General features: G+C 28.4%; 51 protein-coding genes and 3 tRNA genes (1 of these 54 running past the window's edge). 33 read left to right on the top strand and 21 right to left on the bottom strand.

Going from position 1 to position 57,671, the window contains the following annotated elements; all coding sequences use genetic code 4:
* The 12 genes from ACXYRO_RS01020 to pgmB all read left to right on the top strand — a co-directional run.
* Positions 1–2,384: the 3' portion of a hypothetical protein gene (locus ACXYRO_RS01020; RefSeq protein WP_458614054.1), read on the top strand. 106 nt of this gene lie to the left of the window's left edge; the window shows 2,384 of its 2,490 coding nt (coding positions 107–2,490); its start codon lies off the left edge, out of view; its stop codon occupies positions 2,382–2,384.
* A 12-nt stretch (positions 2,385–2,396) separates the two neighbouring features.
* Positions 2,397–2,915: a hypothetical protein gene (locus ACXYRO_RS01015; RefSeq protein ID WP_458614053.1), complete on the top strand. Its 519-nt coding sequence runs from the start codon at positions 2,397–2,399 to the stop codon at positions 2,913–2,915.
* A 3-nt stretch (positions 2,916–2,918) separates the two neighbouring features.
* Positions 2,919–6,101: an ABC transporter permease subunit gene (locus ACXYRO_RS01010; RefSeq protein ID WP_458614052.1), complete on the top strand. Its 3,183-nt coding sequence runs from the start codon at positions 2,919–2,921 to the stop codon at positions 6,099–6,101.
* The gene (locus ACXYRO_RS01005) at positions 6,101–7,060 is read left to right on the top strand and encodes a sugar ABC transporter permease (protein ID WP_435128863.1); all 960 of its coding nucleotides are present in this window, start codon (positions 6,101–6,103) and stop codon (positions 7,058–7,060) included. The genes ACXYRO_RS01010 and ACXYRO_RS01005 overlap by 1 nt, the downstream gene beginning before the upstream one ends.
* Positions 7,041–8,282 (top strand): ABC transporter ATP-binding protein, encoded by a 1,242-nt coding sequence (locus tag ACXYRO_RS01000; RefSeq protein ID WP_458614051.1) that lies wholly within the window; start codon positions 7,041–7,043, stop codon positions 8,280–8,282. The genes ACXYRO_RS01005 and ACXYRO_RS01000 overlap by 20 nt, the downstream gene beginning before the upstream one ends.
* Positions 8,282–8,950, top strand: a complete 669-nt coding sequence (locus ACXYRO_RS00995) for a hypothetical protein (RefSeq protein ID WP_458614050.1) — start codon at positions 8,282–8,284, stop codon at positions 8,948–8,950. The genes ACXYRO_RS01000 and ACXYRO_RS00995 overlap by 1 nt, the downstream gene beginning before the upstream one ends.
* An 84-nt stretch (positions 8,951–9,034) precedes the next feature.
* Positions 9,035–10,795 (top strand): alpha-amylase family glycosyl hydrolase, encoded by a 1,761-nt coding sequence (locus ACXYRO_RS00990; RefSeq protein ID WP_458614049.1) that lies wholly within the window; start codon positions 9,035–9,037, stop codon positions 10,793–10,795.
* 23 nt (positions 10,796–10,818) lie between these two features.
* Positions 10,819–11,526, top strand: a complete 708-nt coding sequence (locus tag ACXYRO_RS00985) for a GntR family transcriptional regulator (RefSeq protein WP_435128852.1) — start codon at positions 10,819–10,821, stop codon at positions 11,524–11,526.
* A 205-nt stretch (positions 11,527–11,731) separates the two neighbouring features.
* Positions 11,732–13,753: an alpha-amylase family glycosyl hydrolase gene (locus tag ACXYRO_RS00980; protein ID WP_458614048.1), complete on the top strand. Its 2,022-nt coding sequence runs from the start codon at positions 11,732–11,734 to the stop codon at positions 13,751–13,753.
* Positions 13,734–15,368, top strand: coding sequence for an alpha-amylase family glycosyl hydrolase (locus tag ACXYRO_RS00975; RefSeq protein ID WP_458614047.1), 1,635 nt, complete (start codon positions 13,734–13,736; stop codon positions 15,366–15,368). The genes ACXYRO_RS00980 and ACXYRO_RS00975 overlap by 20 nt, the downstream gene beginning before the upstream one ends.
* Positions 15,369–15,375: 7 nt before the next feature.
* Positions 15,376–17,754, top strand: coding sequence for a glycosyl hydrolase family 65 protein (locus tag ACXYRO_RS00970; RefSeq protein ID WP_458614046.1), 2,379 nt, complete (start codon positions 15,376–15,378; stop codon positions 17,752–17,754).
* The gene (gene pgmB / locus ACXYRO_RS00965; protein ID WP_458597614.1) at positions 17,747–18,409 is read left to right on the top strand and encodes a beta-phosphoglucomutase; all 663 of its coding nucleotides are present in this window, start codon (positions 17,747–17,749) and stop codon (positions 18,407–18,409) included. Before ACXYRO_RS00970 ends, pgmB begins: the two co-directional genes overlap by 8 nt.
* A 40-nt stretch (positions 18,410–18,449) precedes the next feature.
* Here the strand turns inward: pgmB and ACXYRO_RS00960 are convergent, their stop codons facing one another.
* Positions 18,450–19,028 (bottom strand): thymidine kinase, encoded by a 579-nt coding sequence (locus tag ACXYRO_RS00960; RefSeq protein WP_458597615.1) that lies wholly within the window; start codon positions 19,026–19,028, stop codon positions 18,450–18,452.
* Positions 19,029–19,125: 97 nt separating this feature from the next.
* Between ACXYRO_RS00960 and ACXYRO_RS00955 the strand changes: the two genes are divergently transcribed.
* From ACXYRO_RS00955 to ACXYRO_RS00940, 4 genes are all read left to right on the top strand, one after another.
* Positions 19,126–19,548 (top strand): hypothetical protein, encoded by a 423-nt coding sequence (locus ACXYRO_RS00955; RefSeq protein ID WP_458607464.1) that lies wholly within the window; start codon positions 19,126–19,128, stop codon positions 19,546–19,548.
* Positions 19,549–19,764: 216 nt separating this feature from the next.
* Entirely contained in the window at positions 19,765–20,439 is a 675-nt protein-coding gene (locus ACXYRO_RS00950) for a deoxynucleoside kinase (RefSeq protein WP_458607465.1), read from the top strand.
* Positions 20,430–21,080 carry a deoxynucleoside kinase gene (locus ACXYRO_RS00945; RefSeq protein ID WP_458607466.1) on the top strand — a complete coding sequence of 217 codons (651 nt, stop codon included), beginning with the start codon at positions 20,430–20,432 and terminating at the stop codon, positions 21,078–21,080. The genes ACXYRO_RS00950 and ACXYRO_RS00945 overlap by 10 nt, the downstream gene beginning before the upstream one ends.
* 75 nt (positions 21,081–21,155) lie before the next feature.
* Entirely contained in the window at positions 21,156–22,298 is a 1,143-nt protein-coding gene (locus ACXYRO_RS00940) for a restriction endonuclease subunit S (RefSeq protein WP_458614045.1), read from the top strand.
* 78 nt (positions 22,299–22,376) lie between these two features.
* On the opposite strand, the gene ACXYRO_RS00935 is transcribed toward ACXYRO_RS00940, so the two are convergent.
* From ACXYRO_RS00935 to ligA, 6 genes are all read right to left on the bottom strand, one after another.
* Positions 22,377–22,685, bottom strand: coding sequence for a tyrosine-type recombinase/integrase (locus tag ACXYRO_RS00935; RefSeq protein WP_458614044.1), 309 nt, complete (start codon positions 22,683–22,685; stop codon positions 22,377–22,379).
* Positions 22,686–22,691: 6 nt separating this feature from the next.
* Positions 22,692–22,937: a site-specific integrase gene (locus tag ACXYRO_RS00930; protein ID WP_458614043.1), complete on the bottom strand. Its 246-nt coding sequence runs from the start codon at positions 22,935–22,937 to the stop codon at positions 22,692–22,694.
* A gap of 29 nt (positions 22,938–22,966) precedes the next feature.
* Complete coding sequence (locus ACXYRO_RS00925) at positions 22,967–23,242, bottom strand: hypothetical protein (protein ID WP_458614042.1); 276 nt, start codon at positions 23,240–23,242, stop codon at positions 22,967–22,969.
* 1 nt (position 23,243) lies between these two features.
* On the bottom strand, positions 23,244–23,624 hold the full coding sequence (locus ACXYRO_RS00920) for a DNA cytosine methyltransferase (protein ID WP_458614041.1): 381 nt from the start codon (positions 23,622–23,624) through the stop codon (positions 23,244–23,246).
* A gap of 137 nt (positions 23,625–23,761) precedes the next feature.
* A complete protein-coding gene (locus tag ACXYRO_RS00915; RefSeq protein ID WP_458614040.1) occupies positions 23,762–24,301 on the bottom strand; it encodes a DNA cytosine methyltransferase in 540 nt (179 codons plus the stop codon).
* A 9-nt stretch (positions 24,302–24,310) separates the two neighbouring features.
* A complete protein-coding gene (ligA, locus tag ACXYRO_RS00910) occupies positions 24,311–26,323 on the bottom strand; it encodes an NAD-dependent DNA ligase LigA (RefSeq protein WP_458614039.1) in 2,013 nt (670 codons plus the stop codon).
* Positions 26,324–26,392: 69 nt separating this feature from the next.
* On the opposite strand from ligA, the gene ACXYRO_RS00905 reads away from it, so the two are divergent.
* From ACXYRO_RS00905 to rbfA, 3 genes are all read left to right on the top strand, one after another.
* Positions 26,393–27,520, top strand: coding sequence for a trigger factor-related chaperone (locus ACXYRO_RS00905; RefSeq protein ID WP_458614038.1), 1,128 nt, complete (start codon positions 26,393–26,395; stop codon positions 27,518–27,520).
* 10 nt (positions 27,521–27,530) lie between these two features.
* Complete coding sequence (locus ACXYRO_RS00900) at positions 27,531–28,103, top strand: PTS sugar transporter subunit IIA (protein WP_458614037.1); 573 nt, start codon at positions 27,531–27,533, stop codon at positions 28,101–28,103.
* Between the two features lie 69 nt (positions 28,104–28,172).
* Positions 28,173–28,514, top strand: coding sequence for a 30S ribosome-binding factor RbfA (gene rbfA, locus ACXYRO_RS00895; protein ID WP_458614036.1), 342 nt, complete (start codon positions 28,173–28,175; stop codon positions 28,512–28,514).
* A 71-nt stretch (positions 28,515–28,585) separates the two neighbouring features.
* On the opposite strand, the gene ACXYRO_RS00890 is transcribed toward rbfA, so the two are convergent.
* On the bottom strand, positions 28,586–30,406 hold the full coding sequence (locus ACXYRO_RS00890) for a R.Pab1 family restriction endonuclease (protein WP_458614035.1): 1,821 nt from the start codon (positions 30,404–30,406) through the stop codon (positions 28,586–28,588).
* Between the two features lie 76 nt (positions 30,407–30,482).
* Complete coding sequence (locus ACXYRO_RS00885; protein ID WP_435129838.1) at positions 30,483–31,325, bottom strand: Cof-type HAD-IIB family hydrolase; 843 nt, start codon at positions 31,323–31,325, stop codon at positions 30,483–30,485.
* A 59-nt stretch (positions 31,326–31,384) separates the two neighbouring features.
* On the opposite strand from ACXYRO_RS00885, the gene ACXYRO_RS00880 reads away from it, so the two are divergent.
* From ACXYRO_RS00880 to ACXYRO_RS00865, 4 genes are read left to right on the top strand one after another with little or no spacing between them, the layout of a single operon-like run.
* Positions 31,385–31,852, top strand: a complete 468-nt coding sequence (locus ACXYRO_RS00880; RefSeq protein ID WP_435129835.1) for a hypothetical protein — start codon at positions 31,385–31,387, stop codon at positions 31,850–31,852.
* Positions 31,852–32,385 carry a hypothetical protein gene (locus tag ACXYRO_RS00875; protein ID WP_435129832.1) on the top strand — a complete coding sequence of 178 codons (534 nt, stop codon included), beginning with the start codon at positions 31,852–31,854 and terminating at the stop codon, positions 32,383–32,385. Before ACXYRO_RS00880 ends, ACXYRO_RS00875 begins: the two co-directional genes overlap by 1 nt.
* The gene (locus tag ACXYRO_RS00870) at positions 32,360–32,758 is read left to right on the top strand and encodes a hypothetical protein (protein WP_435129829.1); all 399 of its coding nucleotides are present in this window, start codon (positions 32,360–32,362) and stop codon (positions 32,756–32,758) included. The genes ACXYRO_RS00875 and ACXYRO_RS00870 overlap by 26 nt, the downstream gene beginning before the upstream one ends.
* Positions 32,758–33,786: an HAD family hydrolase gene (locus ACXYRO_RS00865; protein ID WP_458614034.1), complete on the top strand. Its 1,029-nt coding sequence runs from the start codon at positions 32,758–32,760 to the stop codon at positions 33,784–33,786. The genes ACXYRO_RS00870 and ACXYRO_RS00865 overlap by 1 nt, the downstream gene beginning before the upstream one ends.
* Before the next feature lie 135 nt (positions 33,787–33,921).
* On the opposite strand, the gene ACXYRO_RS00860 is transcribed toward ACXYRO_RS00865, so the two are convergent.
* The 6 genes from ACXYRO_RS00860 to ACXYRO_RS00835 form a co-directional block, all read right to left on the bottom strand.
* Positions 33,922–34,012: transfer RNA gene (locus tag ACXYRO_RS00860), tRNA-Ser, on the bottom strand.
* Positions 34,013–34,087: 75 nt separating this feature from the next.
* Positions 34,088–34,696: a UpaP162 family type II restriction enzyme gene (locus ACXYRO_RS00855; protein WP_458597979.1), complete on the bottom strand. Its 609-nt coding sequence runs from the start codon at positions 34,694–34,696 to the stop codon at positions 34,088–34,090.
* 76 nt (positions 34,697–34,772) lie between these two features.
* Positions 34,773–35,744 (bottom strand): DNA cytosine methyltransferase, encoded by a 972-nt coding sequence (locus ACXYRO_RS00850; RefSeq protein ID WP_458614033.1) that lies wholly within the window; start codon positions 35,742–35,744, stop codon positions 34,773–34,775.
* Between the two features lie 84 nt (positions 35,745–35,828).
* Complete coding sequence (locus tag ACXYRO_RS00845; protein WP_458614032.1) at positions 35,829–36,353, bottom strand: hypothetical protein; 525 nt, start codon at positions 36,351–36,353, stop codon at positions 35,829–35,831.
* Between the two features lie 14 nt (positions 36,354–36,367).
* Positions 36,368–42,811 carry an SGNH/GDSL hydrolase family protein gene (locus tag ACXYRO_RS00840; protein ID WP_458614090.1) on the bottom strand — a complete coding sequence of 2,148 codons (6,444 nt, stop codon included), beginning with the start codon at positions 42,809–42,811 and terminating at the stop codon, positions 36,368–36,370.
* A gap of 61 nt (positions 42,812–42,872) precedes the next feature.
* The gene (locus ACXYRO_RS00835) at positions 42,873–43,004 is read right to left on the bottom strand and encodes a hypothetical protein (protein ID WP_458614031.1); all 132 of its coding nucleotides are present in this window, start codon (positions 43,002–43,004) and stop codon (positions 42,873–42,875) included.
* Between the two features lie 295 nt (positions 43,005–43,299).
* On the opposite strand from ACXYRO_RS00835, the gene deoD reads away from it, so the two are divergent.
* The 3 genes from deoD to deoC are packed head-to-tail and all read left to right on the top strand — an operon-like array spanning position 43,300 to position 45,966.
* Complete coding sequence (gene deoD, locus ACXYRO_RS00830) at positions 43,300–44,004, top strand: purine-nucleoside phosphorylase (RefSeq protein ID WP_458597947.1); 705 nt, start codon at positions 43,300–43,302, stop codon at positions 44,002–44,004.
* A 1-nt stretch (position 44,005) separates the two neighbouring features.
* Positions 44,006–45,301, top strand: a complete 1,296-nt coding sequence (locus tag ACXYRO_RS00825) for a thymidine phosphorylase (RefSeq protein WP_458614030.1) — start codon at positions 44,006–44,008, stop codon at positions 45,299–45,301.
* A 2-nt stretch (positions 45,302–45,303) separates the two neighbouring features.
* On the top strand, positions 45,304–45,966 hold the full coding sequence (gene deoC / locus ACXYRO_RS00820; RefSeq protein ID WP_458597944.1) for a deoxyribose-phosphate aldolase: 663 nt from the start codon (positions 45,304–45,306) through the stop codon (positions 45,964–45,966).
* Between the two features lie 56 nt (positions 45,967–46,022).
* Here the strand turns inward: deoC and ACXYRO_RS00815 are convergent, their stop codons facing one another.
* Both ACXYRO_RS00815 and ACXYRO_RS00810 read right to left on the bottom strand, forming a co-directional pair.
* Positions 46,023–46,781, bottom strand: coding sequence for a hypothetical protein (locus ACXYRO_RS00815; RefSeq protein WP_458614029.1), 759 nt, complete (start codon positions 46,779–46,781; stop codon positions 46,023–46,025).
* 1 nt (position 46,782) lies between these two features.
* Positions 46,783–48,780 (bottom strand): S8 family serine peptidase, encoded by a 1,998-nt coding sequence (locus tag ACXYRO_RS00810; RefSeq protein ID WP_458607623.1) that lies wholly within the window; start codon positions 48,778–48,780, stop codon positions 46,783–46,785.
* A gap of 646 nt (positions 48,781–49,426) precedes the next feature.
* On the opposite strand from ACXYRO_RS00810, the gene ACXYRO_RS00805 reads away from it, so the two are divergent.
* The 5 genes from ACXYRO_RS00805 to ACXYRO_RS00785 all read left to right on the top strand — a co-directional run bounded on the left by ACXYRO_RS00805 (position 49,427) and on the right by ACXYRO_RS00785 (position 53,880).
* Positions 49,427–50,326, top strand: a complete 900-nt coding sequence (locus tag ACXYRO_RS00805) for a Cof-type HAD-IIB family hydrolase (protein WP_435128813.1) — start codon at positions 49,427–49,429, stop codon at positions 50,324–50,326.
* A complete protein-coding gene (locus ACXYRO_RS00800; RefSeq protein WP_458614028.1) occupies positions 50,326–51,021 on the top strand; it encodes a ribonuclease HIII in 696 nt (231 codons plus the stop codon). The genes ACXYRO_RS00805 and ACXYRO_RS00800 overlap by 1 nt, the downstream gene beginning before the upstream one ends.
* Before the next feature lie 69 nt (positions 51,022–51,090).
* On the top strand, positions 51,091–52,560 hold the full coding sequence (lysS, locus tag ACXYRO_RS00795; RefSeq protein ID WP_458614027.1) for a lysine--tRNA ligase: 1,470 nt from the start codon (positions 51,091–51,093) through the stop codon (positions 52,558–52,560).
* 130 nt (positions 52,561–52,690) lie between these two features.
* Positions 52,691–52,766, top strand: a tRNA-His gene (locus tag ACXYRO_RS00790).
* 190 nt (positions 52,767–52,956) lie between these two features.
* Positions 52,957–53,880 (top strand): site-specific integrase, encoded by a 924-nt coding sequence (locus tag ACXYRO_RS00785; protein ID WP_458614026.1) that lies wholly within the window; start codon positions 52,957–52,959, stop codon positions 53,878–53,880.
* A gap of 78 nt (positions 53,881–53,958) precedes the next feature.
* Here ACXYRO_RS00785 and ACXYRO_RS00780 read toward each other — a convergent pair whose 3' ends face one another.
* On the bottom strand, positions 53,959–55,194 hold the full coding sequence (locus ACXYRO_RS00780; protein WP_458614025.1) for a restriction endonuclease subunit S: 1,236 nt from the start codon (positions 55,192–55,194) through the stop codon (positions 53,959–53,961).
* 76 nt (positions 55,195–55,270) lie between these two features.
* Positions 55,271–55,690, bottom strand: a complete 420-nt coding sequence (locus tag ACXYRO_RS00775) for a deoxynucleoside kinase (protein ID WP_458614089.1) — start codon at positions 55,688–55,690, stop codon at positions 55,271–55,273.
* 283 nt (positions 55,691–55,973) lie between these two features.
* Between ACXYRO_RS00775 and ACXYRO_RS00770 the strand changes: the two genes are divergently transcribed.
* Positions 55,974–56,049, top strand: a tRNA-Thr gene (locus ACXYRO_RS00770).
* Between the two features lie 12 nt (positions 56,050–56,061).
* Here the strand turns inward: ACXYRO_RS00770 and ACXYRO_RS00765 are convergent.
* Positions 56,062–56,373: a thioredoxin family protein gene (locus ACXYRO_RS00765; protein WP_458607379.1), complete on the bottom strand. Its 312-nt coding sequence runs from the start codon at positions 56,371–56,373 to the stop codon at positions 56,062–56,064.
* Positions 56,374–56,958: 585 nt separating this feature from the next.
* Here ACXYRO_RS00765 and ACXYRO_RS00760 point away from each other — a divergent pair.
* Positions 56,959–57,096: a hypothetical protein gene (locus ACXYRO_RS00760; RefSeq protein WP_458614024.1), complete on the top strand. Its 138-nt coding sequence runs from the start codon at positions 56,959–56,961 to the stop codon at positions 57,094–57,096.
* Between the two features lie 42 nt (positions 57,097–57,138).
* On the opposite strand, the gene ACXYRO_RS00755 is transcribed toward ACXYRO_RS00760, so the two are convergent.
* Positions 57,139–57,671: transposase (locus tag ACXYRO_RS00755; RefSeq protein WP_458614023.1), on the bottom strand; the 533-nt coding region annotated here is incomplete at its 5' end.

Below are 57,671 nucleotides of genomic sequence, written 5' to 3'. Positions count from 1 at the left end.
GAAAAGGTTCTAAGAAAATTTACATCGCTGTGGATGGAGCACAAAAGGACTTTTACAATGAAGTTAAGAAACTTTTTGATGCTTCTGATTCACACACAAAAGATGGATTTACACTTGAATTTATTCAAAAAGGTGTTTTCGATGCATTAAACCTTGGTACACAAGGATTAAACGACCCAACTGTTCCTGATATTTTCTATTTACCTCAAGACCGTGTTACAGAATTTGCACAAAATAATTATTTAGCTGACTTAGATACATTCTTTGGAGATAAAGTAAATGATACACCAAAAGTACTAGATGATTTAAACAAAGTTGTATCGCTACCTGATGACCAAAAAGCTGATATTGTTAAATTCGGAACTATTAACGGGACACAAGATCAGAAACCTACACATAAATTTTTAGCAGTTCGTCATAACAAGGAAGGTCTTATTTTAGCATCAAACAAAGATGAAGCAGACACAAGAGCTGAACTTACAAATGAACATACAGATACATTGAAAGAACTAGTTGAAAAAGGTAAATTAGTCTTAAGATTACAAGACTTTTGATATGGTAATGGTATATTATATGGTGGGATCAAAAAAGCATGAGATTCATACACACAAGTGCAACAAGATGAATTAGGTGGAGATTCATTATCTCAATCATTCTTCCAAAAGAACTTATACAAAAATAATGAAGGACAAGTTTCTTCATGATTTGTAAAAGGTGATAAATGACATGGATTACTTAAAGATGGATTAAAAGAAGTTGCTAATGTTTTATATCCAATTATTCATGCAGCTTATGGATTGACACCAGAGGCATACAAAGAAACCGTTTGAGCTAAAAACGGATTAAGTCAAGGTGATTTACAAGCAATGTACGGAAGCGATATGGGTGTTGTTAACCAAACTATTTTTAGTGCAATGAAAGATAAAAAACTTGACTATGCATTAATTGGGACATGAGATGTTCAAAACTCAAGAGATGCAGCAAATGCACTATCATTCTTCAATGTAGTTCCTGTTGATGATGGAGCTCCATACATTCAGGCGGCCGGTGGTTGAGGTTATGGTATTTCTTCAAGAAACAACGGATCATCACCTGAAAGAAAGAAAGCACTTGAAGAAGTTTTAAAAGCAGCATTTAATTTCGATTCATACTATCAATACTTTAAACAAGATTCTAAAATACCTTATTCAGAAGCTCTATTTTCTAGAATGTCAGATAGAATCAAATCAGATAATACATCAGAAGAAACTAAGATACAAAATTTTGCAAAAAATTTAGGTTATGCTGATTTCAATGAACTTAATAGTAAACTAGCAACCGTTTTAAGTGAACTTAATGAATTAAAAGGAAGCTACGGAAAATGAGGTTTATGAGAATCAAAGGCTGATGAAAACAATCCTATCGCAGATGCTAACCAAGTTTCAAAAGATAAGATGAAAATTACATTCAATGGTTCAACTGAAACAAAAGCAAAAGTTGATGAACTAAATAATTCTTTGGTAAATGCATTGCCACTCAGAAATACACTTGCTGGATTAATGGGATTCACAACTAAATGAAGCGATGAATTAGTTGGTAGCACACCTGCACAACCATGACAGCTTGGTGCAGACAAGATGAAAGCAGGAGCATTTGCTACCTTAACAAACAAGGATAAGTTTGGAAATCTAGGTTTTGTTGATATGGTTCAAGATAAACCAGATGAAAATGGTAACAACGGAACATTCCACTTAAGAAAAATTGAACAATTTATTTTTGGTGTCAATGGAGATGACAATGGTCAAAAAGCCGCTTTAATTGCAAAGATTCAACAAGCGATGAAAGACAATAAACTCCATGAATTTGAAGATCAAGTATTTGCTCGTGCAAAATTCTTCTCTAATACTGCTGCTCCTACAACTGTTTCTGATGAACAAATCCGTAAAATTGTAAAACTTTATTTAGCTGGATTTGAAAACTTTGCTAAGATTTCAACTTTTGCTGATGATTTTATGTCATCTATGATGCAAAAGAAAGATGGAACATTATCTGATGTTACCATTGCTACCACTAAAAATAACATTGATGAATACAATAAATCAATTTCTGTAAACTTTGTGTTTAATGTTCTAACATCAAGCAAAAAACTTCAAGAACAAGGATTAGGTATTCTACAAGTCCAACCAACCAGATTTGATAACTCTAATCCAAACCTAAAAACTGTTTGATCAAATTGAAACGATAAGACTTTTGGTTCAGCAGAATGATACAGATCATTAGGTGATAAACTTCAAACACAAGATAAGTTTTTAAGTGCAATGGAAGATAAATTATCAGCTGATTATACTGAAACACTTAATGCAATAAATTCTGGTAACTTACCAGTTAGAGTAGTATTCATATAATAAGTAAGCTAAATGTACAGTTATACTAAATATAAAATAAATATCGAAAAAAAACAGTTTTATATTTTACTAATACTATTAGCACTGCTTACAGCAGTGCTTCTTATATGGGTATTAATTCCATTCGGATATGGAATTAATACTGAATCGGTGCCTATTGAAATAAGAAGTGATGCAGATAAATTAAGTGAATTTGCAAAAAATCATGCCATCGCAACATTAGTTGCTTATATTGCAAATACCTTAGTTTTAGTTTTCTTTTTGATTTATTTACTACTTTTACGAAGTAAATTGAAAGCAGGATATATCTTTTTTACATGTTGGATTATTGTTTTTATTTTACTTACAGGTCTACCTTTTTTTAGGGGAACATCTTATATGAGTAACTTTCAAATAATAACAGGTACATTTATATCTATTTTCTCTTTTTCAACTGTTATTGCTTTATTTACATTCAGTATACAATATCATATTCAAAGAAAGCTTCATTATTATGAATGGGTTAAAATACACAAAGGAAAGGCAAGGTAATTTATGGAAAAATTAAAGCTGTACAACTGATACGGTGAATCATTCGATTCAATATTACCTCAGAGTGCCGGTAATCTTAAATCCTATAAAAAACAGATTAAAAATGTCTTCTTAAGAACACAAGATCGTATTAATAACCAACAAAAAATAGACAAAGATTTATTCTTACGAGCAAGAACAAAACTACAAGACAACTTAAAACGCGAATTAAATTCGCACAAAGTTGCTTACAAAAACAAGATAATAGTTCTTAAAGATTCTATTAAGAAATTATCATTTTGTACCTCTTCTATTTCTTTGTTAAATTTTGAACTTAAAAAAATTAATGCACAACTAAAAGACATTAAATCATATGCAAAAGATTTTGTTTATTCATTAACAAAATCTGCTGATGATTTAGAAATTAAAGTCGAAAGTATTAAAAAACTACAGACTTCAACTCGTCTTTCAGAAATGCAAACATTTAAAAAATATACTATCTTTTCTATACTTAAACTTTATCTAAAACATGTTAAAGATACAGAATTTGATATCGAAAAAATACATAATTTATTGCTACCTAACGAACTTGCATATATCCAAAAATTAGGAGATTCAGCAAAAATATTCTTTAAAAACTTCTACGAAAGTCTAGAAAAACAAAGATTAAGTTTATTTGCTCGTCGTCAAGAATTAAAACATCAATATGAATCTACATATACTTTACAAAAAGAGTTATATACAAAAGAAAAAGAAAATATTATTCTTGAAAACAGACAAAAAATCCTACAAATCGAATATGAATACACAAGTAAACTGCAAGAACGAAAAAGTCAAGCTAAACAACAAAAGTTGCTTTCGTTAGAAAAAATAAAGCAACAACAAGAACAAATTTTATCAACTGAGGTTGCTAATAAAGCGATTGTTAAAGAAATTGTTGATAAATCAAATTTAGAAGTTATAAAAATTAAGCAATGATATAGATCAATTAAACCATTTTTTAAAGAACGAGCAAGATTGCAAAATTATAAAGACTTATATTCATTACTTTCAAAAAACTTCAATAACTTACCAAAAATTGATTTTAGCATAAAAAACCTAGATTTAAAAGGTTTAAAAGTTAAAAATAACAAAATTCTTAATATTCTTAATGCTTATCAAGTAACCAATGATTATCCTTTTGTTAATATCGCTTTAAAAGAATATTTAAATTTTATTAATGTTTTAAGAGTTCAAAATGAATTTTCAATATTGTTAAAATCCCAATATAAAAATCTGCTTGCAGATGCAAAAGTTAAATATACATATGAAGGTGAATTTCACAAGGTAGAATCAAAAGCATTAAGAGAAAAGTTTATTGATTATCGACTTACTCGCATTAAATATTGCGAAGAACGGATTAAATCAAAGGTTTCTTTATATAATCTTAAACACTTATCAAATCAAAACCAAAACTCTTCTGATTTTGAGAATCTAATGACTGTAATTGATAATCTTATCCAAAAACTAAATGATAATGATGTCAATCCAAATATTAATAAACAAGAAAAACCTATAACTGAATATCAAGCAGAAAAACAAGTTTTTGCTTCATCTAAAAAACTTTATAAAAAAACTTATAAAGAAAATATAGCAGCTTTAAAAGCAAAAATTAAGACAAAAGAAATTACTAAGGTAGCTTTCAAAAACAAGAAAATCGAATACAAAATCGACTATAAAGAGGCTGTTACAGAAGCAAAATTAAAATCAAAAGTTTTATCTAACAAAGAAATTTTGAAAACTTCATTTTGACGTGAATTCGCTGAAATGCGAGTTAATTCAAAAATATATGATAGCAAAATTAATGAAGCACAAAAATCAATACCAATTGAAACAATGAAAAATTTCAGATGACTTGCTTTAGTGCTTGGATTTATTTTCCCTGGTCTTTCTGAATTATTGTTCTTTAAACAATACATAAAAGGAATTTTACTTAGTTTAGGAAGCATCTTTTTATGAGCACTAATTGTTCCATTTTCATTTGGTGCTTACTGAGATAAAATGGGTGGAATTCCTGGTTTTAGCGACTTAGGAGCAGGCAAATTTAACCATGCAGAAGGTATTTTAACAGATGCTCGGATATACTTATTTGGTGGTGTTATAAGTGTTATTTTGATGGTAATAGTCATAATATACTTTGCTACATCATCGCTTAGTAGTTATCGGGTAGCAAAAAACTTAGAATATGGTTCTCGTCCAAGTAAATGATCACATACCAAAAGATGAATTTCGACAGGTGGATATCCCTGAGTGATCTCTATTTTAGGTTGAGTATTAATGCTTTTTGTGGTAGCTACACCTATTATTACATCAGTACTTGTTTCATTTACTAACTATGGTTTTGAGCACTATGCTCCGGCACAAACTGTCAACTGAGTAGGGCTTAAAAACTGAGGATATTGATGAGTATTTCGTAACACTGGTATCTTTAGTGGTTTAGGACGTGTATTTTATTGAACAGCAATATGAACAGTATTTTCAACCTTTATCCCTATTTCACTTGGTATTATAATCGCAATTTTAACAAATAACCAACGCATTAAGTTTAAAAAAATATTTAGACTTATTTATATTTTACCATGAGCTATTCCAGCATTCGTTACTTTATCATTTCTTAGATCATCATTTCAAGGTGGTGAAGTTGGATACATTAACAAAATAATGTTATCAATCGGACTACTAAAGGAGCCACGTAACTGATTAGGTGAAATCGGGACTGCTCGTGTATTGGTAATTGTGGTGCAAACATGAATTGCTTATGCATTTATCTTTATGCTTGTAACTGGTAATTTACAATCTATACCAAAAGATATTTATGAAGCAGGTGCTGTTGATGGAGCAAAAGGAAGACAACTATTCTGACATCTTACCTTACCATCGCTTCTTATTTCAATTGCACCGATGCTAATTGGTCAATTTGTTGGAGCATTTAATAATTTCACTACAATTTCTATTTTCACTGGTGGTGGGCCAAACTTTGCTAAAGCATCTGCATTCAATGAAGCATCAACTGATATTATTATTTCATTTGTCTTCAAAATCGCACAAGGAGCAACCAACATCCCAGGTGACCAAGCATTTGCTGCTGCCTTAACAACCTTTGCTGCTCTTATTTCAATTGCTATTGGTGCAAGAGGGTTTATTAAAACTATGTCAAGGAGAGATTAATGTTCGAAAAATGAAAACGCAAAAGATTTTATCAACATACCTTTGATAAAGTAAAAGTTCCGTATAAAAAATTAACTCCTAGACGAATTAATTTTAACGAAACTGACACCAAACCCTTAACAGCACTTGAAATATTCTGATTATTCTTTAACTACTTATTCTTAATCTTTTGAGCAATAATTATTCTCTTTCCAATAGTTTCATTAATTATTTCAGCATTCAATGTAAATAATGAACGTGTTGTTGCGGTTGTTCCATTTAAATTTGGTTGAGACAACTTCTCTTACTTATTCACCAGTCCTCGTAGCGACTTTTTGATTTGGTATAAAAATACCATCATAATTGCTGTTTTAACTATGGTGATATCAACTGTCGCTGTGGCATTAAATGGTTATGCATATTCCAGATTTAAATTCGCTGGATCAAAAAATTCATTAATGATAATTATGATGTTACAACTGATTCCAGCAACAACTGCTATTATTTCACTTTTCTTACTGGTTCGTTTAGGTAATAGCATTGGGATACCTTCGATATTTATGTTAGTTATTATTTATTCAGGTGGAGCCATTTCAGCGAATACCTTTATGCTTAAGTCCTATTTAGATACCGTATCAAGCGAACTTGATGATTCAGGTAAAATCGATGGATGTAGCAACTGAGGATTATTCTTTAAAATTTTAGTCCCTGTTATTCGTCCTGCGCTTATTATGGTGGCTTTATGATCATTTTTAACACCATTTACTGATGTTATCTTACCTAAATTCGTACTTGCTGATTCAAAAGAAAAAACCTTAGCTGTTGGACTAGACCAATTCTTATCAGCTGAACCAAAACATGTTAATGCAGGAGCATATGCAGCTGGTTCGATTCTTGCTTCTATCCCTGCATTTGCATTATTTATGTACTTACAAAAATACATTGTCGGTGGTCTTTCAGATGGAGCCGTGAAAGGATAATATGTTTTTTAAAAAGAAAAAAGACACAAATAATTCTGTTGTAACAGAAGATAAATTAGATGATACAAGCGGTTTTGAAACCATCGATATTGACGCACTTGTTTCTGAAGTAGGTGAAATTTATGAATCAAGCAATGGTGCTGATATCAAATTAGTTAATATTTCAAAAAAATATGAAGGAAACGAAAAATATACACTTGAAAATATTAACTTAGATATTAAAGCTGGAACATTCTGCATCTTTTTAGGACCTTCAGGATGTGGAAAAACAACTTTATTAAGGATGATTGCTGGATTAAATTCAATTACTAAAGGTGATTTATTATTTAATAACAAAAGATATAACAACCTTTTACCTAATGAACGTAATATCGCAATGGTGTTTCAATCTTATGCTTTATACCCACATATGAATGTTTACAACAACATTTCATTCGGATTAAAAATCGCCCGCGAACGTAAAGATGTTATCGATCGTCGTGTTAAAGATGTTGCAAAAATTTTACGTATTGATGACTACCTTTACCGTAAGCCCCGTGATTTATCAGGAGGACAACGCCAACGTGTAGCTATTGGTCGTGCAATTGCTCGTAAACCACTTGTATTCTTGATGGATGAACCTCTTTCTAACTTGGATGCTAAATTACGCGAAAGTATGCGTCGCGAAATAGTTAACATTCATCGTATGTTAAATACCACAAGTATTTATGTTACTCATGACCAACTCGAAGCGATGACAATGGGTGATCAAATTGTTGTTTTTAACGATGGAAAAATCCAACAAAATGGAAAAGGTAAAGATTTATACTTTAAACCTGCTAATATTTTTGTTGCTAAATTTATCGGTTCACCTACAATGAATACTTTTGATGCTATATATAAAGATAATTTATTGGTATCTAATGATCAAAAAATTCAAATTAAACTTGATACAGAAACAGCTGCATTATTAAAAGAAAACCAAAAAGTAGTTGCCGGTTTTCGTAGTGAAGACCTAAAAATAAGTTATTCCAATACTGAAAACAGAGTGTTAGGTAAAATTGCAAATATTGAATTAATCGGTAAAGATCAATTAGTCACAGTGCGGATTAATGAAGATATTGAATTTATTGTTAATGCTTCTAACTCTGAAGAATTTGAATTATATTCACATGTATATGTTGAATTTATCGTATCTCGCATCCACTTATTTGATAGTCAAAGCGAAGAAAGAATTAACTAATGCATAAGTATTTTGATACTAAAAACAACTATTTAGAACGTAAAATTTATTTAGCAATTATCTCTGTGTTTTTAGCAATTGTAATAATTTTGCAAGCAACCTTATACACTCGCTTTTATGCACAAATTCAACTTGAATATAACTACATTTTAAACAGCGATACAGCAGCCGGATTTACCCCTGCACAAGTTTATGCTAACTCACCTTCATATCAGTTAAAAGAAGTCTTTTGAAGTTTAAATTCAATCAGTATTTTTCTTTCATTGGTTGCTTTATTAACCTTGATTTATATGCAAGTTATGTTATATAAAAATAAATCAAATTCCGATAAAACATTTATTTACTTATTTGCTTTGATACCTGCTATCTTTATAGTTTTATTCTTTATAAATGCTTTACAACCAGATCAAACATTTAAAAATAATTACACACTTATTATAACTGATAATGCAAAATCATATACACCAATTCAAACAGGAGATTTACCTAGAATCAATTATACAACATCATGAATTGCGATGATTTTAGCATTTATATGTATTGTTTTAATAATAGTTGCTAAGAAAAGATACGGATTTGTTAAAAAAGATAAAATTTTAGCAACCAAAGCTCATGATACACAAAAGTTAAAAGTTGAAATTAATGCTTTATTAAACAATTCAAAATAATATTTACCAAGGGTTTCCTTGGTTTTTCTTAACCTGTCAAGTTTATACAAAAATTATTAATCCATTATGATATCATTTATTCCTATGAAATCTTTTAGTAAAACTTTTTACAAGTTATATTATTCATATTTGCTTAAAAAACAACCTTTTAAAACTGCTGCATCATGAGATAACAATCGCGTCGATTATGAATATCATACAGACTATAAAAATCTGTTTTTAACTGCTCCAAAGGCAAAGAAGTTAGAAAATTACAAAAATACCAACATAATTTATCAAGTTTTAATATATAACTTTGCTGATGGAAATAATGATGGAATCGGGGATTTTATCGGTTTAAAAGATAAAATTGAATATATTAGCAACCTCGGAGTCGATCAAATCTGATTAAGCCCAATCCATCCTGCGTCAAGTTATCACGGCTATTCTGTTATTGATTATTGCAATGTTGATTCACGATTGGGTGGCATGAATGCTTTTATTGATTTTTTAAACACAGCACATGAACACGGAATCAAAGTTTATTTAGATATGGTATTTAATCATACTTCTTATGAACATCCTTGATTTCAAGCAGCACTTGCTAATGATGGATACAGTGACTTTTATCGTCTTGATATAAATTTATATGATTCAGATGTTAAAGTTGATAACCTGAAAATAAAAAGCAAATATCCCTTTACCACAGATATAAATGCAACTAATCGAACCTACTTAGCACGTTTTTCTTACGGGATGCCTGATTTAAATTTAGATAATTATAAAGTTATTGAACAACTGATTCATATTCAAAAATTTTGAACAGCTGTTGGTGTAGATGGATTTCGTTACGATGCTTTTGCAGAATATTATTCAAGTGAAATTGAAACTAAAAACAATTTTAATGAAGCAAAAATTTTTCACCTTCTAAGGGATGCATCAAAACAAATTACTGATGCAGAAAACATAGAAGAAGTGTTTATGATGGGTGAGTGAGTTAATTCAGATGCTGTCAAAGGGTTAATGTATTTAAAGGATGCAGATGGTAACATCGGGTTAGATACAATCTATGATGGTGGAAAATTTTTCAGACACAATCCAGATGTTAGAATTGAATATAATCAACTAAAAAATATGTTAATTGAATATCAAAATACATCGCAAAAAGCTAAATGAATCCCGTTTTTAGATAACCATGATGTGCGTAGATGACTTGAAGTATATCGCAGTCAAATCAGTAAGAAAAAATGATATAAATTTAACGATAATCTTACAACATCAGAAAAAGAAGCACTAAATATTGCATTATTTGTGCTTTTAGCGCTACCTGCCACACCTATTATTTATGCAGCAGATGAACTTTATTATTATTCAACTAGATATTATGGTGATCCTACCTTAAGAGAACCAATGAAATGGGAAAATAATACTTATAACTGCTTTATTTATGATCCGAAAGTAAAAGAAAGTTTTGGAGATCATATAATGTTTACATCAGCACTTAATTTAGAAAGCGCTGATGTGCAAAGCAAACAAGGACAAGCATACAAACTAATTCAGTTTATGGCAAAACTAAGAAAAGATTATCCATTTTTATCACTAACAGATGCTGATACGATAGCAAATCCTTATGAGTTTGTTGATACAATTGATTATAACAGTGTTATAATCCGAAAAGACTTAGGACAACAAAAAGAATACTTATTATTTGCTTTTTGTAACTATCAACATAAAAAACTTGATTTATTAAAAATTTCTCGTAATTATCACTTTGAACAAATTTTGCTATATAAAGCAAAAAACGAATCATGAAGAATCTGAATCGAACAAGGTGGATATGTTATTTTCAAGTTAATTAGAAAATAATTTTATTTTGTTAAAATATATTTATGAAAAAGAATAGTCCAGTTAAGTATCAAAAAGACACAAATGAAAAAACAAACCTTAATCAAACCAAGACTAATAATTTGATTAAGTATTTAATTGATTTAATTTCGACTAAAAAAATTCCTATAAATATGATTATGCCTTCTGAACATCAACTTATGAATCGATTTAATTGTTCGCGTTCTGTTGTGGTATCTGCTTATCAGAAACTTTTTTCTATTGGTGCAATTTACTCTATTTCAAAACGTGGCCACTTTGTAGCAGAAAATTTTCATAACCTAATTAAACCTATAAGTTATTTGATCGGGGTTGATAGAATTCTTGGCAGTGAAACTAAGGAAACCTTGCCGAATTGATTTAAAGATAAAAATATTATTTTTACCGAAGGACATCGTTCTTTTAAAATGAACTATCAAAAGGCAGGTGAGATTATTGCTGAAGGTGATATATATGTTTCTACTAAAAACATTGATGAATTCGAACCTATTGATACTAGAACACCAATTATCAACATTCTAATTGATCGACATAGTCTAAAAAATATTGTTTATGAATTAAAATATGAAAAAGTAAATAAATTTGGTGTTGATAACATGGTTGTTATTGCTTTTTGAGGTTATGACAGCGATAGCATTTGTATAGCAGGGAAATATTATATAAAACCCGAACATTTTAAATTCTATCATCAAGAATTTTCATTATATGTATAATTTTTAAAATAAAATTTATTTTTTATCTTGCTCTTAGTAATAAAAGAAATTTGATTTATTGAAAAAAAGTTAAAAACTAGCACATTTTTTATGCTGTTTTTAATTTTTTTATTATATTTTAGGTGCATAAAATTATCTCTTTGATATGTCAAGAAAATTATTAATTTATACCTAAAAAAGACAAAATAAATTTATAATATTGCATATGAATATTAAGAATAAAAACAAAAGGTTTTATGCAGATTTTGATGAAAAATATGCATATAAAAAACCTGATTTAGGAATTAAATTTTTAGACTTTCATATTCAACTAAAGCTCTGACAGCCACTTGCTCAAAGAGTCGAAGTGATGCTCTATGATAGTAATTTAAAATTTGTTCAAAAATTTGATTCATTAAAAATAGATACAGTTTGAAAAACACAAATACCATTACATTTTGAAGGATATTTTTATCAATATAAAATTTGACATTCAGATGGTAGCATTACAAATGCTTTAGACCCATATGCTATTTCATTGGCTGCATTTGATTGAGAAGGTAAAGAAGATAAAGTAGGTTATGGAGCATTGGTTAATATAAATTCAAAAAAAGCAGGTTCTGTTCCTAAAAAATTCGCTACCGAACTTAATAATAGCACCGATGCATTAATTTATGAGTTACATGTTCGTGACTTTACTAGTTTAAAAAGTCAAAAAGAGTTTAAAAGTAAACTAGGGACATTTAATGCTCTATTAGAAGCAGATTTATTCTCATATGTCAAAAAACTCGGTATCACACACGTGCAGTTTCTACCTATTCATAGCACATATGCATTAAATGAAAATAACCAAAACATCCTTAAAAAAGGACAAGGAAGTGGATGAACTACTAATTACAACTGAGGATATGATCCTCATAATTATTTTGCAATAAATGCTCAATACAGCAGTAATCCTAAAGATCCATACGCAAAAATCGCTGAATTCCGTAATTTAGTTTCAAATGCACATAAAAAAGGAGTTGGAGTTATTTTAGATGTTGTCTATAATCATATGATGACCAACAACATCTATGATAATGTTTTACCTGGTTATTATTATCGAGATAATGCTAAGGTTAAACCTGTTACATATCCACCCCTTGCTGATGAAAGATATATGGTAAAACGAATTATTTTAGATTCGCTAAAATATTTTGTCGAAGAATTCGGAGTTGATGGTTTTCGTTTCGACCTTTCTTGCTTTATGCATGCTGAAACATTTAATGAAATTGCTAAGGAACTGCGTAAAATAAATCCAAAACTTATCTTACACGGTGAAGCCTGAAGATGTGGTGATTTAAAACATGACATCAGCTACATCAAAGGAGTAACCGGAAATGACATTGCTTTTGGATACTTTAACGATTCGGTTCGTAATGCTATCAAAGGTGATGAACACTCAGAATATGCACCTGGCTTAATTTCAAAATTTGATATCGAACTATTTCGTCAATATGTAACAAGCATTGTAGGTGGCATTAAGGATTACAATTTTGGAAATATATATTATTCAAAAGATCCGTATGCTCTTTTTGCCAATGATATTTCAGTAAATTTAGCTTATGCAGCATGTCACGATGGTATGACTTTATGAGATAAAATTAACACTACAACTAATGATTTATCGTTAATTCAACGTATTGAAATGTATCGACAAGCTTTAATGATGACAATATTTACTCAAGGAAAACAACTTGTTTTAGCCGGAACAGAACTTCTTCAAAGTAAACCCTGTGATATATCAGGAAGCGAAAGTGATCGCTGTGTGGTATCAACCTATGATGATTTTAAGTATTATCCAGATAAGTCTGCATACCAGTCAAATTCATATAAAACAACTGACTACACCAATGGAATTAAATGAAAAAATTTAAAGAATCCAAAAGTTGAAAAATATGTTTTTGAGTTCTTTAAAAAATTAAATAAATACCGTAATAAAACTTCATTTTTTAGACTCCATAGCAATAGATTAATCAACCAATGTCTTAAATTTATTGATGTTGATACCTTAAAAAAAATCATAATTTTTAAAATAACTTATCAAAAACAAGTTATTCAGGTAATTCATAACTTCTCTGATGAAGAATATACCTATGACAAAGACTTAAAAGTTTTATTCAACTCAAAAATTGAGTATAAAAATGGTATTTTATCACCGCACTCAACAGTATTATTAGAGGTAAGAAATGATAAAACTGCAAGATAAAATTATTTACCAAATTTTCCCTAGATCGTTTTATGATGCGAATAACGATGGAGATGGGGATTTACAAGGGATTATCACAAAACTTCCATATCTACATAAATTAGGAATAAATGCTATTTGATTATGTCCAACATATGACACTAACTTCGTCGATGCTGGTTACGATGTGCTTGATTATAAATCAGTATGAAAACAATTTGGTACCTTAGAAGACTTTAGATTAATGTCATCAAAAGCTGCAGAATATGGAATTGATATTATTATGGATATTGTGCTAAATCATGTCTCAAATGAACACCAGTGATTTAAAAAAGCCTGTGAATCGGTTGAAAACAGTGAACATAACTACTTTATTTGAAGAGAAAAACTTACCGATGAAGAAGCAAAAGCACAAAGTATTTTTGGTGGTTCTGCATGAGAATATGTTCCAAGTGTTCAAAAATACTACTTTCACTTATTTTCAAAAGAACAAGTTGATTTAAACTGAGCACATCCAAATACCATTGATGCAATGTCTGATGTTATAGATTTTTGATACAATTTAGGTGTTCGTGGTTTTCGACTTGATGCTATTAAACATGTAGCAAAAACCTTTGATAATGTTGCTGCTAACCCTTATTTTGCTTGATGTGATGGAGCAGTTGAATATCTTAAAAAATTCAATGAACAAGCATTTAAAAACAAACCAGATGCATACACATTAGGGGAAGCTTCAGGAATAACAGCAGATGAATTATTAGAATATGCAAAAGGTGATAATCAAGTTTCACAAAACTACTTCAATTTTGCTTGATGATGAATTGGATGGGGTAGAAAAACAGGTAGAAATGGATATGATGCTAATTGAGACTATAAAGAGTTTGTTTATCAGCAACAACCTTTTCAACACAATCACAACATTACCACGCAAATGTTTACCAACTTTCTATCTAACCACGATACATCACGTAGCATTTCTAGATGGGGAGATGAAGGTATTTTTCATAGCGAAGCAGCCAAATCTTATGCTCTAATGCTTTTTGCTTTAAAAGGTATTCCTTGCATTTATTATGGTGAAGAAATTGGTTTATTAAATACCCATTTTGATAACAGATCTCAATTCCGTGATTGCGATATTGAAAATGGATTCGCTGATTTAGTAGATAAAAATAAAATTTATAGCGAATCAGAGTTTATCAAATATCTAAATATCAATTCACGCGATGCAGGAAGATCGCTAATGCAATGAAACAAGCAAACTAATGCCGGATTTAATGCAGGTTCAAAACCTTGAATCAATTTTGGTAGAAACAGTGAACATATCAATGTTGAAACTGCATTAGCAGATGCAAATAGTATTTTTTACTTTTATCAAAACCTTATTTCAATGCGTAAAACAACATATAGAGATGTTTTTGTATTAGGTTCTTCACATCTTGAAATTACTTACAGCGGACTTATTAAAATCGTTCGCGAATATCAAGACACAAAATTAATTGCATATTTAAATGTTACAAACAAAGAAATTTTTGAACAAATCAATACAGGACAACAAATTTTATCAACATATGCTGATAATAAACCAATAACAAACACATTTCGTCCTTACGAATCTGTATTAATCAAAGTTAATTAAGGAAAACATGGATTTTTTAAAATACGATTTAGAGAAAAAACGGATTAGTCAAATTAAATTCAACCGTTCAGTAACTGCAAAAACTGAAAGCATCTTTGCATTAGGTAACGGATATATGGGAATACGGAGCGCAGACGAAGAAAGAGCATCATATAACAAAGAAGACTTTTTTGTTAACGGGATGTTTAATAAAGATACCAAAGACGATTCGCCTGAGTTAGTAAATTTAGCAGATTTAATGACTACTCCTATTATCATTAACGGTATAACTTTTGATGTTAAAAACCGTGACGAGTATAATAAAACACTTTACATTCGAGAAGGTTTTTTAAAACGTAAGATCTTATTAGAACGTGATCACGGAAAATACTGTTTTATTTTTGAACGTTTTGTTTCTAGAAATGATCCGAATGTTTATGCACAAAAAATTAAGATTAAAGTTTTAGAAACAACTGATAATAAAGATATAGAAATTATTATCAAACCTGCTATTAATGCACAAGTCACCAACTCTGGAACTCAACATTTTGGGGAAGGTGCAAAAACCCGAATCACTACTGAATCACTGCAAATGGAGCAGTGTACTACACTTTCTAAGCGTTGAGCAGTTCATAACCTTATCACCAAACTTTATTTAAATGGTGAGTTTATTAGGGGTGGAAATGACGACTATGTTATCGAAATGAAGCGTCGCTATGTAGGTTTTAAAATCAAATTAAATGCTAAAGCAGGCGATGTAATTGAACTAGAAAAATTAATGTCGGTTCATACATCAGTTGATAGCAAAAATTCATTATTACCGAAAAAAGTTGTTCGTGAAAATGCAAATACAAAACATCAGCAACTACTTAATAAATCATATGAAGAACTTAAAAATGAATCAATTGAAAAAATGCATTCTCAAGTTTGAAAAGAGTTCTTTGTCAAAATCGAAGGCGATGAAGAAAGCAAATACGATTCACTCGCTCTTGATTTTGCAATCTTTCATCTAAACGGGTTTGTACCTAGACATTCAACAAACTTAAATGTGGGTGCTAAAGGACTTTCAGGTGAAGGTTATCAAGGACATACATATTGAGATACCGAGTTCTTTATTAATCCAATTTATTTATTCAATCGAGCTAAAGTTGCTCGAAACTTACTAACATATAGATATAAAGGCATTGAAGGGGCTCGTGCAAAAGCAAGAGAAATCAAAGAAAGACCTCAAGAAAGTAATTTAAAAGGGGCACAGTTCCCTTGAGAAATGGCATGACCAACTGATGGCGAGGTATGTCCATATTGAGGTCAAGCTGATGTGATGACCGGTAAACAAATTCCCATCGCTTCACGTCGTCAAGAAATTCATGTTTCAGCTGATGTTGCTTTTGCAGTAAATCAATATTATAAAATTACTGGTGATGAAAAATTCATGGAACAAATGGGATATGAAATGATTATCGATACAGCTATTTTCTATGCATCACGTGCTGAAAAACAAAGTGATGGAAGTTATCATATTCTAGATGTAATGGGTCCAAATGAATATAAAGGAAATATTGATAATAGTGCTTATATCAATATGTTAGCCAAGTTCAATATTGATTTAGCTTTAAAATATATAAATTTATTAAAAAAGAAAAAACCTTATTGATGAGCTATTATTAAATCAAAAATTCCTTACCCAATTAATGTAACAAAACTTAAAGAAGTTTCAGAAAAACTCAAGCAACAAAAACCAAATGAGAATTTAGTTATCGCTGAAAATGACCAGTTTTTACAACTACATCGTGGTAATGTTCTACCATTTCAGATGTTAGGTGATGCAGGCAAAAAACTATTTAACACCCAAGAAGGAAATGCGTTACTTTCTTGTCAACTTGTTAAACAAGCCGATGTTATTTTGCTGTTAAACATCCTACCACATTTATATTCTAAAGAAATAAGAAAAGCGAATTTTGATTTTTATGAACCTGTTACAACACACGATTCATCGCTGTCTCCTGTTACATATACCATCGAAGCAGTAAGATTGAAAATGATTGAAAAAGCCTACCAGTTATTTAAATATGGAATCAATGTGGACTTAGGTCCTGCAATGCATACATCCGATGCAGGAATTCATGCTGGTTCATTAGCTGCAATTTATCATATGATTGTTTTTGGTTTTGGAGGTTTAAATTGACATAATGATGCATTACATCTAGAACCACTGCTTCCAAAAAATTGAAGTAAACTTACATATCGATTTAAATACCAAAATGCTGCATTTGAAGTTGTTTTAAATCAACAAAACTTTAGCATTAGAACTATTTTAGATACTAAATTTAACGGTTATATCTGAATCAATGGACAAAAAAGAAATATAAATAAAAATCCACAAACTTTTGAGGTTATCCATGATTAAAGGAATAATTTTTGATCTAGATGGGGTGATTACTGATACAGCAATTTTACACTATCAATCTTGAGCAAAAGTTGTTAAACAATTTGATATCGATTATACTTTTGCAGATAATGAACTTTTGCGTGGCTTACCACGCATCGAAACCTTAAAAGCTATTTTAAAACTTAAAAAACCAAGTTTGCAGCTAAATAATTCAAAATTACTAGAAGTAAGTGAACAAAAAAATTTGTTCTATAAAGAACTTTTGCAAACACAAATTAATGAAAAATCCATTTTACCAGGGATAACAAAATTTTTATCCGATGCAAAAAATAAAAATTTAAAACTTGCTATTGCATCAAGTAGTTATAATGCCCCTACTATCTTGGAAAAATTAGGTATTATCAACCTTTTTGATTACATTGTTTATCCGGGAGATATCAAGAACGGTAAACCTGCGCCAGATATCTTTATTAAGGCTGCAGCAGGTTTATCCTTAGATGTAAGTGAGTGCTTCGGAATCGAAGATGCAGTTGCTGGAATTCAAGGGATTAAAGATGCAAAGATGAAAGCTGTTGCAATCACAGCAAATGCAGAAGAATTTAAAAATGCAGATATTGTTTTAACATCTACATCGCAATTAAATTTAGATACTATTTTAGCAAAATTCAACTAACAGACATATGTCTGTTTTTATTTGCTTATAGGCAAATAAATTATTTTCTTTTCTTATACTTTTGTTTTTCACCTAAAATATGACATCTGCGACAGCGTGCTTCATATTCGCTATCACCTAATACATTTAACTCGTTGTTCACATCCTTACGAAATGAAAAGGCTGCATCAGATTTACATTGTAAACATACCGCTTTTAACTTACATATATCATCTGCGATCGCAAGTAAACCAGGCATAACTCCGAACGGACGCCTTAAAAAATCCATATCCAATCCACTTACAATTACTCTAACTCCACTTAATACTAATTTATCGATAACTTCAAAAATTCCATCATCTAAAAAATTAGTTTCATCGATTGCAACAGCTCGATATTCAGGATTTCAGTGATCAATAATATCTTTTGATTGCTTAATAACAATTGCTTTAGTTTTTGCTCCTGTGCGACTTACAATTTTATTTTTATCAAATCTAGTATCAAAATGTGGTTTAAATACCATTGTTTTTACTTCTGCTATTTCTAGAATTTTAAGTCTTTTAAGTAATTCTTCAGTTTTACCTGAAAACATTGGTCCAGTAATTACTTCTAAGGTTCCTTCTGGTCTTTTTAAGTTCATTCTTCCTTTCAAGTGTGTTATATCATTATAAAACTTTTATAAAATTCCTAAATATCTTTTATCAAATTTTGATAAAATTTTCAAGAAAGGAAAAAAGATGAAACATAAAAAGAAAATTTGAGCATTTTCTGCCGCTACTTTATCGTTAGTTCCAGTTGCCGCTGCTGTTTCTTGTGGTTCAGGTGAAAAAGCAAAAGCAACCGAATCTAGCAAAAAAAATAATTTGATAAATGCAATTTTAACAGAAACTAAAAAAACTTATAACTTTATAGAAAGCAAAGAAACTGAAGCAAAAACTGAGATGCAAAATAAGTTAAAAGATGTAGCAGATGATGTTGTTGCAGATACATTAGCATTTTACCAAGAAACTATGCATTTAGACAAAAATACTCCAGACTATACAGCAAAATATGCTGCAGCAGATGCAAAATATCCAAAAAGTAATGCTACTTTATTAGAGCAATTACAAAACATTGCTAAGGGAAAAGGAACTGCAAAAAGTTCAGAACCACAAAATTAATAGAAGTAGCGATGAAAATATTAATTCAGTAGATTATCTAAATTAAGATGATTTAGATAATTTTTAATTATGAAACTTTTTCAAAAACTTTTTTATCTATCAGTAAGATAAAAAAGTAAAATGAATAATTTTTATAATTAATTTTAATCAACTTTTTAATTAATTGCTAGTTTTGCATTTGTTTTTTTGCTATACTTAAAAACCACAGGAGGAAAAATGGTAATAGGAATTAGTGGGATGATAAGTAGTGGAAAAAGCACATTATCCAAAAAATTAAATGAACATTATAAAACATCTGTTATCTTAGATGAATTTGATAAAGACGATGTAGTTTTCAATACTTTTTTAAAATGATTGTATGAAAAGAAACCTAACCTAACAATGGCTTTACAGACTTATGTTGTGGAAAATCATACAACTAAACTACAAGAGTTATTTACAGAATTTGCTGCAAAACATAACGATTTAAAAAATAATCACTTAATCTTAGATCGCTTTAGCATTGAACATTATATTTTTGCACATGTAAATTTGAAAGTTAAAGGAAGAAATTATTTAAAAGGTTATGATGCTTTATTTGAACATATGATTACAGATGAAGAAATTCCTGATTTAGCAATTTATTTAGATATGAGTTATGAAACCTTTGAAAAGCGATTATTTGAACGAGGTCGTGAAGTTGAAATAAATAATTACGAGCTGAACAAAGACTACTTTAAAAACCTTTATAGGGTTTATAAGGACTTATTTATCAAGCAAGCTGATAAATATCATCTAAATTATGTTATTGTTGATACCAACAACCTTACAGAAGCAGAAGTTTTAGCAAAAGCAATTGAAATCATTGATAATTTTGATTTATCAAAAGCAAAAGAGCGAGTATGAAAATAGCAATTAGTGGAATGATTGGATGTGGTAAATCAACACTCAGCAAACAACTTGCTAATCATTATCAAAATTCAATGTTATTAGAAGAACTAGATTCCAATGATGATGTTTTTAATACTTTTTTAGAATGAATTTATCAAAAATATCCTAATATCGACATTGCATTTCAATCATACATCATTGAATCTATTTCAGAAAGATTTAAGAATGCTGAATCAGAGTTTTTAAAAAATCATAATCATAAACAGCACCACATCTTCTTAGATCGCTTTAATGTTGAACATCATATTTTTGCAACTGTTACACTTGAGCAAAAACCATCAAAGTATCTAAATGCATTCAATGCTTTGTTCGATTATATTATAGATTTAAAAGATAACCCTGATCTAGCAATTTTTTTAGATGCTGATTTTGATGTAATTAAAAATCGCATCCTAAAAAGAGGTAGAGATGTTGAAATTGAAAACTTTGATTTGAATATAGATTATTTTAAAAGATTACATCAGTTATATCGTCCTTTGTTTGAGAAATTGGTGCAAAAATATAATATTCCTTATAAAATAATTAATACAAATGATTTAGATGACCATCAGGTGTTTGAAGAAGCAACAAAGATTATAGATCTATTTATTTACGAAAAATAGATATTATTTGATATCTATTTTTGTCTATTTAAAAATTGATATTTTTAAATATAATTATAAAAAGAAAGGATAGAAATGGACAAAAAAGTACCTAGTTTGAGGTTTAATGGATTTGAAGATGAGTGAGAACAAGATGCTTTTGGACAAATTTTATTTCGTGTAGACGAGAGAGGTTTTGCTTATCTACCACTTTTAACCGCATCAATTAATTACGGGATGATACTAAAAGAATCCAAAAAGAAAGTTAAATCACTTGAGAGTTTTAAAAGGGTTCTACCAAACGACTTTGTTTTGCATCTTTCGTCTTTTAATAGTGGTTTAGCCTTTTCTAAATTTGAAGGACTTACATCACCTGTTTACAATGTTCTAAGATTTAGAGATATAGATAAACATCATCCAAATTTTTGAATGTATGTCTTTAAAAGTAGTAAGTTCATAAATTCTCTTGTTCCTTTAACTTATGGATTAAGACAAGGAAAAAATATTAATTTAAATGAGCTTGAAAAGAATTTGTTGAAGACTACATCAAAGCATGAACAACAAAAAATCTCTCATCTTTTCATTTCCTTAGACTCCTTCCTTTCACTTCATAAGCGAAAATATGACTTTTTAATGAACATCAAGTCTACATTGCTATCTAAAATGTTTCCTGATCAAAACTCAAAATTTCCTAATATTCGTTTCTCTGAATTTACTCACGCTTGAGAACAGGATGCTATTGCAAATTTATGCTATCGATTAGACAATCTTAGAATACCTATAAAAGAAAATAAAAGAACAAAAGGCTACACTCCTTACTATGGAGCCAATGGAATACAAGATTTCGTCCAAGGTTTTACACATGACGGAGAAAATATCTTAATAGCAGAAGATGGAGCTAATGATTTAAACAATTATCCTATTCATTTCATAAAAGGAAAAATATGGGTAAATAATCATGCACACGTAATAAAATCTCAAAATGCTAATAACAATAATTATTTTCTTTCTCTTTCTTTAAAAAAAGTTAATTTTATAATTTTTTTGGCTGGAACTAGCAGATATAAATTGACATCTAACGAATTAATGAACATAATAATCAAAATTAGTAATATAAATGAACAAACCAAAATTGCTAATCTTTTCACTTCTTTAGACTCCATCCTTTCACTTCATCAGCGTAAGTCAAATATTCTTAAAAATATTAAGAAAAAAATGTTAGAAAAAATGTTTGTTTAGGTTATAACACACAAAATATTGCAAAATGTAGGATATCAAAACATTCTTTGATATCCTAATTTTCGTGGGTTTTTAAATTTATATAAGACTCGATATCGATCGCATTACTAGATCAATATCTTTGTTTTCTAACTCGTTAATGATATGTAAATAAATTCTTTCGGCAGTATTCATACTAGCATGTCCGAGGCGCTTCGCAACGGAAGCTATTGATACCCCGGCATATAACAACAATGATGCATGTGTATGTCTAAGGGCATGAATTGTTATCGGTGGAACATTTGCTTTGTTACACCTGCGAATCAAAGTATCATTAATGGTTGAATTGTAAATTCGTTCCTTAAAAATAAAAATAGGTTTTTCCGGATCTATGTCCTTTATTATCATTGCAAACTATGATGTAGTCATTCAATCAAGTTGTACCTTGCGAATTGAAGATTTATTTTTTGTAGGAAGAAATCCACCATTTTCTTTATAATTTCAAGTCTTTGATACATTCAAGTTTTGTCTAACAAAATCAAAATCTTTTGGTGTAATAGCCAATGCTTCTGAAAACCTTAATCCTGTTTTAGCTATCAGCAAAATTAATCAATCTATGTTTAAGCACCTGTATTCATTTGTCAATAAAATCTCTGCCATAAGAAGTCATAATAACTATTTTTTCATTATTACTTTTTGATGATTTTTAGGAATCCATAAAAAACAAGGTGAGTAATCAGATGTATTGCAACTGTTTTATTTTCAGGTTTATTCATTTGTTTAAAAATTAAGACTTTTAATAAATTAATATATTTGAGTTTAAATCCTGATGCATCTACATTGTTTTTAAAATAAGATAAGGTTGAAAAAGTATACAGAGTAGAAGTAGAAAACTTTTTAGGATTTAGATTTAATATGCTGTCAAAAATTTGTTTATTACCTGGTGATTGTCAAAAATCTTGCATCTTATTTATCTAATTTATCCTTATTTTCTTTTAAAATACCATAAAAAATCTTCGGTGGTACACATTCGCCGATAATATGTCTAATATTTGAATCACTTACATCATCAGGTAAAACAAAATCATCAGGTAAACCTGTTAAAAGTAAAATTTCTTTGATAGTTAAAACTCTTGCATCGCTATAAAAACCATCTTTATATCTACCTGGATGTACATTGTTTTGTGAAGAAATTGAACCATTTGCCATTGTTATAGTCGGAGCAGGTTTATCTCATGAAATTCTTTTATATGTTGTAGAATAACCTTTGATTCGTTCTCCATTTTTCTTGACAGGAAAATACTTTTCGTTAAAATGGGCGCTTTTTCCACTTGGTGTATGTTTCATTCATTCAATGTGTCTGTCATTGTGAACGGAAGCATTGTGATATTTTATATCACTTCTTTGACCTGATTCTAGGCTTGGTAGGTGTCTGATTACTTCTTCTACAGTCTTTATCTTTGTGGGGTGTGGTATTTGTATATCTATAGGTTGCTAATGATAATTACAGCACGTTTACGGTCTTGTGCAGTGTCAAAATCTTTGGAATTTAATTTATAAAAATCGATGTGTTGATATAAACTACTTAATTCGTTTTTTAAATATTCTTTGATATTTATAAACTTGTTATTTATCATTATCTTTGTTGTATACATCTGAATTACATTTTCAATAATAATAAGTTTAGGTTTTGTTTGTTTGATAAAATCTACAACATATGTAATCAATAGATTTCTAGGATCATCTATCTTTCGTCTTCCGGCTAGTGACATCCCTTGACAAGGAGGTGTAGCAATTAAAATTTGATTATTAAGTTGTTTGTGTCTTAAAACCAATGAATCAAAGACATTTTTATCACTTATATCACCGATTATCATTTTTGAATTTGGATATAAAAAATCGTGTATATATGCTCTTTTAGCTATCAATTCATTAGATAAGGTAACATCAAAACCAATGTTTTTTAATAAATATGTTCCAATCCCAGCGGAAGCGAATAAAGATGTAATTCCTATTTTCTTCATATATACTTTCTAGATTTTCATCATTTGATTAAAATAATCTTCATTTATAACTTTTATCCCTAAATCATAGGCTTTTTGTAGTTTTGAACCAGCATTTTCTCCAGCGAGTAAAAAGTTAGTATTCTTTGAAATGCTTGATACCACTTTGCCACCATTTTTGATAATTTCGTCTTTAAAAAAATCTCTGGATTTGCTTAAGGTTCCTGTAATTACAAAATTTTTCCCTTTTAATAAATCAGATGTTTTAATATCATCGTTGATATATTCAAAAATACTATCAAGTCGATGCATTTCTTCAAGCATATTAGGGTTTTTTATAAAACTCTTGATGCTATCGATTATTACTTGACCGATTGTGTTTATTTGTAACAAAGAATCAAGATTTATTGTTGCTAAATCAGTTAATTTAGTTATTTTTGCAGCAATTAATGCGGCAGCAGTTTTACCAACATTTGGGATACCGAGTGCAAAGAGAGCATTTGCTAGTTTAATAGACTTTGATTTATCAATTGAACTTAAAATATTATCAATTTTTTTATATTCTTTGTTTTTACTCTTAGAATTACCAAAAGAAGGAAGTTTAATGATATCATTTTTATACTTATTTAGCATATATATAGAAGAAAAAGTATTAATATATCCTTTTTGATAAAATAGCTTAATAATTTCATTTCCTAAGGTTTCAATATTAGCACACTGCTTCGAACAAAAATGAATTAAAGCACGTATTTTTTGTTCTGGACAGTGTTGATTAATACAAAATTGATCAACTAATGAATCATTTTGATGTAGTAGCTGATTACAAGAAGGACATTTTGTGACTTTTTTAAAAATACCATCAGAATTTTTATGAACTAATGCAATAACCTTTGGAATAATTTCACCTGATTTTATTACTAAAACATCATCGTTGATGTTAATATTCATATCTTTTATATATTCATAATTATGCAAGGTAGCATTTGATACTCAGGTTTGGTTTAATTCAACCTTGTCTTTGAAATTTGCAACATAGGTAATTTTCCCGGTTCTTCCTACGGTTGCAATAATTTCTTTGATTTTAGCAACTTTTTCTTCTGTTTCGTATTTATAAGCGATAGCATATTTTGGAAATTTAGAAGTTCTACCAAGCGAATCTCAATATTTTAAGTTATTTAACTTTATAACAAATCCGTCACAATCATATTCAAAGGAATTTTTGATCTCTTTGAATTCTTTGATGAAATTTCATATTTCATCAAAGTCTGCAGATGTCTTATTATGCTTGCTGGTGGGTAAATTCAGTTGATTTAGAAAATTTACCACATCGCTTTGTAAATTAATATTATGTAGTATTGGGTCTGTTATATCATATAAAATAATTGATAATCCACGTTCTTTAACAATATTTTTATCTAGCAGTTTTAAAGTTCCGGCAGCAGCATTGCGTGGATTAGCTAGAAGTTTTTTATTATCAGTTTCCAGTTTTTTATTTAGTTGGTTAAAACGAGTTTTAGATAAATATACTTCACCTCTTATTTCAATTGGTTTTAGATAATTAATTTGTTTAGGTAAGTTTTCAATTTGAAAAACATTTTCTGTTACATCATCGCCTTCAATCCCGTTTCCACGAGTTAAAGCCTGAATCAGTCTACCATCTACATATTTCAAAGAAATAGATAATCCATCAATTTTAGGTTCGCAATTAAATGAAATATCAGAACTTATTTGTTGCTTAATATCATTTAAAAATTTAAAAACATCTTCTTTTGAGTATGCCTTATTCAAAGAAAGCATCGGTTTTTGGTGGATTACTTTAGCGAATTTCTCGTTGTTTCAAGCACCTAATTTTAAAGTTGGTGAATTAGGTAGGATCAGATCTGAAAAAGTCTCTTCTAATGCTTGTAAGCGCTTATATTCGCTATCATATTCAGAATCCGAAACACTTGGAGCATCAAGCATATAATATTCTCAGTCTCATTGATTAATTTTTTCAACTAATTGCTGAATTTGGTGTTTAACTTCTAAATTTTTATCTTTCATTAAATAATTATACAAAACATTTTTATACACTTATTTTATTTATAGTAAAATTTAAATAAAGGAGTTTAAATGAAATATACAATGACAAGCATCTTGGTTGATAAAAACCAATGAATTAATTACCAAAATGAAGCACTAAACTATCTAAATACTACCAAAAAAGGTAAAGTTTCACAACAAGATATTTTATCATATGCTTCACGTGGTGTTATTTTGCTTGAGAAACAAAAAATATTTACAGATGTACTTAAAGATCGTGAATCTAATAAAGTTGCATTTATGCCTATTGCTGAAAACATTCACATGAATGTGGATTCAATTTCATTTGATTTGAAAACTTATTATTTAGAAAATTATCTAGATGATTTGACCTTAGATTTTAAGCCAACTAATGATTTTGTTTTATCTGACACAGATGAAAAAATAAATAATTTTGTCGATGATTATGTTAAAAACCAATCACCACGTAAGTTCCGTACCACAGATGATATTGAACCTAATGATCATGTTATTTTAGATGCTTTTGATCCTATTTCAAAACGCAGACAACGTTTTGAATTATTAGCAAAAGCAGAAAAAGACAGCACATTAGAAAGTAAGTTAGTAGGAATGAAACCTAAATCAACATTTGATTTTGATTTAGAAACAACTAAATTACAAATTACCATTATTGATGTTTTTTATTACCTTGATGAAAAATTAAATGATGATAATGTAAAAGAAATGCAGATACCGGGTGTTTTCGATCTTAAATCATTAAAAGATTTTATTTTTTATACTACAAAAGAAGAAGTGGTTACTAATTCATTATTTACTTATGGAATGAACATTTATAAGGAAATAAAGAAATTTAATAAACCGATTGATTTTCCACAAGATTTAATTCAAAGTGATATTGAAGGATTTAACTTTGATGAAAAATTCGAAGGTGATAAGGTTGCAATAGTTAAAGAAACATTAACTGACTTCTTTTGATTAAATGTTATTTCTAAAAAGTATGATATTTTTATCTCAAATGAAGAAATTAAAGAAGAAATCGCAAAAGTAAAAGCATCACTTAATCCTGTTATGGATGAACAAATTGATCCTCGTCGTATTTCTGATGCGATTTTAATGCAAAAACTAGGGACAATTTTCTTGAAAAAGTATCATTCTGATACATATATAGAAATCGAAAAATATTTAAGGTTTAAATAGAAAGGATGTTATGTTGAGAGATTGCTTAGCAAAACTACTTAGTAGAAAATCAAAAAAAACAAATCAAGAAGTTAAAACAGAAGAAATAAATCAACCAGCAAATGATGTGATTCATAGTCCAATAAAAGGAAAATTTGTAAACCTTTCTGATGCTAAAGACCCAGTTTTTGTTAGTGGTGCTTTAGGTGATGGATTCGCAGTTGAATTTGATCATGATTCTGGTGTTGTTCCTGTGTTTTCACCAGTTGAAGGTGTAGTAGAAATGTTATTTACTACCAAGCATGCTGTAACAATTAAAGCAAATAACAATGCATTAGTTTTCGTTCATATTGGAATTGATACCGTCAAACTTGATGGACAAGGGTTTGAAAGTGTAGTTAAACAAGGTGATAAAGTTAAAGTTGGCGAAGTGCTAGTTAATGTGGATTTAGATTTAGTGCATTCAAAAGGTTATACTTCCGATGTTCATGTAACTGTTTTACCTGAAAGTAATTATAAAGCAGTTAAATTCTTAGCAGATCGAAGCACAAGTGATACAGTTGTATTATCTGAACCAATTGCCGAGGTGGAATTAAACAAATAAAAATGTTGCTGAAATTATATTTCAGCAACTTTTATTCACTAAATATAAGATAAATTATATAATTATGTTATGAATGAAATTAATTTAAAACGAAAAGAATCGCAAGTGCATCAATTGATAGCTGATATTCTTGAACATAATATAAGTAATGTAAATATTATTAATCCAACTGTAATGGATGTGAGATTATCATCTGATTTATCAGATTTAAAGGTGTATGTAAATTTTGAATCTAATACAAAAAAAGGACTTATTGCATTAAATAATGCTGCTGGTTATGTTCGTAAGATGTTAGCAAAATCTTTGGACTGACGAAAGGTTCCTGCAGTTAGATTCTTTATTGATGATGTTTCTGAAAAAGGAGCAAGAATTGATGAGATACTAAGAAATATAGAAAAAGAAAAACAATAAAAAGTGATTAATTATTTTCAAAAACCCACTTTGCGGGTTTTGTTTTTACTCTTAGAGTTTTTATTACTTTCTTATGATGCTACATTTTCATAAAGTTCATTTTGTTTATATTTTAACACAGAACTTAATATTCTTATAATATCTGTGTTATGTTCTTTTGATAAATTAGCAAAAAGCAAAATAATGTGTATAAATAAGTCTGTATATCTTTTTCTATCTATGACATAATTAATAACAGAAGTTTTGGATATGGTTTTACCTATAATTGGTTCATTGTTTATTACAAAATTTTTTGCTGATAAATTTAAAAACAACATTGCTTGTGTTCCAATTGCTTTCTGTTTATAATCAATTTTAATTTCTATGAAGTCATTATCAATGTATTCACTAATAAAACTAGGTTTTATTACATCAACGGTTTGAAAACTAATAGGCAAAATGATTTTAGGATTTTCAACCCTTTGTTTTCTTGTTATTTTATATTCATCCTCAATGTATGTTTTAATTGGTTCGACTTTATTTAATAAATTTGTCAAAAATTCTAAATCGATAAATCCTTTATTCAACCCTCAATAAAATATATCAGATAATTCAAAAATATATTTATCTTCATCCTTGTTATTTTTAAAAGCAAGTTTATAAAGAGAAGGTTTGCTGTAAAAGTCTTCTACTTTTTTATCATATCCTATTTGTATTTCTAAAAAATCTTTATCAGTAATTACTTGTGATGCAGAAGGTTTTATTTCACCTTGTTCAAAATGTTTCTCTCTCTTTTTAAATCTATATTTTCCAGAAGGTGATATATTGGTGAAATTTCAAATTAATTTATCGGTATATATTGATAAAATAGAATTATTTTCTGATAGTTCTTTTTTAAAAAACAAATCTATTTCTTGGTAGATGCTTTGTTCACTCTTAGTATCTATGTTTTTTCATATTTCCTTATTAACAATTGGTGAAAAATTACCTAAAAAGTAAAACTCATTTTTATTTTTAGAATATCAAGATTTTAATATTTGTAGATATTTGAAGATTTTTAAGGCAGTTCGTCCTTTAACTCTAATAGATTGAGCATTTTCTTGCTCTAAAAACCCTTTATTAATTACTAACTGATTCATATCTCTTAGAGTGCTAAAATGAGCATAATTACCTGTAATTGACTTGTCTTTATATTTTGTATGCACATCTTCTATATATAAAAACTGATTTAGACAGAATTTATAATTTGAGTTATGAACCGAAAAAGTAAAGGTTTTTATCTCATCGAAACTCATCCCTTTTGAATCTTTTTTATAAAGAGCTATTATAATAGGAAATTGTGTATTTTTGGATGTATCATTGAACAAATTTGATGAAATTATTATCCCATCTGTAAGAACATAATTATTTTTAAATTGACCTAGTTGATTAAAATTAGATTTTTTAATCAAATAAGACAACGGATGCAAAACACAAATATATTCAGCATCCAAATGGTTAAACATCTTTAAAAAAGAAATTCCCATATCTCGTGCTTTAAATGTATCATTTATTAGCATACTTCCTTTTTGGTTTTTCATATAAAAAGATGTTCAGTTGTTATATGGTGGATTCCCTACAATTAATAATTTTTTATCATTTGTACATATATCACTTCTTTTCAAATCATTCAATGAATTTTTATTTAATGTCTTAAGAATTTTATAGTTATCTTTAACATAATCATAATAGTATTTGTCGATGTCAACATAAATAAATTTGTCTGCAACTTCATCTGTGATGAAATCGCCATTTCCACCAGATGTATCAGCAACAAAATCAAATTCAACTTTATTTCTTTTAATCATTTTTCAAGCTATATCAACAACAGCTTTTGGGGTAAAAAATTGTCCTAACTTAATTTTTTTATTCATAATATCCTTTATAAATTGTTTTACATATCTAAAAATTACTTATTTATATACATTTTATTAAAAAACCTCAAAGAGGTTATTTGTTTTTCTTCAAACCCTGTGAAATAGCACGTTTTAATTCAAAATCACTACGATATAAGTAATCATCAATTGCTTCTGCTAAACCGTTTTGTTCTACTGTGGATGTAAAATATTTAGCAAAAGTTCTTGAATATGAATCGGTGTTTTCCATTGCATATGTATATCCTGCTGTTTTGAACATAGAAATATCATTTTGACTATCACCAATAGCCATTACATCATCAACGGATGCATTTAAAAGATTATCACAAACCCACTTAATACCACTACCTTTTGATACACCTGCTTTTGTTATTTCAATATGTGATTTAAGGTTGACAATATTTAAATTGATACCTCTTTGCTCTGCAAGTTCACAAAATTTATCAACAAGTTCTAATGGTCCATAAGACTCAATTTTATGTAAATCAGATGGTATTTCACCTGTTTCGATTCAGTCGGTATATTCACAAAAATCACTAATGAATTTACGGAAACGATCATCAGCACCTTTTAAATAATATTTATGTGTACCAAAATAATATAGCCCTAATCCTAGTTCATCTGCTAGTTCTCAAACTTTTTTTGCTTCTTCTTGTGGAAGATATTCAATATGCAAAATTTCTTTTGTTTGATTATCAAAAATTAACGCACCATTCGAACAAATGATATATCGAGAGTGTACTTTTTCAGCTAAATTTTGAATTTTCGGATATGGTCCATTACCGGTATTAATGATAAAAGGGATTCCTTTTTCAACAACTTCATGAATTTTTGAAACATTTTCTTTTGTTAATTCTTTACTTGGAAAGGGATATATAGTCCCATCAACGTCACTAAATATAGCTCATTTTTTCATACATAAATTATAAAATAATTTATTAATTACATACACTTTTTATTATAAAATATAATAATATGAATTTAATTTTAGAAAAACTTAAACAAAAATATGATATAGATAAGCGATCATTGCGCATTTATTCGATTGTTGATTCACTGTTGTCATCGATTATTTCACTACTTAGTATTGCATCTATTTCAGTTGCTATTTATGCTTTAGTGGTGCTGGTCCATAAAGGAAACGAAGATAAAAAAGTTTTTGAATCAACATCTTATATTTTGTTAATGGTGCTAGTTGTATTTATAATTTTCTCATTTATTTTGACATTAACCTTGATTATTTATAAATATTTTGATCGTTCTGCTAAGTATAAAAAAATTGTTAATACTTTAAAATACCTTGATTTAAAGTATCATAGCAACCAAATTTCAAAGGCTGATTTAGAAGTGATTATTGATAAACTTTGAGAAAAAGCAACTAAGAAAAAGAAAGTTGGTATAGGTAAAATTCTTAAAGCAGAGTTTCAAAGAGGGATAAAATAATGCAATCAAAACGCGATTTAACACCAAGAAAAATGTATGGGAAAATTATCAAAAATGCAAAAATCAAAATGTATGTCTATGGAGTTTTTTATTACATTTTAAACCTTACCACTATTATCACAGCCTTTTATATTAGTATCATCGCGATATTGTTTTTAGCAGGGAATAATCCACACTTTTTAAACAATGTCAATCCATATAAAAACGACTTCATTAATAATTCATCGAACTATATTTTATTAACTACCATTATTAACTCGGTTTTATCATTAATATCAGGTATTTTGTCTTTATTTGTCGTTAATAGTAAGTTTATCTTTTATAAAAAGAAAGTTAAGCAACTTGAAATGGAATATGTATTTTATAAATCAAAATTGTATTTATATACACATAATAATGACACCAATAAATTTATTTTATACAAAAGAGCATTACATATTTTAGAAACTGAAAGATATAAATCAACAGCATTATTAGACATTCAAGATTATCAAAAAGGAAGAAAAAATGAGCAAGATCAAACAAGTTTATAATTCAATAGCAGTTATCCCAAAAATGCATATGATGAAAAATTATGTGCAAAAAAAGTATGTTCTTTGAAGAACAATATTCATACTTTTAAGTATTTTATCAATAGCAGTATCTGCATCAGTTGTGGTATTAAACCTATATTCAATTCGTTGAAATAGTTATCCAAATGAAACAATGGCTATGTTTGTTGCTATTTCATTTATTTCTTCGATATCAACATTCTTAATTTCAATTCAATCTTTTTTAAACTTATCAAATCGTAAAAATAAATTAAGAGACAATTTAGCTAGATCAAATGAAATAACATTGGAATTAAAAGCAAAAACAGACTTATCACAAGAAGATATTGATAACATTTCGGAGTTATTTAGCTAATGCAACTAAGATTTTATTTTAAGGATTTAAGTTCAATATCTGAAAATAAACTTAGCAAAATCCAAATACAATGCGAGGATTTTGCTAAGTTTAATTATATAAATAAAGTAATATGTTTGTTTAATGCAAATAATGAAATTTTAACTAAAATACATAGAATACAGTTAAATAAGGAAAATATATATGATTTGAAAGTTATGAAAATTAATTTTAATTTAAATAATATTGATACCTTTGTTTTTGATTTAGATGGGACATTATTGACATCCGATTTTAAACTTTTAGATGCACAATTGAATGCATTAAAATACATAGAAAGCAAAAATAAAAATATTATCATAGCAACCGGAAGACCCAAGTTTACCATTCAATCATTTATCCATCATATACCAACTCAGTTTCCACTAATTTTAGCAAATGGTTCGATGATATATGATTTAAAAAATGATAAACTGGTTAAATCATTTGATATCTTAAAAGAAGATGCATTTGATTTATATGATAAATTAATTGAATTAAATTTTGATTTTTTGTTCTATACTAAAGATAAAATGGTTGCATACAATACTCACTTAAGTGATTTTTATATAAAGAAAAATTATCCTAGCAGAGTTAAAAAAGGTAGATATATAGAAGCAAAAGTGGATTTAAAACAATATAATTGACAATATTTTAAATTCTTAGTTGTAAGAAGACAAAACGATGAAGAGATGTTTATTGAACTAAAAGAATACCTTAAAAATAAAGCAAATATTACTGGTGTAGTATCACAAAAACAATTTTTTGATATCACATCCAAATTTGCAACCAAATGTAATGCACTAAAATGGTTGCTGGATAAATATAATTTAGATGCAAATAAAACAATGGTGTTCGGCGATGCTGAAAATGATATATCAATGTTTGAAGTTGTAAGATATTCAGCAACTACAGCTAATTCATTTGAAATAGTCAAAAATAAGGTTCATATGCATCTACAGAGCAATGATGTTGCTTGGTTAGCTGAATTTATAAAGAAAGACACCTAAGGTTAAAAGGTGTCTTTAAATTATTAAAAATTAAAAATTTGTTTAAGGATTTAAAACAAATTTAAGAATGATTTCATTTAAGAAACCAACTTGCTTAAAAAAGGTATGAAAATTTGAATTTAAATATTAAAAAAATGGCGGAACAGAGAGGATTTGAACCTCCGCGGGAGTTGCCTCCCCTACAGTCTTAGCAGGACCGCCTCTTCAGCCTCTTGAGTACTGTTCCATTTGAGACCTAAGTTATTATAACATAATAGGACTTTTACAAAGAAAAAATAAAAAATTTTTTTGTGATGAAATGTTATTGTTTAAGTCTTTCAAATATCTTTTGTAAAGATGCAAAAGTCTTTTGATTAGAAATCGAATCAGTTAGATTAAGTTTATTGTTTTTGAAAAATTCTGAATCAATAATTAATCTCCCAGATTCTGCTTTAAAATTTGTGCTTCAGTTACGATGATCTTGTTTGTGTTTGTTGTCAAAAGAAAATTCCTCAAGTGCATATATTGAAAAATCTTCTATTTTTATTTTATCATAATATGATATTTCTGGTTTAACATTCAAGGTTTTATATTTAATTTTTATAATAAGATAAAAGAAGTTTTTACCTTGCTTTATAAATTTATAATAATCTAATAACAGTTTATTTATAGAGGCAACAGCATTATTTTTACTTGTATTATTTTCAACTTTTATATTAACTAAAAACATAACATCTAAAAAATCTAAGATAAAATCATAACTTTGAGTAGTTGTATTAGATTCGCGATAAATATTTACAACAAAATCACAAAATACATTCTTTAGTTTTTGATAAACAAATTCTTCTATGATAAATCCTATTGCTGTTGAAGATCGAATAGTACTATTTTTAGATTCTAATAAATTTAAATCTTCTGCATTAACTTGTATTTAATATTTATACATTTTAAATATATTATGTAACTGACTTATCAAAAGAGATTTATATTTATTTAGTAAATTTCAATTATTCATAAAATACCTTATTTATAATTTTAGCAATTTCTTCGGATAATTTCGGTGGAACAGCATTGCCAATTTGTTTTAAGATATTACTTTTTGAAGAAGTAAAAATAAAATCATCTGGAAAACTTTGTAATCTAGCAAGTTCTCTAGGGGTCATAACCCGGTGTAGTTTTGGATGCAAATGAACTCCACCATGATTTTCTTTTACCGTAGTTGCCGGTCTATCATAAAATTGTCTTTTAAATGCATCGGAATAATTTTTCATCGGGGATTTACCAGGTTGTGTATTTTTAATTTTTTCAAACATTTTAGGTGAATGCTTTGAAAAAATATGATTTCATTTTACATCCTCAGAAACATTTTCTAAATCAGATATAGCATCATATACGGTTTTAATAGGTAGAAAAGTGTTTTCAAGCATTTTAATTACTTTATCAACTTTTTCCTTTTGATGTTGTTTAGCACCGATAAAAATCACTCTCTGACGCTTTTGTGGAACACCAAAATTTGATGCATCAAGCAAGATATATTTTGCATAGTAACCAATGCTATGTAATTTGTCAATAATTTTATTTATTACTAAATTTCCATCATGTTCTTTAAAAGAAAGAATTCCTTTTACATTTTCTAAGACAAAAAGACTTGGTTGAATGTCTTCAATTACCTTTATGGTATATTTATAAAGCTGATTGCGATTGTCATCTTTATCTCTTTTACCGGCCATTGAATATCCTTGACAAGGAAAACCACCGATGATAACATCGATGTTATGTGCATAGTTATTCTTAAGATATTCTAAGACTTTTGGATCTGTAATGTCTTTAACATAAGCATCTTGGTGAAAATTAAGATTATATGTATCTAGTGCAGGTTTTCAAAATTCTACGGTGTCTGTAATCACAAAACCATTTTTTACAAATCCATATGTTAATCCACCACAACCAGCAAATAAATCAAGCAATTTCTTATCCATAATTTAATTATATCTTAATGCTACTTATAAATACATAATTATTGAAAATATTAAGAAAACAAGGATATCAATCCTTGTTATTATTTATTTATGACGCTGCAAAGCAGCAGCTTGCGCTTGTAAACTTTGAATTCCGGCATAAATTTGGAAAAGAACCGAAACAATGTTTTGTGGGATTACATGTTTTGACCCTGGTGTAAGTAATGCTTTTGTATAAAAGTGCATTACCTTAGTGAGAGTGCTATAATCTCCACCTGTTGGGATTAGATTCATAATATCTTTTACAAAAGTATTTAACTTATCTAAAGTCTCTTTGTTGTTTAAATTATTAGTATTTTTAGATGCATCAGAAACTATAAATCCCGGTGCAATCACAGCTAAAAAGTTTGTAAGAGCTTTTTGTAAATCATCTTTGGTATATTTTTTAGTATCTTGTGCAACATCTGCTAAGGTTATTTGTGGAAGAACATGTTGATTAAAGATATCGTTATCATTTTGTTTTGGTTTTGGTTTTTGTTGAACTTGTTGTGTGCAAGCAACAGCAAAAGCAACAGAAGAAATTGTTATGCTACCAAAACCAAGATATCATCATAATTTTTTAACTTTCATATATTCCTTTCGGATTATTTAGCAGTTCCTTGTCAACCTAAATATCCTTTTTCGATTGCTTCTAACAACACATCCTTCATTTTTTTACTGCTAATATATTTATCATTTTGATTACCGTGATTGTTATAGAAAATGTAGTTGATTAGCAAGTTCTTGTCATAATTGGTAGCAGAGTTATTGTTGGTACCTCAAAATGAAGTAGATTTAGTCCCAATAATATAAGTATCATCAAAAATACTTGGATTTGTTTTTGAAGTAGCTCCAATAGCAACTTTTTTATCATTAGTTAGTTTGTCTCAACTAGATTTAGAATCCTTAGTTGTGGCAGCATTAAATGCTTTTCGTAAACCATCATTTCAGTAACCTTGAACATCATAATTACTACTATTTCAGAAGGTTGCTCCTGTTACACCAGCACCATCATGAATTCATCATAATATCAGCGCAGAAAGTCTAAATAAGAATTTATATTCTGGATTATTCTTTTTGTTATTATTTGTATAGTCAAAAGAATTATCTGCTGATTTTTTAATCATCTCTTTAAATGCTGGTTCAGTTAACACAGCAACTAAATCTGAAACACCGGATGCATTTTGTAGAATTTGAGATATTCCACCTGTTTCAAAACCATATGATTCATCTGAATTATCATTTTTAGATACATCCTCATTGCTTGGTTGGTTGCTTGAGTTTGGTGATGCACCTTGTACATTTTGTGGTTTTGCAGGTTGTGCCGGTTTAACCTTAGTAAAGTTATCAATAAACTTATAAATTCCTGTTTTATTTTCACGACTAGATGATTCAAATAATCTGTTTACTAAGGTTATATAGTTAGCATCACCGATTGAATCAACAAGCGCTTTAAGTAAGTCTTTTTGTGCAACAATTTTGGTTAATGATATCTTCTTTTTATCATCAGTTAATATCATATATAAAGCACCATCCATGATTGCACGTTTTACTTTATTAGGATTATGATCCTTACTAAAGTCAATTGCCTTGATGTTATCATAAATATGTGTAATCATTTTTGATAATTCATCTCTTTGAGCAAGTTGTTTCATTAAGTTGGTTAAAACAGTAGTAAATAAAGTTAAATCACTTTCATCGTTTAGAGCAAAACCTGCTTTTTTAAGCGATGCGATTAATAATTGTGCAAGTCCTTTTGGAAGTCTTGGGTCAGGATTTTTAAGTACACTCTTTAATCATTCAGTGAATTTAGTTTTAAATTGTTCTGATTTACTTGATTTAAACAAGGTATTTAATGCACTTCATCAATCGCTGTTATTATTATATTCAGTTGCACGATCGATAAAGTCGCTAAGAATTAAATTGATTAAATCACGGATATTAGAGTCTTTAAGTACTAGAGCGAATGCATCATTGATAAATTCTGGTCCAGTGAGTTCACTTTGATTTATAAAGAAAGAAGAAATGTTGATTGATTTAATAAATGTTTTGGTTTTTTCTTCGTTATTTAATAAGTTACTTACAATCGCATGGAACAACTCTTTAGCACCATCTTTGTGCTCGCTGATAACTTTATCATTAAGAACTTTCTTAAATAAATCAAAGTGCAAGAAATTAACATTAGTTTTGATGTTGTTGGTAAAATTGGTTACAAAGGTTGCTAAATCACTACTATTTTTAACTGAATCAACTGCTGCTGATAATATTTTATCAAATACACCTGTGCGATCAAATAATCCATCAAAATCATTAGCGACTGCATCGATAAATGTTGTTATATGATCAGTTTTTTGGATATTTAAGTATGTTATTACATTATTGATAATTGCTTTGATTACGACTTTTAGATCGTTTGAAGATAAAGCAGTTTTTAATACAGATTTAATAGCATCTTTAAAACTAGTTTCATTATTTGATTCATTTAGATATTTTTTAATAACATCTAAAACAGATTTAGCATCTTTAAAGGTGTCATTGTGATCGATGAAGTATTTGACGATATTAACAATGACTGTCTTTAGTCCATCGACTCTTAAAGCAGAATTAATAATTGTAGTGAATTGTTCTTTGTTGATAAGGTTATTGTTGACAAAGGTTTCTAGGTAACTTCCGAATGTGTTTCATAAGATTCCACCAAAATCAACTTGATTAATAAGAAGTTCAAATCAATTTTCAAGGAGTTTACTAAAGATGTCCTTGTTATCACCTTGTTTAAGTTGTGGTAGAGCAAGCATATTATTGAGCAATTGAATGAATTTTGCTTCATAACTTGGATCAGAAGCAAATACCTTAACTTGCTCTAATCATTTGTTAAATAATACACTTAATTCAATTTGTGTACCGTTGGTTGATAACAGTTTTACAAGTCCATCGATAAAACTTTGAGAAAGTTTTAAAGTTTTATCAGTTATACCGAAGGCATCGATTAATAATTCAGCTGCTTTTTCTTGTTTTGATGCATCGATGTTTTTGAATATCGATGCATAAGATGTTTTATTAATTTGTTTTACTAAAACTTTTGCCAAAAGTTGTTTGAAATTGTTAGATGTATATAATTTCGCAAAAATATTTGTTAATATAGATTTAATTGCATCTTGGAAAGGTTGTGAAGTAAAGATTTTTTGCACCAAATCTGATCGACTTGTAAAAGTTTTAAAGGTATCAAGTCTTGATAATAAATCATCAATAGCAGCAAAAATTTGAGTTTTTAAACTTGAATCATTAATTATTTCTTTTGTACCTTCTTTAAGTAGGTGTAAATCAGCTCCTAAATTACTTAAACTTTGTTTTTGTTCATCGGTTAATGCTTTATCAAGAATTTGATCAACTCATGCTTGATTTTTAATAAAATCGTTATATAACTTCTCTAAAATAGAATTTTTAACTACATCTCTTAGTGCATCTGTGAATGTGTTGAAGTTAGTAAATTTGCTTGTGTTGTCTAAAATATATTGTATAGTGCTGTCTAAAACTGATACAAATTCATCATGGGTTAATAAAGCATTTATACGATCTTTTAGTTGTTCCTTGGTTAAATTAAATAATGTATCAGGTAAGAATGTATCTAAAACATATGATAAATCTTGTGTTTTGAAAGTATTAAAGAAAGAAATAAGTAGTTTTCTAAATTGATCTTTATGTTCTGAAATAAACGGTGTTTCAATAACTTTCTTTCAAAATCCATAGTCTTTAAAGTTAATAACTTTTGAAATTTCACTAAAAATATTTCAAGCAATTTGATCAACGTTTTCTGATTCAGAAAGTCCTTTGATTGCTGCACTAGCAACTTGTGGAAAGTTTTGCATCTGATTTAGTAAATCTACTAAACTTGGATAAAGTGATTGAAGTAAATCAAGATACTCATCTGAGATGTTGTAGTTATATCTACGAGCAAATTCGCGAAGAAGTTTTGCAACTGTATTTGGTAGATGTTTTGCTTGTGCCTGTGGAATCAAAAGTGGTGCAAGGTATTTATTTAGGATGTTTTTAAAGTCTGTGCTCTTTAATAATATGTTAGTAATATCCCTAGGGCCATTTGATTTATCAAAAAGGTTAGGATTTAAAATTATTAATTTAATTGTATCTTCTAAGAAATTTATACCTTGCTGAGTTTGTAAATATGATGTTAATAATGGAGTTACTTCGTTGGAATCTAGATAAGGTTTTGCTGCATCCTTTGATAATAAATCTTTTAAAGCAGGAACAATATTTTTAGTAAAGATACCACGTTTATTTAGTTCATTAAAAATAACTTTAATAATTGCTGCCGCAGCATCAGCATTCTGTGAGATTCAAGGAGCAGAGATTAATTCTTGAATTTTTTCACTTGGTAAGCTGGTAAATTTATCTTTGATTACATCAAAGACTTTTGATGGAATTTTTGCAAATTCATCAAAAGGATTGTTTGATGTTTTAATTTCTAAAAGACTTTCTCCGATCACATCAATTATGTTTTGGGTAAATTTGTTATCATTGATTCATTTTAGGATGTGTGTAATTAAATCGTTAATAAATTGACTAATTTTTGGATCTTTGCTATTTAATCCAAAAGTTTGTATTGATGTTGAAAACGCATCAATTAAAACATTAGCAAAATCTGGATCATTAATAATGTTATTTAAAACAGCATTAATTGAATCTTTGTTGCTATCATAAGGAACACGTTTTACAATTTCTGTAACTATATCAGTGAAATTATTAGCATTATCTCAAATATCCACATTATCGATTATTGCATCTACACTTGCATCTAAAAGAGTATGTATTTGTGGTTGCTTAAAGATCAGTTGAACTAATTTTGCTACAGCATCAGAAGAAATGTATTTAGAAACCTCTTTCTGCTTGTTAATAGTTTTGACAATTTCTTGTGAAATTCGTGCTAAATTATTTTCATCTAATGCATTTTTAACTACTTGTTTAGCAAAGTCCTTGTGATTTTTGAATAAATCTGATTGAGCTACTCTTTTGATTATGCTAAATAATATTGTTGGGTTTCCAGTTGTAGTAAATTTATCATAAACCTCTTTGATTGCATTCGTAAATAAATCAGGAAGTTTGATGTCACCTACAGTTTTAAGATGATTTAATACTGATAAAGTTACTTCATCAAAGACTTTAAATTCACTGTTTACATTGGTAATTAAGGCTAAAAAGTCGGATACAACAGATTCAACTTGTTCAGAAGTAATATTTTTATCAATTTGTCCTTTCTTAAGGAAATTGTAAATAATTTCAGTAGTAATTTTCTTAAGTTTCGGATTTGAAAGAACTTCAATAAGGAGATTATTTACATTAGCTGTAATTTGTTGATTTTGATTTTCATCACTAAATAAAGCCCGAATGATATCAGGTAGGGTTTTAACTTCAGTGAATTTACTTGGATTTAAGATAAATGAATCGATTAATAAATCTATTAAGTTTTTAAGGTATTGTGATGAAATAAATGCTTGCGAAAGTTGATTTAAATCATCTTTTGTGAAGTTAAAATCACTTAGATTTTCTTGTAATTTAGAATTTAAAAATCCTGAAATCTTGTCTTTGAAAACACTTAAAGAGTTTTTTAAGATTGTTTTTAAAGCAACAGCGAGCTGATCTTTGTGTTCTGTTACTAGTTCACTTTGTGAAAGCGAAGCAATTAATAAAGCAAGGTTTTCAATATTGAAGACTGCATCCTTAAATACCGGAGCAACTTTATCTAAAGTTAATTGTCCCTTTGCACGCAGTTCTGAAAGAGCAGATTCGGTGTTATAGATTATGTTTTTAATTGTTTTAGCATTAATAATAGTATCAATAATTGAATCTTTACCATTTTTTCCACTGCTAAGTTTTTGATTCAATAAGTTAATTAAAAGTCCGTTTGGATCAAGTTGTTTATAAGTAGAATTAGTGGCTAAGAAGTTAAACGCATCTTTAGCACCTTCAAGTAAGTCGTTAGTTAACTCACCGATTCTGGTGCTAAAGTTAGAAACTTTTCTTTCGGAAGCTACTTCTTGTTCTTGTTTAGTGCGAGTTTTTAAGTAAGCATCAGTGTTAAAACCAAGAACTTTAGCATTCGATTCCTTTACTTGAATTTCATATTTAGCAGTATCAGCATCTAAGTTTAAGTATTGTTGTGAAAAATCATAGTTTTTATAATCATTAACATTTAATGATGGATTAGTTATCTTAAGATAAATATCCATTGCGATTTTTTTGTAACCAAAGATATTAGGGTGAATATCAAAGAATAAGGTAGTAAACTTAGTTACATTATGATTTCAATAATCAGCATTAACTGCTTGAATGAAGTTTATATTAGCACGTTTTGCAGCCTCTTTAAGTCCGTTATTAAGGTGGTTAATAAGAAAATCAAATGGTGAAATATCAAAATTACCACCTAATAATTTATTAACATAATCCCTTAAAATATTGGCCATTCCAAACATCGGGGTTGGATAACTAATAATATTGATGTTTGCATTTGGGGCAAATGTTCTAAGGTTTGAAACAAAAGTTAATAATCTTTTTTGTGTTTCTCTTAATGCATCATTAAGTAATTTGGTAAAAAATGCTACGACATCAGCAGCAATTGCTTGTTTTGCTAAGTATTTTTTAACAATTTTTACAACATCATCTTTGGATGCTTGTTGGAAAAGTAAAAACAACATATCATTAGCAGAAAGTGAGAATGTAACTAAGTTAGCATCCTTTAATTTTGCTTTAACTTTTTGTGCATATGTTTTTCAATCCTTACCAAAAATTGTAATTTCATTCTTATTTTCATATGGTATTCCACTTTGATAAGGGATATTAAATAAACGAAGTCAATCTAGTAATCTTGAACCAGAAATAGCGAAGTTTTCAAAGTCATCTACACGATTATTCTGGTTTAAAAGTCTCGCTAAATAAGCAGGATATGAAACACCAGAGATGCTTCCATCTGCTTCTTTTTTACCAGGATATGATCTTAACAATGTTCCATCAAATCCTTCTGTAATTGAATCACCAATTGCAACATATCGAATTTTTTCATTCGCTGGAATAAAAAAATCAGATTTATCACGCTGCGATTTAACTATTAACTGAGCTGAATGGGGGGGGGAGATGCTCGCTTGAATTGCTTGGTGAAGCTGTGCAAGAAGCAGTTATAGCAGTTGCTGTAAGCAGCACCATTCCACCTGTAAATAAAAATCTCTTTTTCATAAATGTTCCTTACTATCATTTTTTAATGATTAAGTGCTGTGTCAAGCACATTTAAAAGACTAATTATATTTAATCTTTTTAAATGTGCCTTTATTGGACAAATTTTACCTTTTGCAGTATATATAATATAAATATGTTCCACATTCTTGTTTCATAAAAATAAAAAATATAATTTTTCTTCAATTTTTAAGAAAACATTTTCATAATAATATTATACTATAAAATAAGATAATATTTTAAGAAAAAATCAATAGTGATAAAATTATTATAGTAATTTGTCATATAAGGAGGATTTATGACACCACACATTAGAGCAGCTAAAGAGGATATTGCTAAGACAGTTATTATGCCTGGTGACCCTTTAAGAGCTAGATTTATCGCAGAAAAATACTTAGATCCAGGTTATAAATTAGTTAACTGAATCAGAAATATGTTTATGTATACTGGAACTTATAGAGGAAAACCTGTAACAATTGCAGGAAGCGGAATGGGTTGTCCATCAATTGGTATTTATTCTTATGAATTATTTAAATTCTATGATGTAGATCGCATTATAAGAATTGGGTCTGCAGGAGCATATAAAGAGGATTTGGGTTTATATGAAGTTGTTTTAGCAACTGAAGCATATGCAGACAATAATTCGTTTAGAAAACTTGTTTTAAACGAAAATGATCACATTGCTAAACCAAGTTTTCAATTAAATTCCGAAATAGAAAAGATTGCTTCTGATTTAGGAACTAAAATTAATAAAGGAAGAGTACATTCATCTGATGTATTTTATACATCTGTACCACTTAAAAAAAGAATTGATGTATCGGGTGCCCTTTGTGTAGAAATGGAATCATATGCATTATTTACTAATGCACAAGCAACAGGTAAACAAGCGGCATGTTTGTTAACAATTAGTGATAATTTAATTACTCACGAAGAAACAAGTGCAAATGAACGTCAAAATTCATTTACAAAAATGATGGAAATTGCTTTAAAATTAGCGAGATAAAATGCGTGTAGTTGATATTATTGATAAAAAAAGACGCAATTTAGAACTTAATGAAGAAGAAATTAAGTTTTTAATTAACTCTTATGTAGACGGAAGCACACCAGATTATCAAATGAGTGCATTTTTAATGACAGTTATTTTTAATTCTATGACCACTAAGGAAACTGCATTAATGACTAAATATATGATGCATTCAGGTGAAGTTATGGATTTATCTATGATACCTGGAATCAAGGTAGATAAACATTCTACAGGTGGAGTTGGAGATAAAACTACATTAGCAGTTGCACCTATAGTTGCAGCTTGCGGAGCACCAGTAGCAAAAATGAGCGGAAGAGGACTAGGACATACAGGTGGAACTGTTGATAAACTTGAATCCATCCCTGATTTTCACATCGAATTAACTTATGAGCAATTTATTGAGCAAGTTACAAAACATAAAATCGCCATAATCGGACAAAGTGCTAAATTAGTTCCTGCTGATAAAAAATTATATGCATTAAGGGATGTAACTGCAACTGTTCAATCGATTCCATTAATTGCATCATCAATTATGTCTAAAAAACTTGCAACAGGAGCTGATGCAATTTTATTAGATGTAAAATGCGGGAATGGTGCATTTATGAAAGATTTAGAAAGTGCTAAGGAACTTTCTAAACGGATGATTGATATTGGTAAAGAGTTAAATGTAGATGTAAGAGTTGAAATAACTAATATGAATCGGCCAATTGGAAGAGAAATAGGGAATAAAAACGAAGTTTTAGAAGCAATAAAAACTTTGCAAGGACAAGGACCAGATGACTTTAATGAACTTGTTTTTTCTTCTTGTGCAACCATTTTACAACAAGCAAAAATAGCTATTAATGAAACTGATGCATTGCAAAAAATACAAAAAGTGATTTCAGATGGAAGTGCATTAAGAAAGTTTTATGACTTTGTGCAAGCACAAAATGGTGATGTGAATAAGTTGCAAAGTGATGAGTTTTGAAAACCTAAATACCAATTACATGTGTTTAATCAAATCGATGGATATATGGAAATTTTTGATAGTTTAACATTCGGTATCGTAGCTATGAAACTTGGTGCCGGAAGAAAAACCAAAGAAGATAGCATAGATTTTGATGCCGGAATCACAATTCATAAAAAAACAAATGAATTGGTTCGTCCAGGATATAAACTTTTCACCCTATCTTCATCGAAACCTATTGATCCAACCCTTGTAAATGAATTAATGCAAGGATATCGGATTAATAAAACACCCGTAGAAAATAAAATAATTTTAGATAAAATGAGGTAAAAATGAATTATAACAAGATGATTGATCATACTTATTTGAAAGCAGAAGCAACCGAAAAAGATATTAATAAACTTATTGATGAAGCCAAAAAATACGGATTTAAAACCGTATGTGTGAATTCATCATGAGTTAAGTATGCTTCTGAAAAATTGCAAAAAAGCGATGTAGGTATTACCAGTGTTATAGGTTTTCCACTAGGAGCAATGATAACACAAGCAAAGGCACAAGAAGCAAAACTTGCAATTGATCATGGTGCTGATGAAATTGATATGGTAATCAATGTAGGTCGCTTTAAACAAAAAGATTATGAATATGTTTTAAATGATATTAAGAAAGTTAAAGAAGTATGTGGAAATAAAATTTTAAAGGTTATTATCGAAACTGCTTTATTAACAGAAGAAGAAATTAAAAAAGCTACAGAAATAGTGCTAAAATCTGGAGCAGAATTTATTAAGACATCTACTGGATTTAGTTTTCGTGGAGCGAATTTAAAAGATATTGAATTAATGAAATCTGTAGCAGGAGACAAATTACAAATCAAAGCAGCAGGCGGAATTTCTTCATTAGATGACCTGATTCAAATGCATCAAGCAGGGGCATCGCGATTTGGAACATCTAGATCAGTTGCGATAGTAGAAGGAAACCAATCAAAATCAGGATATTAAAGCAAAATCAAAGTTTATCAAAATAAGAACATCATAAAAATGTTCTTATTTTGATTTTATTCTTCCTTGTATAACTTTTTAAGGTATTCGTAAAAATCTTTGTTTTGTTCTAGGTTCATTAAAGGGGAAATGGTTATAGTATCGGATTTATTAAGATACTTTACTTCCATTTTTAAGTATTTAATCCCTACATAAAGAGGTATATTTATTACAAATCCTAAGTCATCTGAGTCAACTATATTGAAATGTAAATTTGTTTTATTATTATTTTTATAATCGGCAACAAGAGTACTCTTTTGTGTAGCATGACTGACTCAACTTTCATATATTAACAAATTTTTATTTTTAAAGAACTCACTTATATCTTGGTTATCCAAAAAGGTCTCTTGAAACTTTTCTCGGTTCATTTTTTCTAATTTTTCTTTTGTTAATGTATTTACATCAAAACTAAGATTCATAACAAAATGATCTATATGATAATATTTTTTGATATATTCTAATGTAAATTTATTTAAAAACTTTTCTTTTAATTCATTTTCGGAAGTAATAATTTCATATCTATTATTTAATAAGTATTTAAATTTACCGTTATTTTCTTTATTATCTCTTCATAAATCTGAAAAGTATTCATCATAAATTGATTTAATACCATTTTCGTTGTTATATTTATTAATTAGGGAACGAAATTTTTCTATATCTTCTAAATTATATTTCTTTTCTACTTTAACATCTGATGTTTTAGCAGTAGAACAGGCTGTCATAAAGAAAATCAAACTAGAAGAAAAAGGAAAAAAGATTTTTTTGAACTTTTTCATCTTATTTATCCTGAACTGTATATGTTAATGCTAAACTATCATCGATTGAATTATCAAACAATGCATCAGAATATTTTTTAACTTTCAAGCGGTATGTACCTGACTCTGCTGTTGTATATTCTAATATTTCATCATTTGATTTAACTGATGTTATACTTTTTACTACAAATCAATTTCCATTACTATCTTTTTTCTCTAGATATAAATCGTAGTCTGAAAATAATTTATCTTCTTGCTTAGTATTGACTGTTTTTAGATTAAGTCTTTGGTTATCTATATGAGTATCATATCATTCTGCTTTTTCTTTGCTTAACCTTGAACCTTCGATGGAATTAGCTATTACTCCACCAAGAATCCCTAGAAATCATCATCAATTTACATTCGCATTATATGTTGGTAAGTTCTCTGGCGATTTTAGTAAACCAGAATTGAATAATCAAGAACTAGCACCTTTGATTTTTTTACCTGATTGCACATAAAATTCTTTTGTTGATAGAACAAAATCTTTATCCGATTTTGACACCTGCTTTGTAACTAAGTTATTTGAAGCAACTAACATATTTTCAAAATCTATTATTCCTGAACCATAGACAGTTGAATATCCGTTTGACTTATACTCTAAATTATTAACATTTGGTTTTCTTGAAGAAGCACCTATAATGGCTTTTATAGCTTGTAATCGGTTTTTATCATTATCTAAAAATGTTTTTTCTCTTAGCAGAGTTGAGACTAAACCAGTGACTACTGGTGCAGCAAAACTTGTACCATCAACACCAAATTTTTCTCAAATACCATTTTCGCTTTTATGTCATCTTCTATATAAATATCCTGGAGCTACAACATTAGGTTTTGAAAGATTTGTATACTTATCCGGTAATAAATAATTTGAATATTTAGCAATTGTTTCAGTCGGTTTATCTGTTTGCTGGTTATAATCTAATGCACCTACAACTATGTCATTAAAAGAGAGTAAATCACCATTTATTCATTCATTTTCTGTTTGTTTTTCATCATTCCCGTTACCAGAAGAAAAAATATTTACAACTCCATATTTTCTTGATATGTAATCCAAAAATAAATTATTTTCATTGTATGTTCTTCTATATTCATCTTTTTCTGGTCCATAGCTATGGTTTATAACTCTAACACCGTTTTCTTTAACCATTCATTCTATGGCTGTTTGTCATTGAGAATCATTAATAAATGTAGAAAAGAAAAGTTTTGAATATCTATCATAACCACGATCACCTACAGCAACATTTGAAACTTCATTAGCATGATGTCTATAATTTGAATTTGATACATTGTATAATTTAATCCCAAACTTTTGAAAATTTTGTAATTTTCCTTCATCTATCATACCATTTGATTCTAAAACACCTATATTTCCTACATTATTATAATATCTGTTATCTTCTCTTTCTTTTTGTTTTTTGAAATTGACTATTTCTAAATCTTTTGTATTATCTACTGTTATATCACGATCGAAATACACATCCCAATCTGTTTTATTATTATAAGATAACCGCTTATTTTGTATTTCATTAGGGAAAATTATACCTTTATAAATTTCTTTTTCATCTATAATGCTTTTAATGAAATTTTTTCTTTGAATTTCATCATCAAAATAAAATCAAACAATTGGCATCATCGAACTTATTTGATATTTTTTAAAATTTAATCTTTTCTTTTTAATTGCTTCTATAAATTCAATGTTTTTATCTTTTACCCAATTTTCATCATAAACAGAATTAGGTTTTTCATCAAAGTTTAATAAAAGTTTTAATTCAAAATTATTATTTACAGCAACATTTCTCACTGAATTGAAAAGTTCACCATTTTTATTTATACGAATTTCAACTTTTTTACTCTGATATTCAAGATATCAAGGTTTTTTATTTATTTTTGTTGTATTTGTTAAACCAATTGCAGCAAAAGTTACAATAGAACCAAAAAATAAGGTTCCAAAAGAAATAATTTTTTTAATCTTTTTTTTCAATATAATATCTCCTTATCATAATATTTTGTAAGAAATTAATTAAGTATACGATTTCTTACATTTTTATTTTATAATAAATGAGAAAAAGAGTTTAGAAAATGATATAAAAAGTCATTTAAACTTTTTATATCTGCAAATTTTATGGAAAAGAAATATGCATTTATACTTATAATACTATTTACCCAACACCTTTTAATATTTTCTTTTGCTTTTGCTTTGTTATTCATAGCAAGTTCTTTTTTATAATTAATTCTTTTTATCTTTTCTAAATCATTTTTAGCATAAATAGCATTTAAATAAGTAAATAAATAGTTAGATGATGCTTTATTAAACTCGCTAGCATCAGCAGCATCGTACCTCCAGTAAGAATCTAATTTAACATTTCTAGTAATTTTGAAATATTGTTATTTGTGTATAGAATTTTTATTATAAAAGTTATTGATAAATAACATATAAGCCGTGATTAGAGCGTACAACTCTCCTGAGCTGGTCACGTAAAAAAAATTGGTCATATTGCGATATATGTTTCCAACTACTAAGTACACGGTTTATCAGCTGGATTTTTTAAATCCAAAATCTCAACAAAAATGTGTATAATTTAATATATTTAATTATTTAACTATAAACAAGATAAAAAAGGAGAAAAATGGATAAGGAAACATATTTATTTGCCATTGACTTAGATGGTACAACATTGCAATCCAGTGCTACCGGGGAAGTGCACGAACAAACAAAAAATGCAATAAATCGTGCTGTTTCAGAAGGTCATATTGTATGTATTTTAACAGGTAGACCATGAAGAAGTACTAAAAGTATTTATGAGGCATTAAAATTGGATACTGTTGTTTCTAATTATAATGGAGCACACATTCACAGACCTTATGATGAAAGTTTTATCCCTTATATAAAATATTTAAACTTAAATGAAGCTCTTTATATTTTAGGTGATGAAAAAGTCCAGCAGGAAGTTTCTAATATTGCAATTGAAGGACCAGATTGAGTGCAATTACAACATCGTGATGAAGACTTAGAAAAAGTTTTTGGATTTTCTACAACAGCAAAATTAAAAATAGGTTTAGACTTTCATAAAATACCTTTAATGCCAACAGGAATAATTTTTGATGTGAAAAAAACAACAGATGTTGAATCATTAAGGCAATACTTAAAATCAAGATATGGCGATTTAGCAGAGTTTTCATATTGGTCAAAAGGGGAAGGATTAAGTCCTGTGTTTGATATGACTAATATTACTGCTAACAAAGGGAAAGCATTGAGTATGTTGATTCGTTACTATGATGTAAAAATTGAGAATACAGTTGCAATAGGAGATGGTTTTAATGATGTTCCTATGTTTAAGGTTGCTAATGTTTCTGTAGCTATGGGAAATTCAACTAGAGAAGTAAAAAGATATGCGACCGTAAAGATTGCAAAAACAAACAAAGATGGTGGAGTAGGTTGATATATAAATAAATTTTTAGATAATCCAGAACTTGAAAAAGCTAAATCTAATGAAAAACGCAGAAAGAGAAGTCAAGAGGAAGATTAGTGAGATTACTTGATGTTTTTAATCAATTATATAAAAATAAGGAGATAATAGGTATAGATGAAACAGGAGTAGGTGATTTTTTCACCCCAGTCATAGGTGTTTGTGCATTTTTACCTAATAATTTACATTTATGAGCAACTGAATTAGGTATAAAGGATTCAAAGTTATTAACTGATAATAGAATCCAGATATTAGCAAAGGAATTGATAAAAAAGATTCCATATACCAAATACGTACTCACTCAGAGTGGTTATAATAAGTTAGTATCAAAAAAATATAATGCAAATGAAATCAAATATTTTATTCATATGCATTGTTTAGAACATTTTTTTGACAAATATAACAATATAAATGTAAAAGATTTTGCAGTATTAGTTGATCAATATTCAACTTTTAACTCTATTTTAAAGTATCAAAAAAAATTTAATGAAATAAATTTATTTAATGATCTTGATAAAAAAGATATTGATATTATTTATCAAAAAAAAGCCGAATCTATAAATTTATCTGTTGCGTGCGCATCCATAATAGCTCGTTATTATTTAATAGAGTATATGAATAAACAAAGAAGTGAATGAAATTATGAATTTGCTTATGGGGCAAGTTCAAAAGTAAAACAACAAGTGAAAGAGTTTGCTTTAAAACACGGTGAAGAGTCGTTAGAAAAAGTATGCAAAACCAGTTTTAAATTATAAAGCGGCATTTTGCCGTTTTTTATCAATAATTATAAAGATTTTGATAAAATAAATAAAAAGGAGAAATTAATGGAAAAATATAGTGAACAAGAACAAATTCGAAGAAAAAAACTACAAATATATGAACAATTAGGAGTTGAAGCATTTGCTAAAGCTGATAACCTAAAAGAACTTTCTTATTCAGATGATATTGAAAAAGCATACTCAAATGTAACAAAAGAACATCTTGAAGAAAAACCGCATTTTCTTGCTATCGCAGGACGTATTATGACTATGCGTGGACCTTTTATTTTATTGAAAGACTATCACGGAAAGATGCAGGTATATTTTAATAAAAAACAAGATGAACAATTAGCAAAATTAGTTGATACCTTAGATTTAGGTGATATTATCTATGTTGAAGGTAGTGTGATGAAGACAAACACAGGTGCTGTGACTGTTAAAGCAACACAAATAAAATTACTTACAAAAGCATTAAAACCATTACCTGATAAATATCACGGACTAAGTGATGTAGAAGAAAGATATCGTAAAAGATATGTGGATTTAATTGTTAATGATGAAGTAAAAGATGTATTTTGAACCAGAACAAAAATTATTTCTCAAATTCGTAAATACTTTGATGCTCTAGAATATATGGAGGTTGAAACACCATTTTTAAATGATTATTTATCCGGTGCTGCTGCTCGTCCATTCACTACACATCATAATGCACTTGATCAAGAATTCGTTCTTAGAATCGCGACAGAAATTCCTCTTAAAAAGTTGGTAGTAGGAGGAATTGACCGTGTTTATGAAATTGGACGTATATTCAGAAATGAAGGAATTGATACTACACATAACCCTGAATTTACTTCAATAGAGTTTTATGAAGCATACTCTAATTTAGAAGGAATGATGAATCGCACTGAAACATTATTGAAAACAATTGCAAGAAATCTCGGTAAAGAAAAAGTCATAAATAAAGGTGTAGAAATTGATTTATCAAAACCTTTTAAACGTCTAGATATGGTAGATGCGGTTTCTGAAGCAACTAATGTAGATTTTAGAAATATTTCACTTGAACAAGCAATAGAAGTAGCAAAAAACAATGGAGTAAAGATACAAAAATTCTTTAAATTAGGTCATATCATAAATGAACTATTTGAAGAATTAATCGAAAAAACCTTAATACAACCAACCTTTGTTTATGGACATCCAATTGAAATTTCTCCTTTAACAGCTAAATCAAAAGATCCAAGATTTACCGAACGTGCTGAATTATTTATAAATACCAAAGAATATGCAAATATGTATACTGAGTTGAGTGATCCAATTGATCAATTGCAAAGATTCCAAGAACAGTTACAAGAAAAAGAAAACGGAAATGACGAAGCAAGTGATATAGATTGAGATTTTGTTGATTCGTTAGAATATGGAATGCCACCTACTGGTGGATGTGGGATTGGAATTGATCGACTTACTATGTTATTTACTGAAAAAGATTCGATTCGCGATGTGCTTTTATTCCCTACATTAAAGAGAAAAAATCATAAATAAAAAAATTATATAGGTATAAAAATTTCATATTTTATTTTTATACCTATATAATAGACATAAAAAAACATAGTTATAAAACTATGTTTTTTGATATTTACGGTATAATATACTAGCAATAACCAAGATTATGGCGGTTGTGGTGAAGTGGTTAACACAGCGGGTTGTGGTCCCGTCATCCGCGGGTTCGAATCCCGTCAACCGCCCCATTGGTTATTTTTTATATCCTTTTTTTAACTTGTTAGTTTTAAGGAATTAAAAATTTAAAATCTCTGTATAATGTTTCTTTTGATAGATTAGTTATAAATTGAAAGTTGTAGTATATAATTTGATATCTTATTCTTTCTTTATCTCTATAATATGATTTTTACATAATATCCGTGGGTTAAAAGGAGAATAATGAAAAGAAAACCAGATATACTATTACACAAATTTTTTGAAAACTGAATCTTAGTATATAAAAAAGATTCAATAAGGGATGTTAGTTATAAAAAATATGAACTAACCTTAAGATGACTTATTAAACTAGCACCCAATCTTAAACTAAGTAATTTAGATCGCTATGTATATCAAAAATTATTAAACGAATATGCATTAACCCATGAAAGACAAACTACTATGGATTTTCATCATCATCTTAAGGGTTGCATATTGGATGCACTAGATGATGGTTATTTACAAAGCGATCCGACTCGAAAGGTAGTTATTAAAGGAAAAAATCCTAGAGAAAAAAGACAAAAATATCTTAATCAATTTCAACTGCAATTGCTTCTTAAAACACTAAAATTAGATTCACAATTAAACATAGATTGATTAATTTTGTTGATAGCTAAAACAGGATTAAGGTTTTCAGAAGCATTGGCTATTACACCAAAAGATTTTGATTTTGTTAGACAAAACTTGAATGTATCAAAGACTTGAAATTATAAAGAAAATGGTGGATTTCTTCCTACAAAAAATAAATCTTCAATTCGCAAGGTACAACTTGATTGAATGACAACATCACAGTTTGCAATGATAATAAAGGACTTAGATCCGGAAAAACCTATCTTTGTTTTCAAAGAACGAATTTACAATTCAACCATTAATGATACTTTGATTCGCAGGTGTAACAAAGCAAATGTTCCACCGATAACAATTCATGCTCTTAGACATACACATGCATCATTGTTGTTATATGCTGGGGTATCAATTGCTTCCGTTGCAAAGCGCCTCGGGCACGCTAGTATGAATACTACCGAAAGAATTTATTTACATATCATTAACGAGTTAGAAAATAAAGATATCGATCTAGTAATGCGATCGATATCAAGTCTTATCTAAATTTTAAAACCCACGAAAATTAGGATATCAAAGAATGTTTTGATATCCTACATTTTGCAATATTTTGTGTATTCTAACTTAAACAAACATTTTTTCTAATAATTTCTTCTTAATATTTTTAAGAATATTTGACTTATGCTGATGAAGTGAAAGGTAAGAGTCTAGGGATAAAAGTAATTTAGCTATTTTTGTTTGTTCAGATATGTTTGTTGTAAAAATATCAAAATTAGTTAACTCTTCTTTTGTTATTGTTTTTAATAAAGCTCCACCGGCTCTCTTTTCTTCGTGCAAGAATTTATTCCTTAAAATATAAGAAAGAAAATTTTTATTATTTATTTTGTTAAATTTTTCAAAAAATAATATAGTTCTATCTATAAAAGCATCATATTCGGTTAATGCTACTTTACCAACAGTTCCTTGTAAAGTTACAATCAAAGAGTTTTTTGGAACAAACACACTCATTGGTTGAGCAATTTCACTAATATATTGTTTTGTTTTTTTATTTATTTTTAAATCATCATTAATATCTATTACTTGAACAAAAGGCATTGAATTTTTTCCATTGTATCATTCTTTTTTTCCATATGGTTGTGGAAAAGAACCTCTTCTAAAACTAGCATATTCTCCCAAAAGCTCTTGTTCTCAAGCGTGAGTAAATTCCGAAAAACGAATATTAGGAAATTTTGAATTTTGATTAGGAAACATTTTAGATAGCAAAGTTGACTTAATGTTCATTAAAAAGTCATATTTTTGCTGATGAAGCAAAAGGAGAGAATCTAAAGAAGAAAATATGCTTCCTATTAAAATATTTTCTCTTTCATTTGATGATTTTCAAATTTTTGCTTTATTAACCATCTCGCTACTTAAATTAGGTTGAGTTCCTGTTGATAATACTTTATTTCAGTGTCTTTTAAAATTTTTAAAAAATAAATTATAGAAATAAAAATCAAGCAATTTATTATTTTTTAAAATAAAACTAAAAATAGCTTGACTTGTTGCTAAATTTTCTTTATTAATCGCTATTTTTCCTATAGAAGCATAAATAGACATATTTAATGAATTTCTTGGAACCAATCAAGCGTTAGAGTTATTTAAACCTTCTTCAGAAATTCTTTTTTCTGTATTTTTTATAAGTTTTTCTGAATTTGTTATATCTTTAATAGTTAAAAAAGGTATATTTCCTGAATAATATTTTTTATTTGTTGTTAAAGGAGTCCCACCAGATTTACCTAAAACATAAATATCTTTAAAAAGTTGTTGTTCTCACTCATCTTCAAATCCATTAAACCTCAAAATAGGTACTTTTTTGTCCATTTCTATCCTTTCTTTTTATAATTATATTTAAAAATATCAATTTTTAAATAGACAAAAATTAGATATCATCTGATATCTATTTTTCGTAAACAAATCGATCTATAATTTTTGTTGCTTCTTTTAACACTTGATGGTCATCTAAATCATTTGTGTTAATTATTTTATAAGGAATATTATATTTTTGCACCAATTTCTCAAACAAAGGACGATATAACTGATGTAATCTTTTAAAATAATCTATATTCAAATCAAAGTTTTTAATTTCAACATCTCTACCTCTTTTTAGGATGCGATTTTTAATTACATCAAAATCAGCATCTAAAAAAATTGCTAAATCAGGGTTATCTTTTAAATCTATAATATAATCGAACAAAGCATTAAATGCATTTAGATACTTTGTTGGTTTTTGCTCAAGTGTAACGGTTGCAAAAATATGATGTTCAACATTAAAGCGATCTAAGAAGATGTGGTGTCGTTTATGATTATGATTTTTTAAACTCTCATCGTTTCTTTACCAGTAAGTTGATATAAATAAAGATATATTCATAGATGCAATACTCAAAAAACTTTATGAGAAATGAAAATTCGTTTCAAAATCAAAGATGCAAGAAATTTATTTTACTTCTGAGTCATATTAACCAAATCTTTAACAAAAAACAGTTAAGAATTTATTTCATTTCTTAACTGTTTTAAAAGTTGTAAAAAAGATAATATACAGACATAAAAGTCCAAAATTAATCTTTTATTTTATATCTAAAAATGGTATAATATCAGAAGTTGCCGTCATAGCTCAGCAGGCAGAGCACGTCCATGGTAAGGACGGGGTCGCTGGTTCAAGTCCAGTTGTCGGCACCATTTTTTATACCTTTATTTTAAATATTCTTGAATATCATTTTTTAATACATCATATGGTTTAAAACCAGTAAATTCTTTTACAAGTTTTCCGTTTCTGTATAATTTTGAATAAGGTATAGATTCAGTTCCTGATTCCTTAGCAAAAGCTCTATGAGTATCAATATTAACTCTTAAAACTTCAAAATTGTCTTTATCTGCTAACTCTTGTAAAGAACCCTTATACATTCTACATGGCCCACATCAGTCGGCATAGAAAACTACTAATCTGTCTCCTGGTTTTTGAAGTTCTGATAAAACTTCTTCTTTGTTTGATTCTCTTAACATATTTTTTGTTTCCTTTCTAATTTATATATTTATTATATACTAATTTTATAAAAAGTTAATTTTTTCGTATTTTTTTAGCTAAAAATTAACTTTTTATAAAATTAAATTTATTTTTAAGAACTTTACACAATCTTTATCTATACATATCATATTATCCAAAATAAAAATTATGATATTTTTTCACAAAATATAAATAAAAACTTGCTTAAAAATATCAAATTCTAATTATTATAACAAAATGTGAAATAATTATTATGGATGCAAGCAAAAATTAATAATTTAGTTCACTCGTTTTCAACCATTGTTTGTTTAATGTATAGATATCCTTGAAGTTTATATTCATAATATTATCGCTCCTTTCTTAATATTTGCGATATCCTTATTGATTTTTTGACCCTTTTTATAATCGCATATCTTTCGTCTTTCGACTTGCTTGGATCCAAAATATCATTTTTTTTACCTCCTTTGTAAAGATTTTTATATTATTCATTTTTTTTATTTCTCGTTATCAATTATTCGTAAAATTTATTATTGTTATTTTGTTTTATAAAAATCAGTCCATATTAATGGACTGGTTTTATTTATTTGCTTCATTTTAAGAAAGCACCAGATTTATCAGTAAAACTTCCTGAAATTATCATGATGATATCTATTATTCATCATACAAAACCTGCACCAAGAGTTAAGAAAAATAAAACTCCTGTTCCTGCTTTACCTACATAGAATAAACAAGGACATAAAAATTAACAGAAAATTAACAGAAAATTAACATTGTATCATCTCTGCATATTGCTGAGGTGATTTTCAATCTAAAACAGATTGAATTCGTTTTGTATTATATCAAATTATGTATTGGTGTATTAGTTTTTTTAATTCATCGAAAGTAATTTTTGAATAATCTACCTTTTTTAGTCATTCAGATTTTAAGCAAGAAAATCAATACTCGATTTCTCTATTATCCAAAGAATTACCAACTCTTGAAAATGATACTTTTCCATTCTTTCTTTCTATCATATCAATATAGTATTTTGAAGTATATTGATATCCATGATCAGAATGGATTATAAAAGAATCACGATTAAAATCTTTAATATTTTTAAAGTTATCAATAACAAGTTCTAAGTTGTTTTTGGTGGATATTGAATATCCTAAAATCCTTTTAGTTTTATGTTCAATAATTGCAGATAAAAATATATGGTTTTGGAAAAGTTTTAGGTCTGCAGGAGCAGGGATATATGTTACATCAGTAGCGATGATTCCTCTAGAATCTTTATCATTAAAATCTCTTTTAACTAGAT

The organism is Mycoplasma sp. 4013 (assembly GCF_054353875.1).
The sequence above is the reverse complement of the archived record's forward strand: the minus strand, read 5'-3'. Positions and strand labels throughout refer to the sequence as shown.